46 protein-coding genes, 1 tRNA gene, 1 other RNA gene and 1 pseudogene are annotated in these 57,099 nt (G+C 47.1%); 28 read left to right on the top strand and 21 right to left on the bottom strand.

Annotated features, from left to right (window positions below; translation table 11 throughout):
- Positions 1–150 (top strand): annotated as a pseudogene (locus Q4A14_RS02520) (transposase); the annotation flags it as partial.
- 121 nt (positions 151–271) lie between these two features.
- Here the strand turns inward: Q4A14_RS02520 and Q4A14_RS02525 are convergent.
- The 12 genes from Q4A14_RS02525 to Q4A14_RS02580 form a co-directional block, all read right to left on the bottom strand.
- A complete protein-coding gene (locus Q4A14_RS02525; RefSeq protein ID WP_303169704.1) occupies positions 272–1,354 on the bottom strand; it encodes a DUF6624 domain-containing protein in 1,083 nt (360 codons plus the stop codon).
- 106 nt (positions 1,355–1,460) lie between these two features.
- On the bottom strand, positions 1,461–2,759 hold the full coding sequence (locus tag Q4A14_RS02530; protein ID WP_303169705.1) for a PAS domain-containing sensor histidine kinase: 1,299 nt from the start codon (positions 2,757–2,759) through the stop codon (positions 1,461–1,463).
- Between the two features lie 32 nt (positions 2,760–2,791).
- Positions 2,792–4,144 carry a sigma-54 dependent transcriptional regulator gene (locus tag Q4A14_RS02535; protein WP_303169706.1) on the bottom strand — a complete coding sequence of 451 codons (1,353 nt, stop codon included), beginning with the start codon at positions 4,142–4,144 and terminating at the stop codon, positions 2,792–2,794.
- 134 nt (positions 4,145–4,278) lie between these two features.
- Positions 4,279–5,754 carry a TolC family protein gene (locus Q4A14_RS02540; RefSeq protein ID WP_303169708.1) on the bottom strand — a complete coding sequence of 492 codons (1,476 nt, stop codon included), beginning with the start codon at positions 5,752–5,754 and terminating at the stop codon, positions 4,279–4,281.
- Positions 5,755–5,775: 21 nt separating this feature from the next.
- Positions 5,776–7,026, bottom strand: coding sequence for an ABC transporter permease (locus tag Q4A14_RS02545; RefSeq protein WP_303169709.1), 1,251 nt, complete (start codon positions 7,024–7,026; stop codon positions 5,776–5,778).
- Between the two features lie 8 nt (positions 7,027–7,034).
- On the bottom strand, positions 7,035–8,330 hold the full coding sequence (locus Q4A14_RS02550) for an ABC transporter permease (protein ID WP_303169711.1): 1,296 nt from the start codon (positions 8,328–8,330) through the stop codon (positions 7,035–7,037).
- Between the two features lie 144 nt (positions 8,331–8,474).
- Complete coding sequence (locus tag Q4A14_RS02555) at positions 8,475–9,140, bottom strand: ABC transporter ATP-binding protein (RefSeq protein WP_303169768.1); 666 nt, start codon at positions 9,138–9,140, stop codon at positions 8,475–8,477.
- Between the two features lie 39 nt (positions 9,141–9,179).
- Positions 9,180–10,376, bottom strand: coding sequence for an ABC transporter permease (locus Q4A14_RS02560; protein WP_303169713.1), 1,197 nt, complete (start codon positions 10,374–10,376; stop codon positions 9,180–9,182).
- Between the two features lie 3 nt (positions 10,377–10,379).
- Complete coding sequence (locus Q4A14_RS02565; RefSeq protein ID WP_303169714.1) at positions 10,380–11,702, bottom strand: ABC transporter permease; 1,323 nt, start codon at positions 11,700–11,702, stop codon at positions 10,380–10,382.
- A 13-nt stretch (positions 11,703–11,715) separates the two neighbouring features.
- Entirely contained in the window at positions 11,716–12,978 is a 1,263-nt protein-coding gene (locus Q4A14_RS02570; protein ID WP_303169716.1) for an ABC transporter permease, read from the bottom strand.
- The gene (locus tag Q4A14_RS02575) at positions 12,971–14,236 is read right to left on the bottom strand and encodes an ABC transporter permease (protein ID WP_303169718.1); all 1,266 of its coding nucleotides are present in this window, start codon (positions 14,234–14,236) and stop codon (positions 12,971–12,973) included. The genes Q4A14_RS02570 and Q4A14_RS02575 overlap by 8 nt, the downstream gene beginning before the upstream one ends.
- A gap of 12 nt (positions 14,237–14,248) precedes the next feature.
- Positions 14,249–15,496 (bottom strand): efflux RND transporter periplasmic adaptor subunit, encoded by a 1,248-nt coding sequence (locus tag Q4A14_RS02580; RefSeq protein WP_303169719.1) that lies wholly within the window; start codon positions 15,494–15,496, stop codon positions 14,249–14,251.
- A gap of 452 nt (positions 15,497–15,948) precedes the next feature.
- Here Q4A14_RS02580 and Q4A14_RS02585 point away from each other — a divergent pair, with 452 nt between their 5' ends.
- The 14 genes from Q4A14_RS02585 (at position 15,949) to Q4A14_RS02650 (ending at position 28,614) form a co-directional block, all read left to right on the top strand.
- On the top strand, positions 15,949–16,935 hold the full coding sequence (locus tag Q4A14_RS02585; RefSeq protein ID WP_303169720.1) for an acyltransferase: 987 nt from the start codon (positions 15,949–15,951) through the stop codon (positions 16,933–16,935).
- Positions 16,936–17,334: 399 nt separating this feature from the next.
- Positions 17,335–17,700: a ribosome silencing factor gene (gene rsfS / locus Q4A14_RS02590; protein ID WP_303169721.1), complete on the top strand. Its 366-nt coding sequence runs from the start codon at positions 17,335–17,337 to the stop codon at positions 17,698–17,700.
- A gap of 13 nt (positions 17,701–17,713) precedes the next feature.
- Positions 17,714–19,753, top strand: coding sequence for an ATP-dependent zinc metalloprotease FtsH (ftsH, locus tag Q4A14_RS02595; protein WP_303169723.1), 2,040 nt, complete (start codon positions 17,714–17,716; stop codon positions 19,751–19,753).
- Between the two features lie 310 nt (positions 19,754–20,063).
- Positions 20,064–20,378 carry a 50S ribosomal protein L21 gene (gene rplU, locus Q4A14_RS02600; RefSeq protein WP_303169724.1) on the top strand — a complete coding sequence of 105 codons (315 nt, stop codon included), beginning with the start codon at positions 20,064–20,066 and terminating at the stop codon, positions 20,376–20,378.
- Positions 20,379–20,418: 40 nt separating this feature from the next.
- Complete coding sequence (gene rpmA / locus Q4A14_RS02605; protein ID WP_303169725.1) at positions 20,419–20,670, top strand: 50S ribosomal protein L27; 252 nt, start codon at positions 20,419–20,421, stop codon at positions 20,668–20,670.
- A gap of 135 nt (positions 20,671–20,805) precedes the next feature.
- Complete coding sequence (locus tag Q4A14_RS02610) at positions 20,806–21,363, top strand: C40 family peptidase (RefSeq protein WP_303169726.1); 558 nt, start codon at positions 20,806–20,808, stop codon at positions 21,361–21,363.
- Entirely contained in the window at positions 21,363–22,076 is a 714-nt protein-coding gene (locus tag Q4A14_RS02615) for an HAD family phosphatase (RefSeq protein WP_303169728.1), read from the top strand. The genes Q4A14_RS02610 and Q4A14_RS02615 overlap by 1 nt, the downstream gene beginning before the upstream one ends.
- Positions 22,077–22,093: 17 nt before the next feature.
- Entirely contained in the window at positions 22,094–22,867 is a 774-nt protein-coding gene (locus Q4A14_RS02620; protein WP_303169730.1) for an RNA methyltransferase, read from the top strand.
- A 21-nt stretch (positions 22,868–22,888) separates the two neighbouring features.
- Positions 22,889–23,566 carry a peptidylprolyl isomerase gene (locus Q4A14_RS02625; protein WP_303169731.1) on the top strand — a complete coding sequence of 226 codons (678 nt, stop codon included), beginning with the start codon at positions 22,889–22,891 and terminating at the stop codon, positions 23,564–23,566.
- 39 nt (positions 23,567–23,605) lie between these two features.
- Positions 23,606–23,986: RNase P RNA component class A (rnpB, locus tag Q4A14_RS02630), an RNA gene on the top strand.
- 29 nt (positions 23,987–24,015) lie between these two features.
- Positions 24,016–25,416: a YihY/virulence factor BrkB family protein gene (locus Q4A14_RS02635; RefSeq protein ID WP_303169733.1), complete on the top strand. Its 1,401-nt coding sequence runs from the start codon at positions 24,016–24,018 to the stop codon at positions 25,414–25,416.
- A gap of 389 nt (positions 25,417–25,805) precedes the next feature.
- Entirely contained in the window at positions 25,806–27,074 is a 1,269-nt protein-coding gene (locus Q4A14_RS02640) for an adenylosuccinate synthase (protein WP_303169734.1), read from the top strand.
- Positions 27,075–27,120: 46 nt separating this feature from the next.
- Positions 27,121–27,801 (top strand): zinc metallopeptidase, encoded by a 681-nt coding sequence (locus Q4A14_RS02645; RefSeq protein WP_303169769.1) that lies wholly within the window; start codon positions 27,121–27,123, stop codon positions 27,799–27,801.
- 114 nt (positions 27,802–27,915) lie between these two features.
- Positions 27,916–28,614: an energy transducer TonB gene (locus tag Q4A14_RS02650; protein ID WP_303169736.1), complete on the top strand. Its 699-nt coding sequence runs from the start codon at positions 27,916–27,918 to the stop codon at positions 28,612–28,614.
- Between the two features lie 749 nt (positions 28,615–29,363).
- On the opposite strand, the gene Q4A14_RS02655 is transcribed toward Q4A14_RS02650, so the two are convergent.
- Complete coding sequence (locus tag Q4A14_RS02655) at positions 29,364–29,669, bottom strand: transcriptional regulator (protein WP_303169738.1); 306 nt, start codon at positions 29,667–29,669, stop codon at positions 29,364–29,366.
- Between the two features lie 7 nt (positions 29,670–29,676).
- The gene (locus Q4A14_RS02660) at positions 29,677–30,255 is read right to left on the bottom strand and encodes a hypothetical protein (protein WP_303169739.1); all 579 of its coding nucleotides are present in this window, start codon (positions 30,253–30,255) and stop codon (positions 29,677–29,679) included.
- 604 nt (positions 30,256–30,859) lie between these two features.
- Between Q4A14_RS02660 and Q4A14_RS02665 the strand changes: the two genes are divergently transcribed.
- From Q4A14_RS02665 to Q4A14_RS02680, 4 genes are read left to right on the top strand one after another with little or no spacing between them, the layout of a single operon-like run.
- On the top strand, positions 30,860–31,693 hold the full coding sequence (locus tag Q4A14_RS02665; RefSeq protein ID WP_303169740.1) for an ABC transporter ATP-binding protein: 834 nt from the start codon (positions 30,860–30,862) through the stop codon (positions 31,691–31,693).
- 38 nt (positions 31,694–31,731) lie between these two features.
- On the top strand, positions 31,732–32,460 hold the full coding sequence (locus Q4A14_RS02670; RefSeq protein WP_303169742.1) for a hypothetical protein: 729 nt from the start codon (positions 31,732–31,734) through the stop codon (positions 32,458–32,460).
- Entirely contained in the window at positions 32,457–32,807 is a 351-nt protein-coding gene (locus Q4A14_RS02675) for a GntR family transcriptional regulator (protein ID WP_303169743.1), read from the top strand. The genes Q4A14_RS02670 and Q4A14_RS02675 overlap by 4 nt, the downstream gene beginning before the upstream one ends.
- Before the next feature lie 38 nt (positions 32,808–32,845).
- The gene (locus Q4A14_RS02680) at positions 32,846–35,350 is read left to right on the top strand and encodes an outer membrane beta-barrel family protein (protein ID WP_303169745.1); all 2,505 of its coding nucleotides are present in this window, start codon (positions 32,846–32,848) and stop codon (positions 35,348–35,350) included.
- A 163-nt stretch (positions 35,351–35,513) separates the two neighbouring features.
- Here the strand turns inward: Q4A14_RS02680 and Q4A14_RS02685 are convergent, their stop codons facing one another.
- The 4 genes from Q4A14_RS02685 to Q4A14_RS02700 all read right to left on the bottom strand — a co-directional run bounded on the left by Q4A14_RS02685 (position 35,514) and on the right by Q4A14_RS02700 (position 38,563).
- Positions 35,514–36,284: a DNA alkylation repair protein gene (locus Q4A14_RS02685; protein WP_303169746.1), complete on the bottom strand. Its 771-nt coding sequence runs from the start codon at positions 36,282–36,284 to the stop codon at positions 35,514–35,516.
- A gap of 78 nt (positions 36,285–36,362) precedes the next feature.
- The gene (locus tag Q4A14_RS02690) at positions 36,363–36,908 is read right to left on the bottom strand and encodes a ClbS/DfsB family four-helix bundle protein (protein ID WP_303169747.1); all 546 of its coding nucleotides are present in this window, start codon (positions 36,906–36,908) and stop codon (positions 36,363–36,365) included.
- Between the two features lie 430 nt (positions 36,909–37,338).
- Positions 37,339–37,412 (bottom strand) — tRNA-Asp (locus Q4A14_RS02695).
- Positions 37,413–37,558: 146 nt separating this feature from the next.
- Complete coding sequence (locus Q4A14_RS02700; protein ID WP_303169749.1) at positions 37,559–38,563, bottom strand: lysylphosphatidylglycerol synthase transmembrane domain-containing protein; 1,005 nt, start codon at positions 38,561–38,563, stop codon at positions 37,559–37,561.
- 230 nt (positions 38,564–38,793) lie between these two features.
- On the opposite strand from Q4A14_RS02700, the gene rsmA reads away from it, so the two are divergent.
- Genes rsmA through ispG form a run of 4 tightly spaced genes read left to right on the top strand, consistent with a single transcriptional unit; the run spans position 38,794 to position 44,229 of the window.
- Positions 38,794–39,582: a 16S rRNA (adenine(1518)-N(6)/adenine(1519)-N(6))-dimethyltransferase RsmA gene (gene rsmA / locus Q4A14_RS02705; protein WP_303169750.1), complete on the top strand. Its 789-nt coding sequence runs from the start codon at positions 38,794–38,796 to the stop codon at positions 39,580–39,582.
- Between the two features lie 18 nt (positions 39,583–39,600).
- Positions 39,601–40,962: a magnesium transporter gene (gene mgtE, locus Q4A14_RS02710; RefSeq protein ID WP_303169752.1), complete on the top strand. Its 1,362-nt coding sequence runs from the start codon at positions 39,601–39,603 to the stop codon at positions 40,960–40,962.
- The gene (locus tag Q4A14_RS02715) at positions 40,955–42,484 is read left to right on the top strand and encodes a glycoside hydrolase family 10 protein (RefSeq protein ID WP_303169753.1); all 1,530 of its coding nucleotides are present in this window, start codon (positions 40,955–40,957) and stop codon (positions 42,482–42,484) included. Before mgtE ends, Q4A14_RS02715 begins: the two co-directional genes overlap by 8 nt.
- A 17-nt stretch (positions 42,485–42,501) precedes the next feature.
- Positions 42,502–44,229 (top strand): (E)-4-hydroxy-3-methylbut-2-enyl-diphosphate synthase, encoded by a 1,728-nt coding sequence (ispG, locus tag Q4A14_RS02720; RefSeq protein ID WP_303169755.1) that lies wholly within the window; start codon positions 42,502–42,504, stop codon positions 44,227–44,229.
- Between the two features lie 348 nt (positions 44,230–44,577).
- Here ispG and Q4A14_RS02725 read toward each other — a convergent pair whose 3' ends face one another.
- Genes Q4A14_RS02725 through Q4A14_RS02735 form a run of 3 tightly spaced genes read right to left on the bottom strand, consistent with a single transcriptional unit; the run spans position 44,578 to position 48,487 of the window.
- Positions 44,578–45,099, bottom strand: coding sequence for a gamma carbonic anhydrase family protein (locus Q4A14_RS02725; RefSeq protein WP_303169757.1), 522 nt, complete (start codon positions 45,097–45,099; stop codon positions 44,578–44,580).
- Positions 45,100–45,111: 12 nt separating this feature from the next.
- Positions 45,112–46,902, bottom strand: coding sequence for an aminopeptidase P family protein (locus Q4A14_RS02730; RefSeq protein WP_303169759.1), 1,791 nt, complete (start codon positions 46,900–46,902; stop codon positions 45,112–45,114).
- A gap of 43 nt (positions 46,903–46,945) precedes the next feature.
- Positions 46,946–48,487 (bottom strand): DUF4301 family protein, encoded by a 1,542-nt coding sequence (locus Q4A14_RS02735; protein WP_303169760.1) that lies wholly within the window; start codon positions 48,485–48,487, stop codon positions 46,946–46,948.
- 311 nt (positions 48,488–48,798) lie between these two features.
- Between Q4A14_RS02735 and pheT the strand changes: the two genes are divergently transcribed.
- The 5 genes from pheT to Q4A14_RS02760 form a co-directional block, all read left to right on the top strand.
- On the top strand, positions 48,799–51,258 hold the full coding sequence (gene pheT / locus Q4A14_RS02740; RefSeq protein ID WP_303169761.1) for a phenylalanine--tRNA ligase subunit beta: 2,460 nt from the start codon (positions 48,799–48,801) through the stop codon (positions 51,256–51,258).
- Between the two features lie 44 nt (positions 51,259–51,302).
- On the top strand, positions 51,303–52,031 hold the full coding sequence (locus tag Q4A14_RS02745; protein WP_303169763.1) for a YebC/PmpR family DNA-binding transcriptional regulator: 729 nt from the start codon (positions 51,303–51,305) through the stop codon (positions 52,029–52,031).
- Positions 52,032–52,379: 348 nt separating this feature from the next.
- Positions 52,380–55,766, top strand: coding sequence for a transcription-repair coupling factor (gene mfd, locus Q4A14_RS02750; RefSeq protein WP_303169764.1), 3,387 nt, complete (start codon positions 52,380–52,382; stop codon positions 55,764–55,766).
- Entirely contained in the window at positions 55,766–56,641 is an 876-nt protein-coding gene (locus Q4A14_RS02755; protein ID WP_303169765.1) for a CPBP family intramembrane glutamic endopeptidase, read from the top strand. Before mfd ends, Q4A14_RS02755 begins: the two co-directional genes overlap by 1 nt.
- A gap of 260 nt (positions 56,642–56,901) precedes the next feature.
- The coding region (locus tag Q4A14_RS02760; RefSeq protein ID WP_303169766.1) for a hypothetical protein at positions 56,902–57,099 on the top strand (198 nt) is incomplete at its 3' end.

Here is a 57,099-nt window from a genome sequence, read left to right on the forward strand (position 1 = left end):
TTAAGCTACACATTGTCATCAATGACAAGGGAGAAATCATCAAATATCAAATCACTCCGGGCAATTGCGATGACAGAGAACCTCTTAAGAACACTATACTTTACCAAGAAGCTTTTCGGTAAACTCGTCGGAGATAGAGGATACATCTCCCAAAGTCTTTTTGACCAACTCTTTGTCGATAAGATGAGAGGCTGTTCTGAAAACTCAAAAGACGCATCTTTTGAGGAGTTTTCGTTACCCCACCTATAACTTATCTGAATCAAAATTTTGATTAACTACCTATATTCTGAGGCTTACTCCTTAATCTGTAGTACATCCAATTTTGTTCCAACGTTTTTTTGTATTCCTGTAAGCTCCATGTCATCCCCATCCCTTTGAGGTAATCACTGATACTCTCCATTCCCATTTCCATGCGACGCTTATCGACTTCCTCGACATCCTCAATAGGCACAACAAAGCATTTCACCTTTCCTCCTTCAAGCGTTTTCTGATATACCTGAGTACCATATAGTTGTTCTTTTCCCTCATTCATTCTAATCCTATCAAACAAGTACGCATAATACATAGGGTCTGAGCGTTTTTGCATCACAGCCTCATGAAGCATTGGCAAATATTTCTTCGCCACTTCAGGCTTTTGATCGGCGTGTTGCAAACACAACCATAAAGATTGATCGGCCATTTCACCAATTAAAGTTTTACCGGGCCATTTTCCTGAAATATCGAGTATTTGCATTACTCTATCAGTATTTTGCCCATCAATTGACAGAATTTCCCCACGCACTTTTTTTCTAATAGAGTCTGAGGTATTAGGGGGCAATGCAATGAAAAGAGCACGTATACCTTGATCTCTGAACATTATATCCCAAAGCTCATCTCTCAACTGTGCATCCGGAACCATTGAAACTGAATCTACCCACTTCTTGCAAAGATCTTTACAAGGAAGTTCAGAAAAAACCTTCTTATACTTGCCATCTGTTAGTACGCGATAACACAAAGCATCGATACTACGATCTTTCATAAGCAAGTTCAAGTAGAAGCAAAGAGAATCCTTGTCATTCCTTTCTAACATTCTCTTCATATCTATGCCCTCTGACTCTAATGCATAATGTACGAAGAGTTGAGAATAAGTTGCACGAAACATTTCTTTATCATTCTGCCTTAAGTACTTCAAACTAATATTTACCAAAGAATCCTTGGCTGTATTTTGTCCATGTGCAAACGAAGAACAACAAAAGGACGCAATATAAAGCGGTATGAGTAAGAAGAAGTACGTTTGTCTTGTTTTCATTTGAAGTGAAAAATTAAGAAGTAAGAAGTAAATATTTTGATCATGAGAATGGTGAGATTTTAACATGTCCGAAAAATATCACTTTTCGACGCCCCCTCAAATATAAAAACAATTTCCTTAACCATACAGAGCACTCTTGATAAAAGATATCACTCTTTTGGTGCAGAGCTACTCACTTGAACGTGATGACAAAGCGGGTGAGGCCGTCGGGGTAGGTCTTGAGGGAGTAGTCGCAGTGGTGCTGCTTGAGGACTTCGCGGATGAAGAGGAGCCCGATGCCTTGACCTGTGGGCTTGGTGGAGAAGAAGGGACTGAATATCTTACCCTCGACCTCTTTGGCTATACCCTTGCCCGTATCGGCGATGGTGATGGATTTGGTTGCAGTATCTGTGGAGATATAGATATCGCCATCTTCGCCGATGCTTTCGACTGCATTTTTAATGATGTTAAGAAAGACCTGATCCATGAGACTTGTATCAACGGGTAAGTGTGGGAAGTCTTTGCTCAGGGCATAGTGCAGACGGATGTCGTGGGGATGACACATGACCTCCATGAAGAGCTTGAGGCTCTCTATCCGCTCATTGAGAGAAAGGGGGATGAGCTCGGCATCCGGGATCTTGACGACATCGGCAAAGTTGGTGATGAACTTGCTCATCGACATACAACGCTCCACACACACGTGAGCAGCCTCTTGGAGATCCTCATCTCCCTCTCTTTCAGAGAGGATCTGCCCCATCGTGTCAAGGGTCGAGATGATGACGGCAGTCGTATTGTTGACCTCATGAGAGATCATACGGATGACCTTTTCGTAGGCCTTCTTCTCCGCCTGTCGGAGCTCTTCGGTCAAGCTCTCAATCAAGTAAAAAGATCGATAAAATCCTCTATCGATAAATGTCTCCGCTGTACATTTATATATAGTACCATCTTGAAGTGTGCGGACCTCCGTGGCATGCAGAGGGATGGTGGAAAGGTCGATAGATATAAGTTCCTTGACGTCCGTCAAGCGTTTACCTATGACTGTCTCGGGCTGCTCCAGTAGGAGTATCCTGCGTGCAGAGGGATTGATCTGTTCGATCTCTTGGTCATAGTTGAGGACAATGACCCCCATGGGCGAAGCTTTGATGAGGAGATCGAGAAACTCATTTTGTTCGCGCAGTTTGAGCCTTTCGTTTTTCAGTTCAAGCATCATCCGGTTGAAGATATCAACGACCTTGTCAGCCTCATACTGTCCGACGCTGCGGAGACGAGAACTAAAATCCTGTTCGTGCAAGAGATCCATACCGCTATTGATCGTCTGAAGCGGTCGCACCACACGGCGATAGAAGACGATAAGATAGACACAGACCACGATGGCCAATATCTCCGCCACGATCGCCCACCTTGCCCCCGTACGTACAGCATGATAGACAAAAAAGCCCATGAGAGGCAGGAGAAGGAGGAGAAGGAGGACAAAGTAGTTACGCAGTTTCATGGTCTGTTCCTTTTATGTGTCATCGGTCTCCCCTAAAGCCCATGTTTCTCCATTCGGCGATAGAGAGCAGCACGACTGATGCCAAGCGACTTTGCGGCCTTGGAGAGGTTGCCATTGTGCCTCTCTATGGCAGTACGGATAGCCTGAGCTTCGAGATCTTCGAGCTTCACATCACGCCCCGGAGGAGCAGCCTCGGCAGGCACGGTGTCGATGATCTGCGCTTCGATGTCTTTGGCCGTGATCGAAGAAGTCGCAGAGATCAATATCGTACGGTCGATGAGATTTTTGAGTTCACGAATATTACCCGGAAAAGGGAGACGCTCAAGGAGTTCGAGCGCATTGGGAGCAAAGTTAACCCTCGACTGACCGAGAGCCTCGACTTGTCTGTCTGCGAAGAACTGTGCAAGCAGGGGGATATCCTCCCTTCGCTCACGAAGGGCAGGGAGATAGATCTGTATGAGGTTGATACGGTAGAAAAGGTCTTCACGGAAAGTCTTGTCCTGCACCATCTGTGCGAGATTGGCATTCGTTGCACTCACGACACGGACATCGACTTTGCGAGGATGACTGTCCCCAAGGGGCTCGAAAGTCTGGTCCTGCAGCACCCTCAACAGCTTGACCTGACAAGTGAGACCGAGCTCCCCTATTTCGTCCAAAAATATCGTCCCCTTATCTGCGAGTTCGAACCTCCCCACCCTATCTGCTCCGGCGTCGGTGAAGGCCCCCTTTTTGTGCCCGAACATTTCACTCTCAAAGAGACTCTGAGAGAGCCCACCAAGATTGACTTTGACGAAGCGGTCGGCCTTACGACGACTGTTGCGGTGGATGGCTTCGGCTATAAGTTCTTTGCCTGTGCCACTTTCGCCCGTGATGAGGACAGAAGCGTTGGTATTCGCGATCCTTGCGACGGTCGACAGCACCTTCGTCAAAGCCTCCGAACGCCCGATGATCCCTCCAAAGTCGTATCGCTCGTCTATTTCTCGACGAGAGGTAGGGATATCGACTTGTCGCCTGCGTCCTCTGAGCTCCAGAGCGGTCTCGACGGACTTGAGCAACTGACGATTGTCCCACGGCTTGGTGATGAAGTCAAAAGCCCCCAACTGCATCCCTTGCACGGCGAGGGAGATAGAACCCCATGCCGTCATGAGTATCACAGGCACCTGAGGACAGAAGATCTGCACCTTACGGAGCAATTCGAGTCCCTCAGCACCCTTCGTGGAGAGAGAGAAGTTCATATCCATAAGCATGAGATCGGGAGACTGTGAGCGCACGAAGTCGATCGCAGCCTCGGGACCGGGCACCGAATGTGACTCATACCCTGCACGCTTGAGCATGAGGGTGAGCGAAGATCTTACCGCAGCATCATCGTCTATGATGAGTATCATGATGTGTTTATTGCTTTTTTACAAAGTTATACTTTTTCGTGTAGGAAAAGACAGTAAGACAATACTTTCATGTTTCCACCCGATGCCAATCGGCGAAGATACCTACATACCGTTGTACATTTGTATCCCCCTCTTTACTGCCTGATGAGCTGTTCTATCTCGGCATCGAGTGCCATCCCATGCTCATAGTCATAGAGGGTGATGCTGCGAAGTTGATAGAGATAGTACCAGTAGAGGTGCATCTCAGATATATACTTCACATGGGCATTGTCCTTGGAGAGCTGAGCATCGTTGAGATCAAGGGTATTGATCTTGCCGATCATGAAAGACTCCACAGAGGTCTCGTAGCGTTGGCGAGCAATCTCGTCGGCTTCGCGAGCGATGCGGAGCTGTTCAGTTTGGTTGTTGTATTGCTGGACGAGGAGGAAGATATTTTGGTTGAAGTCCATCTGTGCCTGTTTGAGACGAGACTCGATGACACTGCGGTTGGACTCCGCCACTATTACTTTGCCTTTACGCTTTCCCCAGTCGACGAGAGGGATCCGCAGACCGACCTGCACAATCTGGTTGTCCATGAGCTGCTGATATGCAGTGCGGCAATCCTGATCTTGACCGGTATAGCCAAACGAGGCGAAGAAGTTGATCTCCTGTCGGTCTCCTTTAGCTTTGGCGACCTCATAGTCTGCTTCGAGCTGGCGACGACGTATGTTCTGAGCCAAAGGATTATTTTCATGGGCTTTCTGCAATACATCCTCATAGGTGATGACAGGGTAAGTCATCATCTCGGGTACCGCCGCCTCTATATCTTCGGTCTCTGAGAGGGAGAGGAACGATCGCAGGCGAAACATCGCTGCATTAAGAGTTGCCTCCTCCTTCGTCAGAGCTGAAGCAGCCTTGAGAGCAGAGAGTTTGAGCTGAAGAAGCTCGTTGTGAGATATCTGGCCCATCTCCCTGCGTGCCTCGGCGATCTCTGCGATGCGGTCGGCATTCTTTTTGTTTTGTCTTGCGATGTTGAGGTTCTCCTTTGCCAATAGGAGTTCGAAGTAGTAGGTGATGGTACGGAGTGTGAGTTGCTCCACATTCTCGATATAAGCCGCCTTTGCCTCCTTGTACTTGATAGGCTCTATCCGCCCACGCCATTTGAGGTGATTGGTACCGAATATGGGTTGAGTCAGCGTAACCCCCACTGGTACGCTCATGAAGTAGCGGTTCGCCCCGGCAGTACTGAGTGGATCGATGTATTGTAAAGAGGAATTGATCGACACCTTACCACCGGTGAACGGGATGTTTTGCTCTATGGAGAGATCTCCCGACATACGGAGGAGGTTGTTACGCACAAACTTGTACGACCCATCTTCATTTTGATAGAGATTGAAGCCACGGCTATAGTCAGGCAAAGTCCCCTTGAGGCTCACTTCGGGGAGTAGGTCAGCACGATAAGTGCGATACTCCCAGTAGGAAGTCTTCAATTGGTTGAGTGCCACAGCAGCATCGACAGACTGTCGTCGTGCCAACTCGATAGCTTGGGGCAAGGTCAGCACTTCCTGTGCCGACGCTTGCAGTCCCATAGCTACCAAAAGAATAAAGAAAGTATTAATCAGTCTCGTCATCGTTTCAAAGTATTTGAGGGGTTATTCGTCTCTTAGGGTCTCCGCCGGAGATAGATTCACCGCTCTGCGAGCAGGGAACCACACCCCGAGGAGGATCATAATAAGGAGTAGCACAAACGTTATCCCAAGACCTGCAAAGTACCTATGCACGTCAAGATCCATGAAGTAACTATTCAAGACTTCTTGCTGAAAGAGAAAAACAAAGAGGATCATCACGGGGATCAAGGCGAGCAACAAGAGCATCACCCCTTCGATGAAAAACTTCCCGAGCACCTTCTTTGGCATATCTCCCAAAGCTATACGTAGTCCTATCTCCATCTTGCGTTGTTGGGTCCTGAACCAAAACACGCCCGTAACGCCCAGAAAGATATTGATGAGCAAGAAGAGGATCACAAAAAGTTTCTCCTTGAGGTCGTTTTCGGAACTCTTCTGAAAGGCATCCCGTACATCGGGCATGTAGTCGATGGTGTTGAGGTAATAATTACCGAGGCGTAACTGTTGGGACATCTCCTTGCGAAAACGCGCGATGAAGTCTCGATCTTGTTCGGGTTTGACTCGCACACAGAGTTCGAGCCACTCAGGCACGCTGACAAAACCCTTGTAAATATTCCCTTTCATCGGGTAATTGATGTAGTCTGACCACCTGTGATAGTCGCCATATCGGACATCTTGAGAGACTGCTCCCACTCGATAACCCACAGAATCTTCATCATTGAGGTATATCTTCTTCCCGATACAATCCTCTCCGTCAGGGAATAGATCATCCCTTACGACTGTCGAGATGACCAGTTCGCCCCTCTCAGAGGCGTGTACCAGCTCGTCCGTACTGCCACTCTCTGTCTTGTACTTGAAGACCATGAAAAAGTTAAGGCTCGACCTGCGAAAAAGTACAGAGTGTCGTGTTCTCAAGGTATCTCGAAAACAGACAATGGACTGATTTTCGCCATTGTAAGGTCTTGTCATGAAAGAATAGCTTGCAGCCTCTATCATAGGGTTATTTTGGACACGTTCGAGGATGGTAGACAGATATACAGCCTGCTCATCCACGGAGAGATCGGGGATATACGACTTATGGTCGGCAGAGAGCAGTCCGAGTCTCATCTCATAAGTATGCTCCACGTCGAAGCCCAAGGGCTTGAGATAATTTCTCACAGTGTAGTATACCGTATCTCCGATGTACCACAAAAATGCAGAGACGACGATGAGCTCCAACCACAAGGCAATATTTTGCTTACGTTCATTCCAGAGTATGGTAAATATATGCTTGATCATAGGGCAAATCATTTGGAGAGGAGAGATTGGACAATAGGTTGGCGAGAAGTGCGCCATGCCGGGTAAAGAGCCGACAGCAGGTTGAGCACCAAGCAAAAGAGGATGGCATACACGAAGACCATGGGGCTGAGCAGGGCGAAAGGAGAGATCAATATACCTCCCATCTTGCCTGCCATCTCCCGACCTCCGTAGATGATGTCGGCAAAAGCGTAAGAGGCCACGAATGATAAGAAGATCCCTATCAGCCCTCCGAGCAATGTCTGCACAAGGCTCTCCCCAAGGACCTGCGAGAGGAGGTCGCTACGCTTGGCTCCGAAAGCACGACGCACACCGAGCTCTGAGAGACGCTTACGCATCCGTGAAGTCGTCATCCCCGAGAGATTGATGGCAGGGACAATGAGCAGAAGGGCGATGAGGATGGCGTATTGCCTCTTGACACTTGCGACATCCGGAGTAACGTTGGCAGCCTCACGGTGTAGGAAAGTAAAGTGGTTGTCCGGCTGCTCTCTATAATAAGCTATGTACTCGGGCTGGGCATCATTGTGCTTGAGCCTCAAAACCTCAGCTTCCTCACGTATCTTGTCGAAGTCCTTGGATGACTTTGCTAAGATCAAGACCGAACACACACCATTGATATTGGAGATGAAATCGGAAGGCAATACCCCCTTATGTATAGGTGTCCAGATCTGAGCATAAGCCGCTGTCGCCAGTGGGGGCACATCCCGCACCACACCCGAAATGAGGTGTTCGGTAAGGTTGATGACGATGGTCTTCCCTGTGACGGCTGTCGAGCCAAAGACCTTGCGTGCCACCGTCTCCGAGATGACCGCACGAGGAAGCCCTGCATCTACATCGGCCTTGGTAAAGGGCTTTCCATCAATGAAGGAGAAGTCAAAGATGTCCCAGAAGACCTCGTCCACCAACATCTTATCGAACCTCTGCAAGTCATCGCTCCCGACCTGCGCTGTCATGGCATACTGATCGTAGAAAAAGGAGATTATCGAGACTGCTTCGGGTGTCTTCAATGGCTTAAAACACTCCTTGGCCAAGGTATAAGAGAGGGCGGCATTGGCAGAATTGGACTCTCTGGGATCCTCCTTGTGCAGTGCCGTCATCGTCTTGACATAGAGCATACGATCACGATTGACCTCGGGAGCATAGGGTGCATTTTTCACCTCATAAGCCATGACCAGTACCATGATCATACATATGGCGAGAGCAGTCCCAAGGATAGAGATGGTGCTCAGGATAGGATTTTCCCTAAGCAGTCGCCATGTCTGTTTGAAGTATATTTTTATCATCATAGCTGTAATTTCGTTTGTTTGTCATCCGATAGCAAATCGGAGAAAAGAGCTCTATGATCGGACGATCGTCTGATGCCTATCGGACGACCGTCCGAAGTCCGACAGACGATCGTCCGTTAAGGCAAAGAGCAACTCCTTGTGACATCATGACACTTGACGCCCGTCAAGGAAGCGAACGATGCGTGAAGTCTCTTCGGCCTTACCCTCATCGTGGGTCACCATAACAATGGTACGGCCGTCTTCCTTGTTGAGCTGATGGAGAAGCCCCATGACTTCAGCTCCCATCTTCGAGTCGAGATTACCCGTAGGCTCATCGGCGAGGATGATCGAGGGGTTACCGATGATGGCGCGAGCGATCGCCACACGCTGACACTGCCCCCCCGAGAGCTGTGCCGGGAAGTGGCGCATACGGTGAGAGAGGCCTACCTTTTCGAGTACCTCTTTGGCGAGTCTGTGGCGTTCGCCGGCACTGACCTTGCGGTAGAGGAGTGGCAACTCGACATTGTCAAGGACGTTGAGCGAATTGATCAGGTGGAAGCTCTGAAAGACGAAGCCAAGGTTTTCGTTGCGGAACTTTGCCAACTCCTTGTCCTTCATCTTCTCGGTCTCGATGCCGTTGAGGATGACACGTCCGGAAGTGGGATTGTCGAGGAGACCCATGACATTGAGGAGGGTAGACTTGCCACAACCCGAAGGTCCCATGACGGCAAGGAACTCGCCCTCATTGACTTGGAGATTGACATTTTCGAGCGCGACGGTCTCGATTTCTTCAGTGCGGTAAATCTTGTGAACCTGTTCGAGTGAAATGATCTTTTTCATGTCTGTAAGTATTTTTATTATTGTTGTTTATTATTCGTTTCTAAGGGCTTCCACGGGATTGAGAGTGGCGGCCTTGCGTGCGGGTATCCAAGCACTCAGGGCAGTGATTACACCAAGGAGGATGAAGGTTAGGGCATTGGCGATGACGAAACGCCACCACTTGTTGCCCGTAATATAATGGACTGACTCTTCTCCCAAAAGGTCATTTTGGACAATATCTGCCTGACAGATACCGATATTGATAAGCAATGCAGGGATGGCGGCCAGGCAGAGGATGAGTAGAGCCTCGATGATGAACTGTGCCTGCACCTTGCGACGTGACGAGCCGAGTGCCATGCGTAGACCGATCTCGCTGCGACGCTTTTGGTTGAGGAACCAGAATGTGCCGATCACACTGAGGGCAACGTTGAAGAGCATAAATACCATCACTCCGGATCGTACACGCTCTTCAGTAAGGATCCCGAAGGTGTGTGCCATGGCATCTTGTATCTCTTTGGGAGTCTGTATGCCCGGGGTGACTTCGGCTCTGAAGCGTTCGATGTCGAAGTTGTCACCGACACGGATGCTCACCAATGGTATCGCCGGCTCTGATTTGGTGGCAGGGATAAAGATGACTTCGCTGGGTTCGATGTAAGGCATACGCTTCTGATCATGCACGATGTCCACGACACGATAATAGCGACGAAAGAAAACGGTCTTGCCGATAGGATATTCGTCCCCGAAGAGCTTCTTGGCTATCCCTTCTGTCAGGATACACTGTCTATTGTCGCTGAGATCGAGATGTGCGGGCTTGCCTGTGATCACCGAGGGGGTGATGAAGATGTCGAAGTACTCTTTGTTATCGACCCTCTTGAACTGCAAGTGATGCTCTTCGACATCTGCAGAGTCTCTACTGATCATTCCACCGTTGTATGACCCCACGTGTGGGGATAGTGCCCAGTCTGCTGTCTCCATGACATGAAGGACTCCCGGGAAAGCACGCATCTTGGTCATCATGGCATTGTGCTCCTCTGCCCCTTCCCCATTCATTGCCCGACCAAGATCAGTCGTAGTGACCATATAAGTATCGGAGTCATCAAACCCTTCGGGAAGAAGCCGATTGTGTACCAGCGTGAAGAAGTAGTCCAGAAGTATCGAACTGAGGACAAAGATGATGAGCATCTCTACAAAGATCCACGCATTGCGACGGCGTAGCGTCCATATCTGTTTGAGTGTCTGTCGTATCATGGCTTAGTAATGATTTGTGGGATTGTCACTGAGTGAGTAGGTGATGCTCTTCTTCGTAAAATGATAGGCTGGTACAAGCCCTGAAAGGACATTGACAACGAGAGCAAAAAAGACCGTAAGTACAAAGATGAGAGGATCAAAAAGCATCCCCCAAGTGACACTCTTATTGTCCTTCGTCAATGTATCAAGATCGGAGGCAAAGAGAGATAGTTTGTCTACAAGCATATCCGAAAATGACGTGATAAGCAAGTAAGAGACCAATAGTCCCAAAAGGGCTCCGATGAGGGTGAGCAGGAAGTTTTCGACCAATACTTGGCCAAGGAGTACACTGTTAGGAGCACCAAAGGCTTTGCGCACCCCTATCTCTTGGAGTCGTCCTTCCATCTGGCTACTGTTTAGTCCTGACAAATTGATCGCCGGGACAAGGAGGACGAGTAGTAGGATAATTGAGGTCTTGAACATGATATCCTTCATGTCGGCACCTCTATTGCCCCGTCTGAAAGAGTGCACCAGGGGGCTTTCGGGCTGACCATCAAGGTGGATATTGTGTATCAGCGGTGCCTCAAGTTGAGCGACCGTCTGCTTGATCTCCGCTCTCAATGCTTTCTCATCCGAAGATTTATTCAGGCGAATAACTGTTGTGAAAAAGCCGAGTATCCCCTCATCATCGTCAGCCTTATCGTAACCTGAGACAAGAGTGTATGGCAAGAAGACCGTACCAAAAGAAGCCCCCAACAGGTAAGACCCATCCTCCACAACTCCCGACACTCGGTAATCTCTGCCGTTCATGACAAAGCGTTGCCCCGTAGCCTCAGCATCCGGAAACAGCCTATTTGCAAGGCTCTTCACGATAACAGCAGAGGGTAGTCCTGACTCAAAATCTGCCTGTGAAAAGGGCTTGCCCTCCACAAACTTGTACTGATAAACGTCCCAAAATCCCGGATCGGTGTACTTGACTGACACCTTTCGGTCGGCGGTGCCTTCTCCTACTTTTATGAGATAACTGCTCTTAAATTCCATAAGCGTTGCCGACACGGCCTTGGGTGTCTTGAGGCTGTACACGACTTCCTTGACAAACCTGTGTGACAGCAGCGAACTGTGATAGTTGTTGTTGGTCGTGTCCTTCGGCGTCAGAGCAATATGCTGGATGTAGAAGAGCTTGTCTCTCCCCTCCTCGGGATAATAACTCCTGCTCTTGAGCAAGAAGAAAATCGCCACAAACATCACCATAGAGATACTGAGTGCAGTCCCGGCGACGTATATCAGGCTGAAAAGTTTGTTTTGCTTGACAAGCTGCCAAGCCTGTTTGAAGTACTGTTTTATCATAGTCGTAAAGATTTTATTCGTCTTGAAGAGCTTCGACAGGGTTGACTTTGGATGCACGATCGGCAGGGATCATCGCACCGATGACAGTAATGCCTAACATCAGCACTCCTGTAATAGCTATCGTCACAAAGTAACGGTTCCACGTATATGCCAGCATATCGTTAAGCGTAAAGGTCATGTCCCAAAATGCGAGGTTGGCTGTGATAAAAAAGGCCGGCACAAAGGCGATCGAAAAGAGTACCACACTCTCCATCAAAATATACTTATGCACCCCTACACGTGTAGAGCCGAGAGCCATACGCAATCCGATCTCTCCTCGACGACTTTCCATAGTAAACCAAAAGGTTCCAAGGATACCAAGAAAAACAATGAAGACGAAGAAAATGAGCATGCTTGAAATGATACGGATATACTTCGTCACCCCATTGACGGCATCGAAGACTTCGGCTCTGAAGTCGTATGAAACGAAACTGAACAAGTAGTAAGGTCCGATGTTTAGTCGCTCTCTCATGTCTTCGACAAACTGCTTCCCAAATCCGGCGGTGTCTGCCTCGGGCTTCACCCTCACTCCGATGATCGGGATGACATAAGCAAAACGACGGATATCAAGTGGGGTATGTATCATGGGCTCATATACACCGTATGTATCGTACTTCATCGACGAGGAGACTCCGACTACCTTTAGAGAGGAAAGTGCGGGATCATAATAGTCTCTGAAAGAGTGCCCCACAGCATCTGCGGTGTGGAACAGTGAGTCTGCCAAGTCATAAGAGACAACGGCACTGAGGGGTGTACGACCTCTTTCCCACTCCGAAAATGCTCCGGCAAGAGGTGTCACCTTGAACACCTTATCATAGCCCTCACTCACATAACGTATATTGGCACGATGCACCTTTGCACTATCCACGGTGTAACCTTGGAAGATGACACCGTTTGAAAACTGCTCACTTCCCTCATAATAAGCCACACACTCGACACAGGGGGACTCGCCCACCATCCTCACGATATGCTCAAAAGGAGCGACCCATTGAGACTGAACACTGTCGAGATCTTGCCTGTTGATACTCACCGTCGGGTTGTATCCCAAGCGTAGACGATAGACGTGCTCAGTATTGATGCCTGCAGGTTCGATATTCTTACGCACAACGACATAAAGAAAATCCACACAATACCAAAGGAGTACGGAAACTATCAGCAGTTCGATGATAAGCCAAAAGTTAGACTTACGATTTCTCCATATTTGTTTTAGAGCTATTGTCCACATGATATTATTCACCTTTGATGATTTGTATAATGGTCGTACGAGAGGCTTTCCACACAGGGAAAGCAGCGGAAAGGAGGTTGACAAGAATGCAGAAGAGCAACATCCAGCCAAAAAGCCGGGGACTGAAGAATGCCTCTACAGGAAGATCAAAAGCCTCTAAGGCGTTGATCGTCATGATGTCGGCAAGAAGCAGGTTTTTGAAAAAGACTATCACTACAAACGAAAGCAATAACCCCACAAAGCCTCCAATGAGGGTCAGCATCAAGTTCTCAAAGAGGAGCTGACCTGTGATTTCGGCATTCGTGGCACCATAAGCCTTACGGACACCTATCTCTGCCTGGCGCTTCTTCATTTGGGTAGAGAGTAGTCCCGTCATGTTGATGGCAGGCACGATGAGCAAAATAAGGATGGCAAAAACAAATATCTTGACAGGGTTGGTCTTCTCTCCTGCAAAGAAACTGGACTGTGCCTGTGTCCTCATCGTAAGCTCAAAAGTAAACTCTCTCAGATTATCGTTCACCTCCACGACCTTTGCTTCGATTTCCTTTTCCAGGTCGGATAACGATACTCCGGGCTTGGCAAGCACAAAGACTTGACAGTTACCCAAAAGGCCCTCGGAGCGTCCGGGAGCCCAGTTCAGATCATCCTGATCAAATGTCACCCACACATCGCTATAGGCACGGTTGAAAAACGAACTCACCGCCTTCACAATCCCAACCACTCTGTAATCCCTGAAGTTTATGCTGATGGTCTTACCCAGAGCTTCGATCGTGCCATAGAGCTTTGTCGCCAGACGATCCGAGATGATACACTCACGACGACCGGCTTGGGCTTGCTCTGCCGTGAAAGCCTGCCCTGCCAAAAACTCAAACTGAAATATACGGAAGTAAGCATCATCCACCGGACTGACGACAGCCTTGTCACTATTAATGGCACTCGTGCCTACGTAGGCAGCCCCTTCGCCCTTATCGACACAATAGCTGACGATCTCTGCCCCTTGGAGCTGTCCGAAGATCTGCTTTGCCACCTTGCCGGAAAGTCCCGACTGCATCTGTGACTGATCCTTGGTGAGGTAAGAAAATCCCCTCAAACTATACAAGAGCCTGGAACGATTTATCTCAGGGGCAATATCCATCGTCTTGAATGAATATACCATGTACAATGTCATCACAAAAGCTATCGTAAGTGCCGTAGCAAGGGCAGATATAAGGCTGAAGAGAGAATTAGCTCTCCACAGCAGGGCTACTTGTCTCAGGTATTGTCGTATCATATCATGGTTATTTTACTTTGACACCTTCAGTTTGTTCTTGTTGCGGTATTGGCTCATGTCCGAGATAACGACTTCCTCGCCTTCCTCCAGACCTGAGATCACCTCGACAAACTCATAGTTGCTGTTCCCGAGTTCGACCTTGCGCTTGACAAGTTCGCCACCTTTCATCACAAAGAGTTCGTAATGCCCCTTGCCCGAGTAATAAGAACCGTTCTTGATACGGATGACATCATCCTTGACGGCATTCATCACGTACACATCGGTCTTGAGCCCCGAACGGAGACGAGGGTGAGCGTCCTCATCAAGTTGGACAGTAAACTGGATGATACCGTTCTTGGACAAAGGTGTGACACTGCTCACACGCCCCGAAAGTTCGTCCTGTCCGACCTTCACCACTACCTTATTCCCCGCAGCAACACGGTCACCATAACTGTCTGCAATCTCTCCATCGACACGGAAGTGTGACAAGTCCGAGAGGATTGCAATCGCCGTTCCTTGGCCAACTGTCGTCCCCACCTGACTGTTGATGAAGGTGAGTATCCCCTTTCGTGGCGAAAGGATACGGGCATCGTCGAGGGTACGCTTGGTCTCGGCAAGACTCTTGCGAAAGATGGCAAGGTCAAGCTCCTGTACACGCAACTCGGCATCGGCGATCCTACGGTCGTTGTCCAACTTCTTATGAGCCTGCTCTTGCTCCAATCGTGCCACGTCGTAACGCAGTTGCACCTCACGCACCTTGTCTGTCGTACCGGCACCGATACTATCGAGGTACTTCTCGTTGCGCACTTCGACCTCCATCTTATCGATCTTCATGCCGTTGACCTTGAGTTCCATCTCTGCATTGCTGAGTGCGCTGTTATTCTTGATGCGTTGCTGTTCGAGCTTGTAGGTACGCATCCGGAGCTCATCCAACATCTTGTTGTACTCCGTCTCTATACTCTGGAGATCAAGGCGAAGAAGGGGCGTACCGACCTCCACGGAGTCCCCGGCCCTCATATAGACCTCTTCAATACGACTGGCGATAGGGGCAATGATCGTCTCCTCAAAGAGTGGAGCGACCTTACCCGACGCGCTCACCGACACCTCGATGGTGCCACGATCGACGGAAGAGACCCTGAGGTCTTTGACATTGATGGTCTCACGCATAAGCGAGATAAGCACAGCCACGACAACGACCGAACCAAGGGCAATACTGCCGTACTTGATCCATCTTTGGCGCTTCTCCTTGCGAAGGGTTTCTTTAGGTATTTGTCTGTCCATAATGTTACAATGTTTCTTTATGCCAAACTTTGTGCAAGCACTGTGCCAAAAACATTAACCAACTGACTATCAACACAAACACTTTTTCACAACTGTCCGTTATCGTACGTTTTTGTACGATAACGGACACTCTCAAGCGGACAGTATATCTTGGGGAGCACACCGATATTGGAAAACGGAGCTCTTTTCAAAGTGGGTAAAACCATGAGCGCATGTCCTTATTATTCAGGTATAAATCAAAGTGCCTACCTTGCGATCGAAAGGTAGGCACTTTGATTTGTCAAGGTAAGCACATCGATTGTGACCCTTGTATAACTTCTTATCCGGACAATCGAGGGAAAAGAAAACTCTCCCTCTCTACAAATGGGATAAAAACAAGGTAGAGAGAAAAATTGTATTCTTCGCCGACATTGGCTATTTTCGCATTCGATTGGCCTTATTCTCAAAAATCGATGGACCTCCCAGTGCCCATACATGACCGGAAGCGATCCGATGAGATCGACTACATCAAGAGCCTCTTGATCATCCTCATGATCATCTTTCACTTGGTGTACATAGGTGACAAACACCCCTATCTGAAGGCCATAGTCTACACCTTCCATATGTCGGGATTCTTGATGATCTCAGGCTTTTTGATGAACACAAAGAAGGATACGAAAGCCGTCCTAAACTCACTACTTTGGCTCTTCATTCCCTATGCCATCATGGAGACAGGCTATGTCTTCATGGCTTCGATACTCCCGATACGCGAACACATAGATATCCTCACACCGCTACTCCTAGTAGACAAGATATTCCTGCATCCGATAGGACCATACTGGTATCTGCACACACTTATTATATGCTATGTCATTTGGTATCTGATCGACAGATTTGCCGGAGAATGCCTTGCCGTCAGTGCCTTCTGGGTCATCATTGCCCTATATGCCCTCTCTCATACAGGTATAATCTCGGTGGACAATGCCTTGTACTTCATGCTCGGAGCATTGATCAGGCAGATAGGACTGAGATTTGACAAAGTCTTTTATGCGACCATATGGGTCATCATCCCCCTCGTTGTCCTCTGCTATTTCCCAAGCAACCTCAATCGTGGGACCTTTGCGGGGATAGTTATCACTTACCTTGCTATCTGCTTCTTGCTCTCCCTCTATCCATACCTATCCCAGAGAGCAAAGAGGATCAGCCAATTTGTTGGTCGAAATACCCTCCCTCTCCTGCTCTTCTCTCCTATATTCACCCTACTCTCCAAGCCCCTCGTTCCTGTGCTCTCCTTCGACCCCACAGGTCTGCTCTTTACAGCCGTTGCAGTGGTGTTCACCGTGATGGGTAGCTTCACCATCGCTTGGCTGATCGATAGAAGCGGTCTGTCTCGCTTCTTCTGGGGTACTCGGGAAAAGTTCTCATGGCAAGGACTCGAACTTTCCTCAAAAAGTAAATAAGCCTCAAAAAACGCCCCTGGGTTCCTGGAGTGTGAGAAAAAGACATAACCTCCTATCCCCCATCATGAAATTAAAGCTCATGCACATTGGGATATGTCATTACAACCTTGATACAATTCCCTCTTCTAAGGCGTCTGAATGTCTGACGTAAACTCTGTACACTTCAGTCAAAATGAGACTATATAGTATAAGTACCTGACAATTTCACTTTCAAAACTAACACAAAGGCTTCCAAAAATATTCAACTTCTAAGAGGCATGACCGAACACTTTCACCTCTCTGCTTGTTTTAGTCATACGTGTGTCAAAAAAACTCATGAGATGACACGAAGAGAGACTGGCACGCTTTTTGCTGAATATGACTACTGATTACATAATCTAAAATAATCGCAGAAACGACTTGAAAACAACAACTGCAAACTCCAAAGCGCTCGTCGATAGCATCGTAGAGGGTATCAAAGAGAAGAAAGGTAAAAACATCGTGATCATTGACATGGCGAATGTCGATGATTCTATCTGTAACTATATGGTCATCGCCGAAGGGAATACCCCGACACAGGTAGAAGCCATACAAGACTCAATCCTCGATACCGCCCGTATCCAAATGGGAGAGAAGCCCCTACACACCCATATCGGGAGTGGCGAATGGGTGGCAATGGACTATGTCGACGTCGTAGTACATGTATTCGTGCCTACCCTGAGAGAGTTTTACAACATCGAACAGCTCTGGGCGGATGCCAAACAAACTCGCTTGGAAAACGAATAACTGAGAACCGAACATGGATAACCAAAACATGAACAATAACCCTCTCAACAGAAATCCAAAGAAATCGGGGATGCCGAGGTTTGGATTTGGGTGGCTATACATCATCCTGCTTCTCATCATCGGGAGCTTATTCTTCCTCCCTGGGGGTGATGAGATGAAGCCTGTGGACTGGAGCGAATTTCAGCAGATGATGGAACGCGATGAGTTCTCCAAAATCACCGTACACACCTCCAAAGGAACCGTCGTGGGTGAGGTGCGAGAAGATCCTCAAAGCCGGGTGTCGGCACACGACTCCATCCCTCGGGTAAGGTCGACACAGAAGGCACTGCTCTCACGCACCCTTGTGAGCACGGAGATGCCCGGAACCACCGCATTCAATGACATCTATCAAAAGCTCCTGGAACGTGACCCAAAGATCACAGCCCGTGTCTCGTATGACAATAAAAAGGATACATTTTGGGCTATATTCTTGAACGTGATCCCATTCCTACTCATCATATTATTCTGGGTATGGATGACTCGGAGGATGTCTTCGGGAGGAGGTGGTGCCGGCGGAGGAGTCTTCAACGTAGGCAAGTCGAAAGCCCAACTCTTTGACAAAGAAAATAAGGTAAAGGTGACGTTCAAGGATGTTGCCGGTCTGAGTGGCGCTAAGCAGGAGATCGAAGAGATTGTACACTTTTTACGTGCACCTAAAACATACACTGACCTTGGTGGCAAGATCCCCAAGGGCGCTCTCCTTGTAGGCCCTCCGGGGACCGGTAAAACCTTGCTTGCAAAAGCTGTCGCAGGAGAGGCCGATGTGCCGTTCTTCTCTCTCTCGGGCTCGGACTTCGTGGAGATGTTCGTCGGAGTGGGTGCATCTCGCGTGCGTGACCTCTTTAAGCAGGCTAAAGAGAAAGCACCATGTATCGTCTTCATCGACGAGATCGACGCGGTCGGTCGTGCCAGAGGCAAGAATGCCGGATTCGGAGGCAATGATGAGCGAGAAAACACCCTCAATCAGCTCCTTACAGAAATGGACGGCTTCGACACCAATAGCGGAGTTATCATCCTTGCTGCGACCAATAGAGTCGACATCCTTGACAAGGCTCTTCTCCGTGCAGGACGCTTTGATCGCCAGATACAGGTAGATCTGCCGGATCTCAACGAACGTAAGGAAATATTTGAAGTACACATGAGACGCCTCAAGTTGGACAAGTCGGTGGATATGGATCTACTCTCAAGACAGACCCCGGGCTTCTCAGGTGCGGACATAGCCAACGTATGTAACGAAGCTGCACTCATCGCAGCTCGCAATGGCAAGCCCTCAATAGATAAGGATGACTTCACAAGTGCCATCGACCGTATCGTGGGCGGTCTGGAAAAAAAGACAAGGATAACAACACAAGAAGAGAAAAAAGCCATCGCTATCCATGAAGCCGGGCATGCTACGGTATCTTGGCTCTTAGAACATGCGAACCCTCTCATAAAGGTAACCATAGTACCTCGTGGGCGTGCTCTCGGTGCAGCATGGTACCTTCCCGAAGAACGGCAGATCACGACGACGGAGCAAATACTCGATGAAATGTGTGCCATCCTGGGTGGTCGTGCTGCCGAAGAAGTGGTATTGGGCCGCATCTCGACAGGTGCTGCAAATGACCTACAGCGTGCAACACGTATGGCACAGGCCATGATAACTTACTTCGGCATGAGCGACAAGCTCCCTAATATCAACTATCAGGATACCCAAGGGGAGTACGGATTCACAAAGCCTTTCAGTGAAGAGACGGCCCGTAAGATAGATGAAGAGGTGCTTCGCATCATCAACGAGCAGTATGCTCGTGCCAAGGATTTGCTCTCGACCCACAGAGATGGTCACCGACAAATCTCGGATATGCTCTTCGAAAGGGAAGTCATCTTCACCGAAGATGTAGAAAATATCCTCGGCAAACGCCCTTGGAAATCCCGTACCGAAGAACTCTTGGAGCCTACTCAGAAGGAAGAGGTTATAGAGCCTGAAAGGACAGAAGAGAAGCCCTTAACGGAAAATTTATTAAGCAAACCTCTTTGAAGTGTAAAATACATAAGTACAGATTTTAGCCAAGAGAAGAAGGCCATAAAATCTGTACTTATTTTTTATGCCCCTCTTTAAAACCACCATGAAAAAGAGAAAAAGATGAACTGAAACTCATGATTTCAATATAAGCGATGGGCTCAAGAAACGAAATACAGGAAGATATACAAGGTCAAGTTTTGGGGAAGACTTGACAAACCTGGTAAAAATTACTACCTTTGCACAAATTATTCCTACCTGGGTCTGATAAGAGGTGTCGAAAAGCGCCCACCCAAAGGGTACTAACTTGATAAATATACAATACATCATGTACGGAATCGTAGAGATTCAAGGCCAACAGTTTAAGGTCGAGAACGGACAAAAGCTATTTGTCCACCACATTAAGAATGTAGCTCAGGGAGACACTGTCGAATTTGATAGAGTTCTTCTCCTTGACAATGGTAGCGTCAAAGTAGGCTCTCCTGTAGTGGATGGGGCTAAAGTTGTATGCGAGGTGCTTGATCCACTTGTAAAGGGTGACAAGGTGCTTATTTTTCACAAGAAGCGCAGAAAAGGCTATCGCAAACTTAATGGGCACCGCCAACAGTTCACCAGACTCGCAGTCAAGGAAATTATTGGTTAATCTATCACTCATATTTTTAATCTAAAAAAGACAAAGGATCATGGCACATAAAAAAGGTGTTGGTAGTTCTAAGAACGGTCGTGAATCACACAGCAAGCGACTTGGCGTTAAGAAATATGGTGGTGAAATAGTAAAGGCGGGCAATATCATCGTTCGTCAGCGTGGCACTCAGCACCATCCTGGTGATAACGTAGGTATGGGTAAGGATCACACACTATATGCCCTCATCGATGGCGTGGTGGTGTTCTCTCGCAAGAGAAATGACCGCTCATACGTATCTATCCAAGCTTAAAATCGGACATCCGACAAAAAGCGAATAGAACAATAAAGCTAAACAGTGGCGATGTCCTCCTTCGGAAAAGAATATTGGGACATCGCCACTGCTCTTTTTAGAGAGACAAAAGCTCAAAAATTCAATCGGATAAGCATGCAACGTAAAGTACTGATCCTAATACTTACGCTCCTGATGATGGGAAGCACATCCTGCAGAGTCAACAAACCTGTGGTGATGAATCGTGTGTGCTTACCGCCTCAACCATCATTAGAGGTAAAAAAGCAAATCAAGAATCTTTCGTTCAAACTAAAAACCCCGGTATCGGCAGAGGACAACCTGACGCTTTACGAATTTATAAAAGACTGGTTGAGAGTGCCGTATAGATACGGAGCTTATACTAAAGCCGGGACAGATTGTTCAGGCTTTGTGTACCACTTGTACAAAGACGTGTACGGGATCAATGTAACTCGGACATCGGCTCAAGGGTTAAGAGAAAGAAGTCATACTATCCCCAAAAAAGACCTGAAAGAGGGAGATCTGGTATTCTTCAATATCCGAAACAGAACAGGAGGAGCAGCCTCACATGTAGGGGTTTATCTCAAGAACGGACTATTTGTACACGCTGCGACACGTACAGGTGTGACTATATCTCGTCTGAGTGACAGTTACTACAGCAGGTATTATCTCTCAGCAGGCAGGATCAGAGAATAGTGAAAAAGACTCCCCAAAAGCTTATCAGCAGCCCTAAGAGGAGACCGTCCCTGGTATTGTTCGACATGGATGGAGTCCTTTTTGATACCATGCCGGCCCATGCAGATTCATGGCATTCCACTGCAAAGGCATACGGTTTGGAAGCCACAAGAGAGGAGTTTTATCTCTATGAAGGGCAAAAAGGGAGTGACACCATCAAACATCTATACAAAAGACAGTATGGGAAAGATGCGCCGGAAGAATTCGTAAATGAGGTCTACAACCACAAGACCAGCCTCTTCCGTGAACAAGCCGAGATCAACCTCATCCCGGGAGTGGACAAACTCATAGAATATTTCAAAAGGAATGATATAAGGGTCGGAGTCGTAACAGGAAGCTCAAAGGGCAATGCTTTAGACAGGATCAAAACATTCTTTTCCGACCACATTGACCTAAACAATGTGATCACCGCCGATGACTGTACGCATGGAAAGCCTGCGCCTGAACCTTATCAAAAAGGGATGGCTCTATTTGATGCCGACCCGAAAGATACCTTGGTCATCGAAAATGCACCTTATGGAGTTGAAGCTGCTGCCAAAAGTCACGCCTTTGTTGTGGCTGTGATGACAGGCCCCGTACCTGAAAAGGTATTGTATGACAATGGTGCAGATATTGTGCTACCAAACATGGATAGCGTCATGGACTGGTGGACACAAAACTATGATAACGTATAAAAAGTCAAACTGATCCGATGCTACCCCTTCAACGGTTATCACAAAAAGAACTCAAGTTGTATGCATCCCTACAGGTAAAAAAGTATAGGGAACTGCATCATTTGTTCATCGCCGAAGGGATCAAAGTTATAGAAGAGACGATCAGCTTGTTTGAAATAGAAGCTATCCTGGTCACTTCAGAAAAGACATTGGATTTGTTGAGATCCAACTCCGCCTTTAACCTACAAAAGGTTAGACTCGTCGATGATAAAGAAATGGCTCGGCTTTCAGCTTTAGATAGAGGAAAAGATATCATTACTATTTACAAGATTCCTGATTCTCCTCAACTCTCAGCTCCCCAAGGCTTATACGTAGCCTTAGACACCATCCAAAATCCCGGCAACATGGGTACCATCATCCGACTCTGTGATTGGTTGGGTATACGCCATATTTTATGCGGAACAGGCTGTGTAGACATCTACAACCCCAAGGTCGTCCAGGCAACAGCAGGAGCATTGGGCTCCGTCATCGTTCATGAGAATGTAGATCTGACAGACATCCTCCCAAGACATTTTAAAGTGATCTGTGGCACAAAGATGGAAGGCACACCGCTCAATCAAATATCTCAGCATAATCCGAACGAACCCACTTGCATACTCTTCGGCAATGAGGGTCATGGCATTTCTGCTGATCTCCAAAGCATCTGCACAGACTTCTACTCCATCCCGGCTGCCCCATCATCCACTACGGACTCTCTCAACGTAGGCATCAGTGCAGCTATCATCCTTTCAAAACTCACAGGATTGACCTAAATAATTTATCTCCATAAAGTTATGCTTAGAAAAATCTTTCCCGTATTCGCAATCTTACTCTTTACGTCCCTTTCACTTTTGGCTCAACAACCGAAGGTCAAAGAGGTCATGGTCGAATTCAAGACAAACAAGGGGGTATTCGTAGTCAAGCTATACAATGAGACACCAAAGCATAGGGACAATTTCCTGAAGCTCATTGCGAATAAAAGTTATGACAATATCATATTTCATAGAATAATCAATGGCTTCATGATCCAAGCAGGAGGAAATGTCCTAAATGGAGATGAGGAAACAAAAAAAGAATTGGAGGAACGCTACAAGGAGACCATAGAAGCAGAATTTATGTACCCCACCCTCTTTCACAAGCAGGGCGCGTTGGCAGCTGCCCGGGTCGGAGATGGGGAGAACCCGGAAAAAAAATCCAGTTCGTTTCAGTTTTATATCGTCACAGGAAAATTTTTTCTTGATCACGAGTTAGACAAGACGTTTGTCAAGAAAGGGCTACCTCTTCCCAAGGAGATAAAGGATATATACTTGTCAAAAGGAGGAGCACCTCACTTGGATGGAGAATACACCGTCTTTGGGGAGATCGTAAAGGGGGACAAGGTCATCGACAAAATACAGCATGTCGACACAAACGATGAAGACCAGCCTATCAAACCGGTGTATATCAAATCTGCCAAAATAATAGAGAAATAAAAATATTTGGAGAATTCCACTATCTTTGCCAAATGAAAAAGCAGTAGGAGACTTGTCGCTGGATATCGTCACTTGTGACATATCGAGAGGAAAGTCCGGGCAACACAGAGCGCCATACTTCCTAACGGGAAGGCGTCGTGAGGCGCATTAGTGTAACAGAAAATAACCGCCGGCTCGTCCGGTAAGGGTGAAAAGGTGAGGTAAGAGCTCACCGAGGAAGTAGTGATACTGACTGCCGTACACATTATGGGTTGTAAGATCATGTATACCGACGCTGTAGGGTTGCTCGCCCGATGTCGAGGGGTAGATCGCTGGAGATGCAGGGTGACCTGCATAGTAGATAAATGACAAGAATCCCTATAAGTAGGCGTGCCCTTGATATAGAGATAACAGAACCCGGCTTACTCCCTACTGTCTTTTTTCAACATATAACCCCTCAGCTTCAACTTATGGACGAACAACAGAAAGCTCAAAAACAGCTCAAAAAGATACAAGAAGAAAGATTAGAGAACGAAGCTAAAAAAAGTAAAGCTGCCGGTTTCATCCAAAAAGCCGTAAAGTTCCTCACTCACGACATGTGGCGGCTCTACTCCTATGACGTGGGAGGCATCAAAGGATATCTCCTCAACGCTGCAAAAGTACTTTACATATCCATCACCGAATTCATCAATGGGAACGTAAGTCAAAAAGCCTCCGCTCTGACCTATACGACCCTCCTCTCGATAGTACCATTCTTTGCCATACTGCTCAGTATTGCTACAGGTTTTGGTATGAGGGAGTCTGTACAAGAACAGTTGTACTACTATCTCCCGGGACATACGGTCGAACTCCAAAAGGCATTCGAATTTGTCCAAAGTTATATGGATCAGATCCAAGGTGGTGTAGTGATAGGTATCGGGGTGATCGTACTCCTCTATACCGTACTGAGCCTTATGGCGACGATCGAAGACACCTTCAACGAAGTCTGGCATATCACCAATACGAGAGAGTGGAGTAAGCGCCTGCTCGGATACTTTGCAGCCTTTTTCATCCTGCCACTCCTCATGGCAGTCTCTGCCGGGACGAATGTATTCATCAGTTCGCTCCAAGACATATCATTTGTAGGAGGATTTACCCTTTCACCACTTATCGAAACCCTACTCAGGGTGATTCCATTTGTGGCAGTCGTGTTGATCTTTACATTCATGTATTGGATCATGCCCAATGCCAAGGTAGGCTTCGTTGCAGCATTTATCCCCGGTCTGATAGCCGGGATTGCCTTTCATTTCTTCCAATTCCTATATATCTCAGGACAAATATGGGTCAGCAAGTACAACGCCATCTATGGTAGTTTTGCAGCTATCCCGCTTCTTCTCTTGTTTATCCAGCTCTCATGGTTGATATGCCTCTTCGGTGCACAACTCTCATATGCCATCCAAAATATCGAACGCTACGCGTACAAAAAAGAGTGTGCCAATATCAGCCGAAGGTTTATTGACTTTGTGGCTGTGGTGATCATGAAAAAAGTCTGCACCAACTTCAAATACCAGGAAGAGTCATATACAGCCGAAAAACTGGCCAAAGAGTGCAACCTTCCCATCATCATTATCACCGACACCCTGAACAAACTCATCGAGGCCAACCTTCTGTTGGAGCACCCGATCAAAGGAGAGCCTTACTCCCCCGTCTATCTACCCAAACTTGAGGTCGAACAGATCACCATCGGCAGAGTACTCTCGGCTCTCGACAGACTTGGAGCCGAAGAGTTCGGTATCGACATTTGGGACAAATATGCCGACGAGTGGAATACCATACGCAACAACCGCATCAACCCTCTCGAAGATGCAGACAGATTGGTCGTAGATATCTGAAAATCAGATAAAATCATCTGCAAAAGGCACAGAAATTGACTCAGAGTCGTTTTTGTGCCTTTTTGCATGCCTTAAACACCGGGATTGAATGGGCTGAAAAAAGGTTGTCTAACTTGATGTGTCAAGTTAGACAACTTCATTCATCAAGGTAGGCACATTGATTTCGGAGGTTCACTACCCGACGTGAGAGAGTTGCCAAAATCCCCCCATCCACAGACTTACCCAAAGGGAGACACAGTAAGATCGATATGACTCTTGCGGAGGTATAGGATTGAGCTTCAAAAAAGAACCGATATTGGCACCTTTTACTTATCTTTGTATACGTAGGGGAGTGCGCCGGCCTCGCCTGCAAAATAGAGAGGAAACAAGTAATTAGACATAACGATAAGATGAAAAAGGTAGACGTCCTACTCGGACTACAATGGGGAGACGAAGGTAAAGGGAAAGTCGTCGATGTACTTACCCCTCGGTATGACTTGATCGCACGTTTTCAAGGCGGGCCCAACGCAGGGCACACCCTTGAGTTTGACGGCAAAAAGTTTGTACTGAGGTCCATACCGTCGGGCATCTTCCAAGGCGGAAAGATCAATGCAATCGGCAACGGTGTCGTGCTTGACCCCCTACTCTTCAAGGAAGAAGCTGAAGCGTTGGAAAAATCAGGTATCAACCTCAAGGAACGCTTGTACATCTCAAAGAAAGCCCACCTCATAATGCCCACTCACAGACTCCTCGATGCAGCCAACGAAGCTCGCAAAGGAGATGCCAAGATAGGCACTACCGGCAAGGGTATCGGCCCTACATATACAGATAAAGTGAGTCGCAACGGACTCCGTGTCGGTGACATCTTGGATAACTTTGAGCAAAAATACCAAAAGGCCAGGGCACGTCACCTTGACATCCTTTCATCCGTGGGCGATGTCGCTGATTTTTCAGAGTTGGAAAAGTCTTGGCTCGACTCCATATCATACCTCAGAGAGTTCAGACTCATAGACAGCGAATACTTCATCAACGAGACGTTGCAGGAGGGCAAAAGTGTCCTCGCCGAAGGAGCGCAAGGCTCTCTATTGGATATCGACTTCGGTTCATATCCGTTCGTGACCTCTTCAAACACAGTTTCGGCCGGATGTTGTATCGGGCTCGGGATATCACCAAGGTCTGTCGGCAACGTATATGGGATATTCAAAGCCTACTGTACCCGTGTGGGAGCAGGCCCGTTCCCCACCGAACTTTTTGACGAAATCGGAGAGACCATGTGCACCAAAGGACGTGAGTTCGGCTCTGTCACCGGAAGAAAACGCAGATGCGGATGGCTCGATCTCGTGGCGCTCAAGTACACAACAATGCTCAACGGAGTTACCGATCTCATCATGATGAAGAGCGATGTGCTCGATGAGTTCGAAGAGATCAAGGTCTGTGTGGCATACGAGATCGATGGCGAAAAGACCGAGTATTTCCCATTCGACACAGCGGCTGACATCACTCCTATATACAAGACCTTCAAGGGATGGCAGAGAGATATGACTACCTGCTGCAGCGAGGAAGATTTCTCTGAGCCGTTTGCAGAGTACATCGGATTTATCGAATCTTATCTCGGCATCCCGATCTCCATAGTCTCCGTAGGCCCCGATCGCAAGCAGACGATCATCCGAAAGAGATAAAAACAATGATCAACAGAAACACTAACTAAAGCACTCATTTATGGCAATAAATACACCTTGGATACTCATGATGGTCATCCCCCTTCTGGGAGCGTTGGTCTCGATGATGCTCAACTCAAAGTTCAAGAAGTACTCCAAAGTCCCTCTTGCAAGCGGCATGACAGGAAAAGAGATCGCAGAGAAGATGCTCGCAGACAGTGGTATCACAGATGTGCGTGTCATATCTGTCGGAGGCATGCTCACGGATCACTACAATCCTACCAATAAGACTATCAATCTCAGCGAAGGGGTCTACAGCGTCAACAGCGTGGCTGCTGCGGCAGTAGCTGCACACGAGACCGGCCATGCCATACAACATGCCAAGGCCTACGCTCCGTTGCGCCTGCGTTCGGCAATGGTACCCATCGTGTCTTTTGCGTCCAACATAGTCCAATGGATATTGTTGGCCGGTATATTTTTAGTTAATACTTTCCCATCTCTTTTGTTGTTCGGTATCATCTTATTTGCATCGACAACATTGTTCAGCTTTGTCACCCTTCCGGTCGAAATAGATGCAAGCAAAAGAGCCCTTGTATGGCTCAAACAGGCCGGAGTGACGACACCTCAGCAACAACCGATGGCATTTGATGCCCTCAAAACCGCTGCATACACGTATGTGATAGCAGCCTTAGGTTCGCTCGTGACACTCTTATACTACTTGTCGATCTACTTGGGACGTCGAGATTGATCGCCCAAAAGATTAACATTTGCTCAATAATAGAGCGAAAAAGTCAGAAAATAAGTGTACATTTGCGGATAAGTGGATATGTAAATAATAAATACAATACCAAATACAACTACTATGGAAGTAAAGAAATCCCCAAAGGCCAACTTAGAGAACAACAAGCAGCTCTACTTTCTTATGGGTTTGGTTGTCGCTCTTTCGGTTGTCTTTACAGCGTTTGAATTAGGTCAAAAGGAGATCAAGTTCCAGGACATCAGTAGCAATCAGGTTGTTGAAGAAGTTGAAAACATCGATGCTACTCCACCTGAAGATAACACTGCTCCACCACCTCCTCCCCCACCACCTGCACCTGCAGTACCTGAGGAGATCAATGTGGTAGAAAATGACGCCAAGATCGATCAGTTTGAAGTTTTGTCTGTAGACGATAACCAGAACAAGGAACAAGCAGTTTTTGCTCCACCTTCAGCAGGTACAGGTCGTGCCGAAGCTGTTCAGGATGACCAGGTCTTCGACTTCCTCGAAGAAATGCCTGAATTCCCGGGAGGAGAAGTAGAAATGATGAAATTCCTCCAGAAGAATGTCGTTTACCCAACTATCGCTCAGGAAAACGGTATCCAAGGACGTGTGTCTGTGGGCTTCGTGGTAGAGAAGGACGGATCTGTTTCTGATGTGAAAGTCCTCCGTGGAGTGGACCCATCACTTGATAAGGAAGCTGTGCGAGTAGTAAAATCTATGCCAAAATGGAAGCCCGGTATGCAAACCGGTAAACCGGTGCGTTGCCGCTTTACAATACCTGTAAACTTCCGCCTAAGATAAAAGTCCGATCCTGACAAAGGACTAAAAATGAGCAGAGCGTTAGTGGTCAAACACTGACGCTCTGCTCATTTTTTCAGATACTATGGGGCAGGCTCAAATCCAACACTAAGATCTGACAAGAACAAATACTACAAAAAAAGATTCGTCAAAAGTTGCTTACAAAGCAGATTTCTTCCTCATTATAATTATGGTATATTCCTATAAGGCAACAGATCTTTTATCATGCAATATATTCCTATCCATGTCACTCGGGAATAAATCAAAAATAACTACTACGGATTCAGTTCCTTCTCCAATTAGATATTTCCTCTCACAAAAAAATACGAGAGATAAGAGATTTGGCTCAGCCCATCATTGATGAGCCTACCTGATGATAGGCAACCGATCGGTCTACGTGAAGTCAAATCCATACTTTATCAAAACATAAATCCTCAGACTGAGAGTTTCATGAAGATGACAAATGCATAGCCCGACCTTTCTCATGAATGTAGCCAATGCGCTTCGGGATCAAACGCCGGTTTGAAAATGATGAAGTTACCCCGGAAGTCGACAGCAGTACATATAGCTCTGCATTCGTCTTCAGTTTGAAAAAAATAAAGTAGCCCCCAAAGTCATGTGACTTTCGGGGGCTACTCAAGTTCATACGTGATTTATTGGGTACAACGTCGAAGAGAAATGCAAAAGAATGTATCCTGATACAGAGGGTTCTGCACATATCACCGCCATCAATCGGAAGGAAAGAGGGGACATCATCCAAGCCCCTCAGCAGGGAGATACATCTTGAGGGCTTCAAAATGAGCCTTGAAAGCTTGCCGTCCGTGCTCCGTAATTTTACACGCTGTACGAGTACGCTTGCCGACAAAGCCCTTTTCCACTTCAATATACCCGGCAGTGGAGAGCTTATCGATCTGCACACTCAGATTGCCACCTGTTGCCGATGTCTTTTCCTTGAGAAAGAGAAAGTCTGCTTCCTCTTCTTGCATCAGGATCGACATGATCGACAGCCTTAGCTCAGAGAGTAAAAGAGGGTCAAGTGGTGGAAGTTGAAGTGACATCACACATTTATTTTAAGGATTGACGTCTCTTCTTCATGAAGTAGCAGCCGGGAATGACATTGATGAAGAAGATCACGATAATGAAGTAAAGAGTCTCATCTGCAATATCCAACAGACGAGAAAAATAAGCCCCATAAGCATATGTAACAAGCAACCCGATCAAGGATGTGACCTTGAGGATCTTTACGCCAAGAGCGAACCCCATGATGGCTTGAGCAATACCTATGAGTAACATAATAGTAAAAATGGGAGGTTGTACGAAGATGCTGACCAGAAAGATATTCAACCCGATGACAGTCCATACGGTATCGATGATCTTGTCGATCTTGTTGAGTCCACCTTCGTTCTTTTGAGAAGTCAGGATCGTAAGTAAAACCCCAATGATCGGCAGTGCCAACCAGGCCAAAAAGGCTTTATTGCCATACATAGGTATAAGCAGATAAACCGCCACCCCTACAATGAGAGTAAGCCATCCCCATATCAGGTAGGGAATATAGAAGCTGCGCTCGATGCGTCGCTCACTTTGTCGGATCATCCGTGTGATGATTTCCAGACTTTCACTTGGTGTCAAATCTTTTGTATCCATAACATTAACTTTTAAGATTGGTAATCATATTGAGTTCTATTCCGGAATTCATCACAAAGACAGAACAGTTTATTCTATAAACCAAATTAAATCACAAATTATGTTTCACTGCACCCCCCCCACTATATATCTAAAGTATAAATATGCCCGAAAGCTCATTTTCATCCCGGGTATATATTAGGACATAAAAGATCGTCTAACTTGAGAGTTCAAGGTAGTTATCTTGATTCATCAAGGTAGGCACGTTGGATTTGCAAGGTAGGCACATCGATTTAGCTCCTTCCTTACCCTCGGTCACGAGGAGGCAAAGCAGGCTCTAAATCATATTCCATATATCGACATGAGGTACAGTGATGTCCGAATCGCCTTAACAAGCCGACAAAACGCGAAAAAGTCAGAAACAAAAACAACACACACAATCATCTATAAAACAGACATATAAGAACAAAACCGACTTAATCAAAAAGAAAAATTTCGTTACCCACGCGAAAAAAATCGGTCAAACTCTTGGTGGTTAAAATAAAACTATTTAGATTTGCAGTGTACTAATATTGTAACACACAGAATCACAGCTAAAATTATTCACTAAATAAATAACACTAAGATGATAGAAGTTAATAGTCTGAGATTTCGCTATCCGATGAAATTTAAGTTGTTCAATGATATTTCATTTAATATCGGTAGCGGTAAGATTGTGGGCCTCCTCGGCAAAAATGGTGAGGGTAAAACCACTTTGCTCAAACTCCTTGCCGGTCAGCTGCTAAGACTTGATGGTAAGATGAGCATATTCGGCGAAGATCCGGGACAACGTAGCGTTCACTTTCTTTCGAATGTATTTTATCTTCCCGAGGTCTTTTACATCCCAAAGGGCGTGACCATAAGGAGCTATTTCAACGCACTCAAAGGCTTCTACCCTAATTTCTCGGAGGAGATTGCGACCGAAGCGATGCGAGACTTTGATATCAATTACGACATGAAGTTGAACAAGATATCGCAAGGTCAGCAGAAGAAGGCCTTCATTACCTTTGCCTTGGCAGTGAGAGCACAAGTACTCCTCATGGACGAACCTACCAACGGGCTCGATATCCCATCCAAGAGTGCATTCAGACGTCTGCTCGCAAAGCATACGAGTGATGAACAAACAATCATCATCAGTACACATCAGGTACGAGACTTGGAGCAGATCATTGATCACATCATGGTGATGCACACCAACAAAATCATCCTCAATGACAGCATCGCAAACTTGTCCGAGTACTTCACATTCAGGACAGTGGGCAAAGATGAGACAGCCCTCTATCATGAGATGACACCGGCGGGGGTGTTCGGCATCTTCAAGAAAGACCTCGATGACGACAGCACCTTCTCGACCGAACTCTTCTTCAACGCTCTTATCAGCGACAGAGAGAAGATACTCAACATCCTCCCACAACAATAATTCGACCACTTCTTCACACTTTTACAACTATATATCTTATGGAAAAGACAAACAATATATTCTCCCTCAAGCGAGTATTCAACCTCATCAAGATGGAATGTATCATCACATGGAAAGATTTGTTGCTGTTCTGCTCTGTCGCTATTGTAGCCACGCTTGGAATGGTCGCACTCACAACCCAAGGGTTATTTTCTACAGGATCATCGGAACGATCATTCAGCATGGTGATGAATGCTTATCAACCCGTTGCCCTATTTATCTTTGCGTTTTACTATCTGCTGAAGATGGGCAAGAGGTTGCACAAGTCGGACACGATAGCCTACTGCTCCATCCCTGTGACTACCCTCGAGCGTTTTGTCTCTCTCGTTGGGATGATGGTGATCTACTACCTCCTATCATTTTTGACAGTGCAGATTGCGTACATCGGAGAAGGTCTTATGAATCCTTTGGTGTTCCAAAGCACAATCCATGCAGGCAAACTACAAAGCTACTTCAACATCGGAGGCTTCTTGGTCGTCAATCCCCTCTTTCCCTTCATATTACTCAGTACAGGTTCTACACTCATCCTCGTCAGCGTGATATTCTGGGGGATGATCAGATTCAAGCACCTGTTCTATGGGATAGTGATAGCATTTGCCTTGGCGCTGGCACTGGGTTACTTCTTGCACCTTGACCAGGGTCTCGGCTATATCCTAAGTTTGGTTATCACCGCTATTGCAGTCATTGCATCTTACATCGCACTACAAAAAATACAACAACGCTCATGAGAGAACAATCTATATTCGTACAGATCTCCGAGACAATAAAGGATCGAATACTCTCCGGAGAGTACACAGCTGATGAGCGTATCCCATCGGTCCGGGATATCGCAGTAGACATGGAAGTAAACCCCAATACAGTCATGAAAGCATTCGAACTACTCCAGCGTGACGAACTCATATACAACAAACGCGGGATGGGCTACTTTGTCGCTCCCGAAGCTGTCGAAGCCATCAAGCTCAGTCGCAAGGCAAGACTCAAAGACAACATCCTACCCTCCCTCTTCAAGGAAATGGAACTCCTCGGCATAGACATCTCCGAGATCGTGGATGCTTATAACAAAAGGGAACAATAATATCTCTTCACAGAAATACTAAAAACACCCCCGAAAATATGAATACCAGACAAATATTATTCTGCTTCTTAGCCATGATAAGTTTTGTCGCCATGGCTCAAGAGAAACAAGGGCAAAATCTCGAAGTAAAGATCATCGGAACGACACACTCTGCATCAGACAGAGAAGTCCTCCCGTTTGCGAACGTAAACATATCTATACTCGGGAAAACAGACACCCTGAGATATCGGCAAGTGAGCGACAAGGATGGAAACTTTGCTATCTCTCTACCAAGGGCGAAGGAATACGTCATAGAAGCCTCTTTCATGGGCATGAAGCCATATAAAAACACAATAACAGCACCTGTCAATAAAACCCGTATCAATGCAGGTCCGCTCTACCTCGAAGACGAATCCATCGCTCTCAGAGAAGCCGTCGTAACAGCCAAAAGGACTCTCGTAAAGAGTTCGATCGACAGACTGTCGTACGAACTCTCTTCGGATCCCACAGCCAAGACAGAGACGCTCCTTGACGCATTGCGCAAAGTTCCTCTCGTCACCGTTGATGGACAGGGCAATTTGCAGATCAAGGGCTCAAAGAACTACCGCATCTACATGAATGGCAAACCCACCAATCTCTTCACTCAAAACACTAAGGAGGTGCTTCAGTCAATCCCTGCAAGTGGAATCAAAAGTATAGAGGTCATCACTGATCCGGGTGTGAAGTATGATGCCGAAGGCGTTGCAGCAATTCTCAATATTGTCACCGAGGGCTCAAAGTTTGAAGGGTACACAGGGAGCTTGGGCTTCAATGCAAGTAGTTATCCTTTGGGCGTTGCTAATGGGTTCTTCTCTGCAAAATACGGGAAGTTCGGGATCACTACCAACCTCTCCGGCAATCTCGGGCAGGTCAAAGACCTTCCCGGTGAGAGCATCCGAAAGACTTCGGAAGCAACGATCACTCAAGACAGAAAAATGGACATCAATAAAATGTTTGGAGGCTTCGGGAATATCCTCTTATCCTACGAGATCGACTCTCTCAACCTGATCAACATCAACGGAAATTTCAGATCCCATAGTGGAGAGATAAATATCCTTACTCATGAAAAGGGGGTACTCAATACCAACCCATCCGAAATATTTGACATCAACAAGACCAACAATCTAACCAGTTACGGAAGTGGCGGTGGAGAACTTTCGGCAGACTTCCAGCACAGCACTCGGAAACCCGGAGAGTTACTGACATTCTCTTACAACTACTCTTATACTCCCGATGCCAGAGAGATCACAGTCACAAACCAAGGGTATGACACCCCTCACCCGGGTTTCCCCAACAAAGGCTTCTACATCCAGGAGAGCAAGGTAAACGGAGGTCTTAGAGAGCATACGGGACAGATCGACTATACTACGCCTATCGGGGCTCAACATATAATTGAAGTGGGCGCCAAGTACATCCATCGCCTCTCATCAAGCGACCCTTCTTATCGATACAAACTCGCTAACAATGGGTCTTGGCAAGAGGGCAACATACACAATGGAAGTCTCAAGACGAGTATGTTTGATCATCTATATAAGATCGGAGCAGCGTACTTTTCGTACCAATACAACGCAGGGAAGTTCTCTACCAAGGTTGGAGCACGACTCGAGGCCGGACAAGTTTCTGCGACTTTCGAAAAGATGCCTGAAGCCAACTTCTCCCACAAATTCTTCGAATGGGTACCACAAGCCAACATCTCTTACAACATCTCTCCGGTATCGATACTGAAAGCCGGTTACAATTTCCGTATCCAACGCCCATCCATATGGCACCTCAATCCCTTCCGGATGCAGATGGACGAGCTCACGGTAATCACAGGAAATCCCAACCTTGAGGCCGAACGCCTGCACAAGATAAATGTTGACTACTCGACCTTTGGCTCCAAACTTTCCTTCACTCTATCTGCAGCGTACGAGTTCACGGACAATGCCATCGATACTTATGCATTCAAGGAAGGTAAGTACATACACAACACTTACGGCAATATCAGCCAAAACAAAAGCATCTCACTCAACGGATACATCATGTACAACCCCACGATGTGGTTACGACTGTTCACCAACTTCAATATCGTAGGGACTCATCAGAAGAGTACTCAGATCGCTCTGTCTCGCAACATACTCAGCGGATCGGCTATGCTTGGAGCCACAGCCAACCTGCCATGGCAAATGACACTGAATGCCAACGGAGGCGTGTTTAAGATAAATCAAGGAATCCAAACGACCTACGACCCATCGTACTTTTCATCCTTCGGGCTCACCAAAGAAATGTTGAACAACAAATTGACAATCAGCCTCAGCGTACAAAACCCATTCCAGAAGTACTTGGAGTTTAACAACACCATAAAGGGTGAAGGTTTTGAACACACCGACAAAGCAACTTTCACAGGTCGTAGCGTGATGATAGGACTCACTTACAAGTTCGGACAGATGAAATCTAAGGTCGCAAAGACCCAACGCACGATACACAACGATGACCTTGCACCAAAAAAACAGCAAGGAGGAGACTTGCCTACGATGGGTAATTGATCAAGGCCTGATAGCAACAAACAAACTTGGCATAAAACGGACAAATGCCTTTCCCCAAGCACTCTCTCGGGGTGACTAAAGGGGAGATAAAAAAGTCGTTAAGATGAAATTTTTCGATCTTAACGACTTTTTTAATGTATCTATCCTTGTATCAGCCAATGCCTCATCGAGCACTGATGCCGGCATCACCCGAGTCGATGCTTATTTTTCTCGTTGCCCTCCTGACAATCCACTGCGTATGAGGATTGCGAGAAGTTTGCAACCTCCGGAGCAGAGGGATCACGGCATCTTTATTGACCTTGAGCCAGTCGGTGAGGTGATTGGCAACCGACTTCTTGACGAACATTATCTCATCCTCTTTCAAAAGCTCCAGGATATGAAAAACAGGCTCCGGCTGATCGATGAAAGTATCCAACTTGGGAGCCCAGGGAAGTTTGGGACGCAACCCTTCGCTCGCCAACCGTCTCAGGTGAAAGTCCGGAGACACCGCCCACCGCTCGATGACCTGGAGAGTCTCTGTCGGATACTTTCGGATATACGGTCGTATGGCATACTCGCCGGTATTCCTCTTGGTGATCTCGGAGATCGCCTCTATCGAAGCCTCAAAGTGTTCAAGTCCATACTCCTGGACAAACTTCCCGATGGGCATGACCCAATAATAATTGGTAAACATCCCCGTCTGATTCGGATTTTCGTCGCCCAAGATAGAAAGCAATATAGACAGAGCCTCTTCATACTGCGCGGGGAGAAATTTCCTAAGCAGTTCGGCAAGGACGGCAATACGCTGTGTGTATGTCTTACCGACAACTTCACGCTCGGCAGCATCTACAAACCCGCCTGCGTCAAAGTCCTTGCAAACCATCTTGATCTTACCTGCCAAGAGTTCGGCTAAGTCTCTGCCAAACATCTCGGTAATACTATAACTTGTCCCCATATTTTTTATGCAATTACCTTAATCATTCCTCGATAAGACAAAGTCCATCCAGCTTTCTCAAACAAATAGCCTTCGACATCAAGCCTTACCTTTCAAATCGGCTTTATGTTTCTTGATCTTCTTCATCGCCCAATCATAATGGGCAGATGTTGCAGAGACACAATAGCTCCCCGGACTTGTAGTACCCATCCGGTCAAAGTGTTTGTTGGTAAACAACTCTTCGTTGGAAAAAGTCTCTATCACGGCCATCGCATCCAAATGACTTTGAGAGAGCAGTGCCCGAGCCTCTTCTAATGGTGTTCCTTGATGCTTTTGCCAAAACATGACATTCATATCCCCGTAGGTTTTCCAATTGTATGGTTCCGGCAAAAAAGGCTTGGGATCACCACCCATATTAGCTTTTATCCACTTCAGCAACAACTGATGCCATTCGTAGAGGTGCACCGGTACATCTCTGACATTCTTATCTCTGCGCCAATGAGCCCCTTTCAGCTTCTCATCTCCGGTGAATCCGAATGTGGTCGAAAGTTCTTCGTGACTCATTGAATCAATCAGTTGGATCAACTTCTCATATCCGCTGTTTGCAGAGCGGATCAATTCATCCTTTGTAACAGGTCGTGCCATAGCTGTATGTTTTTTAGTGATACAATGTCCCAATGGACCTACACGGAAAGGTTCAAAAGCCTTGGCTATTCAAAAGTAATAAATCTGATTCAGAAACAAGCAGCGCATAGAGATCAAAAAAAGGTCGTCTAACTTGATCTCTCAAGTTAGACGACCTTTTTCGTCAAGTTAGACAACCTTTTTTCATGAGTTCTATACCTTACTGCCTCGAGCTTCATATCAGCAATATACCATGCCCCTCTATAAAACACTGTCTCTCAGTAAAGCCTTCGCGATAACATTAGCAGGTACTGAATTGACCAAAAGAAAGAGAAACTCTCTCCGGATCGAGTAGACATCACTTATCCCCCACCTTTCCGAATGGTCGAGGACGAACCTATGTGAATAAAATAAGAAAAGGCTGACAGTCTTTAACTATCAGCCTTCTTTGCGGTATGGACGGGACTCGAACCCGCGACCCCCTGCGTGACAGGCAGGTATTCTAACCAACTGAACTACCACACCGTGATGTCTTATCTCGTTTGCATTGCAAAGGTAGGTATTATTTTTTATTCTGCAATACTTGATAGGAACTTTTTTCTCCCCTTTTTCAACACTTTTTTCAGCGAATATATTTAATCAGCTGAATTATAAAGAATTGATTAAAGTCTTTATTTTTGACCCAAAGTCACTTTTTTATTGACCACAGGCAAAAGCCCCATAGCAATGATACCGATGAGGGTGGTGAAGAGAGTCTGTATGGTGTGCACAATAAGAGCAAAACTACCGGCATCGGACTTGGACACACCAAAAGCGGCGAGTGTATATATGACCATAAAGTGCCAAGCCCCCATACCTGCCTGCACAGGTGCAGCCACGGCAATACTACTCATGATAAATGCAATCAAGCCTATACGAAGGCCCAAATCTGCGGTAAAGCTGAAAGCGAAGAATGTGGTATAGAAGAAGAGAAAATATCCTCCCCAAAGAAGGATAGAGTAGATAATGAAGAGCCACTTATCCTTGAGCGTTGCGATACTCTTGAGTCCCTGCCATACGTTTTTGACGGCTCCAATGATTTTCTGCACGAGGGTCAAATGCCTGAAATAGCGCCACACGATATAAGCAGCAAAGAGAAAAATCGCGAGACCCACATATAGGATTGTAGAGTTGAAGATCTGTCGTACTGTCTCAAAAAGAGTAGGATTATTTTCGAAGAAGGTGCTGAAAAAACCAATGTTGAATATCCCAGCAAAAGCCAATAGTAAGCCAACAATAACAAAATCAAAAGCTCTATCTATAAGCAGTGTCCCGAAAAGTTTTGGAAAGCCTATGCCTGAGTAGTGACTCATCACACCACATCTCCACACCTCTCCCATACGAGGCAGAGCCATATTGACAGCGTAGTTGCCATGAGTGGCAAGCACGGAGTTGATCACTCGTGACTCCTCTCCAGTCGCCTTGATGAGGATATCCCAACGAAGTCCACGGACGGTATTCGCAATGAAGCCAAAGATCAGAGACAAACCGATAATCCCAAAATTTGCATCAGATTTGAGAGTCTTCCACAACTCATCAAAGTCCATATTACGGTAAAGTAACCACAAGATAAGTATACCAAAAGCAAGAGGAATGAAGATGCGTAATGCTGTGGAGAGTGCTTTGTTGAGCTTCATATATGAGATGTTGAGATATGTGGTCAAGGTAAAGAGGGATTGATAGTTCTACCATGCCGATCACCGACAATGCCTGTTAGTCCCTTCTTTTTTCGTACATTTGTTACTGATTAATAGCTTTGTTATATCAAATGCTCCAACGATTTGATTATACGAGCAAATATAATACATATTCTTCAAAAAGTGGTTGCGAGAGCAGCCTCCTTGTAGAGCCGATAGCCACATATCAGATGAAATTAGTAAGAGCAAAAAAATCACTCGGACAACACTTCCTCAATGATCTCGATATAGCCAAACGTATAGCTGTATCCCTCTCTGACATCTCGCTTCCTATCTTGGAGGTCGGACCGGGGATGGGAGTCTTGACTCAGTATTTGCTTGAAACTTATTCGGAGGTTAAAGTCGTCGAGATAGATACCGAGTCGGTGGACTATCTCAACGAGCACTACCCTGCTCTACGCAAGGATATCATCAGCCAGGACTTCTTGCGGATGGATCTCAACAAAGTCTTCGAAGGTCGTCCTTTCATGGTCATCGGCAATTTCCCATACAATATCAGTTCTCAGATCTTTTTCCACATCTTGGAGTACAGAGACCTCATCCCTGCCTGTGGAGGGATGCTCCAAAAAGAGGTTGCTGCACGATTGGCATCACCTCCGGGCAACAAAGACTACGGGATATTGAGTGTACTCCTAAGGGCATGGTACGATATAGAGTACCTCTTTACGGTTGATGAGCATGTCTTTACTCCGCCCCCCAAAGTCAAAAGTGGAGTGATACGTCTCGTCCGTAACCAACGCACCGACTTGGATTGCGACGAACGGTTGTTCAAGAATATTGTCAAAACGACATTCAACAGAAGACGCAAAACCATACGCAATTCCATCAAGCCTATCACAGGAGATGCCCCATTGCCGCAAGAGCATCCATTGTTGGGCAAAAGACCCGAGCAATTGGATGTAGAGGAGTTTGTAGAGCTCACACACTTAGTGACTGAGATTATTTCGGAGAATAAATAAGTTGGCAAACCAGGGGATATGGCAGAATTCACCAAAGCTGAGATCGATCAGCTAAAACAATATATAGCAGAGCGCAACGACAGCCAAGTGCGCAAGATGCTGGGCGACATGCACCCGGCAGACATAGCAGAACTCTTTGACGAGCACTCGATCGAAGATACAATCTACGTATATCGTCTGCTCGATGGAGATGCCGCAGCAGATGTCCTCATGGAGCTTGATGAGGATGAGCGTCGTGATGTCCTTGACAAGCTGACGAATGAGGAGATCGCAGAAACATTTATCGTCAACATGGATACCGATGATGCGGTAGATCTCATGCGTGAGCTTGACGAAGACCAACAAGATGAGATCCTTTCTCACGTCTCGGATGTAGAGCAAGCCGGTGAGATCATCGACCTTCTGCGCTATGACGAGGGCACTGCAGGTGGTGTCATGCGTAAAGAGATGGTGGTCATCAATGAGAACTGGAGTATGCCCAAGTGTGTCGAGGAGATGCGGCATCAGGCAGAAGAACTCGATGAACTCTACTACATATATGTCGTAGACGATGAAGATCGTCTCAAGGGTGTATTGCCGATAAAAAAGGTGATCACCAATCCTTCAGTGTCCAAGGTCAAGCACGTCATGGACAAAGATCCCATCTCGATTGAAGTCGATGATCCCATAGAGGATGTGATCCAAGCTATCGAACGCTATGACCTTGTAGCGATCCCTGTAGTTGATAGTATCGGACGCCTTACGGGCTGTATCACCGTCGATGATGTTGTCGATGAGATGAGGGAACAGCACGAAAAAGATTACCAACTCGCGTCCGGTCTTACACAAGACGTCGAGAGTTCAGACACTGTGATCCGTCAGACAGCAGCTCGCCTACCTTGGCTGCTCATCGGTATGCTCGGAGGGATAGGCAACTCTGTCATACTCGGAGGTTATGAGAGTATGTTCGCTGCCAATCCCACCCTACCACTCTTCATCCCTCTCATCGGGGGGACAGGAGGGAATGTGGGTATCCAGTCTTCGGCGATTGTTGTCCAAGGCCTTGCCAACAACAGCATCAAAGATGGAGGACTTTTCAAACTACTATCCAAAGAGCTTGCTGTCTCCATCATCAATGCAAGCATCATAAGCCTTGTTGTTTTTGTCTACAACTACTTCTACGTCAAAGACATTATCGTCATGGCTTCCGTCTCTATCAGCCTCTTCTCTGTTGTCCTTTTTGCAAGTATCTTTGGCACCTTTGTCCCATTGATGCTTGACAAACTCAACCTCGATCCGGCAAGAGCGACGGGTCCATTCATCACGATCACGAATGACCTTATTGGGATGTTTATATATATGCTTATCACCACTCTACTCAGCTCGTACCTCAATGTCTAAGTTTATACACATCTGTATCGGAGTTACTATTGCTCTACTTCTTTTTTCCTGCCGCAGTAAAAAGGACTTTGTCCAAAGACAGGCCAAGAAATCCTACTCTGCAGAATATACTCCTAAAAAGCATGAGATGCGTGCCGCATGGCTACCCACTGTCTTCAGAGGCGAATACGCACAGATGACGACCGAACAGATGAAAGCCGACTTCGTACGCAAGCTTGACTATCTCCAAAGAGCCGGGTTCAACACGGTCATCTTTCAGATACGTCCGGAGAGCGATGCGTGGTATCGCAGCGATTTGGAGCCTTGGAGCAGATTTTTGACGGGAGTGCAGGGACAAGCTCCGGACACCTCGTGGGATCCGATGGCTTTTCTCATAGAAGAGTGCCATAAGCGCTGTATGGAGTTTCACGCATGGATCAATCCCTATCGTGCTGCCACAAGTGCATCCAATACCCTCTCCTACCTACATCCCTATCATCGCCATCCCGAATGGTTTCTGAAATACAACAATCAGCTCCTGTACAACCCCGGGCTCAAAGCTTGTCGGGACTACATATGCTTGGTTGTCGGAGACATCGTAAGACGCTACGACATCGACGCCATACACATGGATGACTACTTCTACCCCTACCCTGTTGCCGGTGTACCTTTTCCCGACGAGGAGACATTCAGACTCCAACCGAGGGGCTTTACCGACATCCGAGAGTGGCGCAGAGACAATGTCAACAAACTGGTGGAAGAACTCAAAGCAACCATAGATGCTTTCAAACCTTATGTTCGTTTCGGCATCAGCCCGTTTGGGATATATCGCAATCAAAAAAGCTGGTCAAAAGGCTCTCTCACCAATGGGCTTCAGAACTATGACGAACTCTATGCCGATGTGCTCCTTTGGGACAAAAAAGGCTGGGTAGACTACATTATGCCACAGTTGTATTGGGAAATGGGACACAAAGCAGCGGACTATACAGAGCTGGCTTACTGGTGGCAAAAGCACTTGACAAAGGCACACTACTATATCGGCCAAAGTGTGGAGCGTACGATGAAGGTGGATCAACTTCATCCCAAACTCATCATTGCTCATAATACATCCCAAGGGGTGGCTATGTGGCCGGGTGATGAAATCTTCAAAGACTACAAAAAAATAACGCAAAAACTCACCAAAGAATACTGGTATCTACCGGCACTGACGCCTTCTTATGAAAACATATCTTTGGGCGCACATAAGCCGGAACAGATCGAAGACTTATGGATAGAAAACACCCCTGATGGCAGGTATCTCAAATGGAATACCGCACTATATGCAGAGGGAGCGGCGATCAAGTACTATGTCGTCTATGCATACGACCGCAGCCGCAAAGACACAGATGGGGAGTCCCCCGAAGACATCGTTGCCATCACGCAACAACCGTTCTATAAGTTGCCCGTTCTCAACGGCAAGACAAAAGTCAGCTACTTCGTTACTCAAGTCAATCGATACAATATCGAGAGCAAGATGAGTAAGCGAGTGAAAGCTGTCATCTAACTATTTCACAACACTCAATGAACAGATATACTAAAGTTTACAGCTACCAACGCCGTAAAACTCACCCTATAAAAGTCGGAAAGGTGACGATCGGTGGTGATGCTCCCATCGTCGTACAGTCGATGACCAATGTCAACACCAACGATATCGAAGCGGGCATAGCTCAGACGAAGCGGATCGTGGACGCAGGTGGCTCTATCGTGCGCTTCACAGCACAAGGCACTCGCGAAGCCAAGGCTCTTGCCGAAGTGAGGGCAGGTCTGGATGCACAGGGAGTAGACATCCCCCTCGTGGCAGATATCCACTTCAATCCCCAGGCGGCTTATGAGGCTGCAAAGCATATAGAGAAAGTCCGTATCAATCCGGGCAACTTCTATGACCCGGCTCGCAAATTCAAAGTCATCGACTACACTGATGAAGAGTACGCTCAAGAGGTAGCGGGGTTGCAAGCGTCATTTTCAGAATTTTTGGATCACTGTCGCACCCACAACACCGCAATCCGTATAGGCGTCAATCATGGATCTCTTTCCGATCGCATAATGAGCCGTTACGGAGATACCCCCGAAGGTATGGTCGAGAGTTGCATGGAGTTTCTCTCGGTATGCGTAGCAAAGGATTTTCGAGATGTAGTCATCTCTATAAAAGCCTCAAACACGATTGTCATGACCACGACGGTACGCCTCCTCTGTGAGAGGATGGCGGCTCAAGGCATGTCGTTTCCCCTACACCTCGGAGTCACCGAAGCAGGTGATGGAGAGGATGGAAGAGTAAAAAGTGCAACGGGCATAGGCTCGCTCCTTGCGGATGGGATCGGAGACACCATACGAGTATCTCTCAGCGAGGCCCCCGAATCCGAGATCCCGGTCGGCAAAGCCCTTGTAAAATGTGTGGAAGAGCAAGCTCAGGCCCCATCGATCTCGTTCGAGACCATCGATCGTAACAATACCTCTGCACCACAACTCTTTGATGGCTATTCGGTACCGGTGGTGATATGCCCGGCTATGTCCGAGCTCAATAGCCTGAAAACCGATGAACGCCCCGATATCCTTATCCTGTCGGACGACAGCAATGCATCAGACTTTGCAGAATACAAAACACTCAAGTCCTCCGATATTTTCACCATAAGGGATGAAGATCTCCTCAAGAACCCTGACCTGCTCAAGAAAGCAGCGGAAAACCAACTTATCATCGTTGAAATAACTCACCCCGACATCCCTAATATGCTCAAAGCCGTGGGAGAAGTTGCCCAACGCCCCTACGCAGTCAAAGTCTCATCCGAAGCTCCTGCATCAGAAGTAGCAATACGTATGGGATACTATCTGGGAGGTGCATTGTTGCGAGGTGAATGTGCTGGACTTTGGCTTGAGGCTCCCAACCTTACAGCTATCGAACTTGCAAGACTATCTTTCGGTCTGCTCCAATCGACCCGACGCAGGATAACCAAGACCGAGTACATATCATGTCCGGGCTGTGGCCGTACACTCTTTGATCTGCAAGAGACCGTGGCACGCGTCAAGGCGGCAACCGGACACCTCAAGGGGCTCAAGATAGGAGTCATGGGATGTATCGTAAACGGTCCCGGGGAGATGGCAGATGCAGACTATGGTTATGTAGGATCGTCTCCCGGAGACATCGATCTCTATAAAGGCAAGGAATGTGTAGCCCGCAAGATCCCTCAGTCCGAAGCCGTAGACCGCCTCATTGATCTCATCCGTTCACACGGAGACTGGGTAGATCCGGAATAAAAGCAAAGAAGAAACAGATAAATGGGTGCCATTTGACTTGATTTGGTCTTATGGCACCCATTTATTTTTTATCTCAACGACATATTCTTTCCTAATTTCTCTCCGATAAAAGTTTTTTAGAGCCGGCATCACTAAACAAATTGAAGAACAGAAGAGCAAGAATAATAAAACCTGGAAGCCTCTAAATTAATGTGCCTACCTTGATGAATCGATGTGCCTACCTTGATGAATCAAGTTAGACAACTTCTTTCAGACCTTTGAGGAAGTTTAATGACGGGGCCCCATAGCAAAACAGGCAGAGAAGGACATCCTTCTCTGCCTGTTTTATTTGGTTGATTGTAACGCGAATCAATCTTGCGGTGGGAACCACGATGCGTACATCTGATAGTTTTCGGCGATGCGCTTATTCATCGTTTGCGCTTGTTCGGGATCAACCATCTTGACAAACTTCGCCGGCACTCCTGCGTACAGCGCACCTGCGGGGATCTCTGTCCCTGCGAGTACTACGCTACCTGCTGCAATGATAGCTCCTGCTCCGACTACTGCATTGTCCATGATGATAGCACCCATACCTATGAGCGCACCTGTCTCAACCTTCGCTCCGTGAATGATCGCATTGTGACCAATAGATACGTTGTCTTCGAGGATCGATACGGACTTTTGGTAGAGCGTATGGATGACGGCACCGTCTTGGATATTGACGTTCTTTCCGATACGGATGCTATTGACGTCTCCACGGACGACAGCCGAAAACCAGACACTGCTCCCCTCGCCCATCACCACATCTCCCACGACTACCGCATTGGCGGCAAGGAAACATGATGGATGGATATCCGGGGTCAGCCCTCTTACTGTCTGTATTATTGCCATATAAGGTATTTGTTATGCTAATGGCAAAGTCTTGTTACGCAACCATGCTGCCTCTTCTGCAGAGAGGAGAGGAGACAATTCTCTGTAGACTCTCTCTTGATACTCGTTGTACCACTTGAGTTGTGGTGCAGAGAGCATGCCTGTCTCTACAAGCGCATTGTCGAGGTAGCAAAGTGTGAGGGTCTCAAACGCATAGAACGTACCATCTATAGTCTCTCTGTATGGGATGGTGCGGATGAGGTTTTCGATACGGATACCGTACTCGTTGGCAAGATAGTAACCGGGCTCGTTGGAAGTCACCATGCCGATACGCAATGTCGTTGGATTTTCGTCCATGCGGATGTTCTGCGGACCTTCGTGCACATTGAGGAAGTGTCCCACGCCGTGTCCTGTACCGTGACCATAGTTTTGGCAGTTGTCCCAAAGTGCCTTACGAGCAAGGATATCGAGTTGAGAGCCCCTTGTGCCTTGTGGGAAGATCGCAGTAGCGATGTCAATATGTCCCATGAGCACACGAGTGTAGTCCTCTTTTTGTCTCTTGGTAGGATTGCCATCGAGAGAAATCGTACGTGTGATGTCTGTTGTCCCGTCATTGTACTGACCACCCGAGTCGAGAAGGAGCATACCTTTGCGCTCAACCTTGTAAGCTGTAGGACGCTCAGCACGGTAGTGAACGATAGCACCATGTCCGTTGTAGCCCGCTATGGTTGCGAAGCTGTCGGAAACATAATATTCGCCTTTGGCGCGGAAAGATGCAAGAACTTCTCCGATCTCTACTTCGTCGGGAGTGCGACCCTCATTAAGTTCCTTTTCGAGCCAAATGAAGAAGCGAGTAAGAGCAACTCCGTCACGCTTCATCGCTGCTTGGTAACCTTTGTATTCGGCTTCATTCTTACAAGCTTTGAGGAGAGTGATTGGTGACAACTGGTTGATGACAACACAATGTGCAGGTACTGCCGAAGCAAGAGCAAAGTTGGTACGAGCAGGGTCGATGATCAGAATGGACTTCTCACACAAAGCCGGTACATCATTGTATATCTCTGCATAAGGTTTGATGACAACCCCGCTGCCTTCGAGATGAGCCTTGACTTCGGGTGTGAGTTTTTCGGCAAAAGTGTAAAACCTCACCTCATTGCGGGTGATCATACCGTAAGCAATACCCACGGGATTGTAGTCCACATCAGTACCACGGACGTTGAAGAGCCAAGCAATCTCATCAAGCATTGTGATGATCATTGTGTTCGCTCCGGCATCATCAAGAGCCTTACGTACATCCACAACTTTGTCTTGCACACTGCGTCCTGCGTATTCGAGGGGTTGGATAAAGAACTTGTGCATAGGTATCTCAGGAAGGGTCGTGCGTACCTCGGTGACAAGGTCTTGATCTGTGACAACCTCAATACCTGCGACGGTAAGGTCTCTCTTGTAACCGTTAGCCTCATTAACAGACATTGCACGACCGAAAAATCCGACTTTCTTGATACCCGGTTCTTTTCTCAAGAATTGAGCGATCGAAGGAGTCTCCGGAAGACCCTGCTTGAAGAGTTCGATGGTCGTACCTTCAAGTTGTTCAGCCCCTTGAAGGAAATAACGAGAGTCTGTCCACAAACCGGCACGATCGAGAGTAACAACAACTGTCCCGGCAGATCCATTGAACCCTGAGATCCACTCTCTATCCTTCCAACACTCGGGGACATACTCGCTCAGATGGCAGTCTGAGCTTGGTATGATATATGCTTGTATACCTGTCGCTTCCATCTTTTCTCTCAAAGATGTAAGCCTTGCTTTGATTACTGTTGCCATAGGCTTTGATTCGTTTTATTGATTTGGTTGATTATTATATTTTCTATCTGTGAGCAGGTCTTAGCAGATCATTGACGACCTTTACAGGTTGGAATGTGGATGCAGGAACTTCGACAAAGGCGGTATTCCACTCCGACATGGCACCATTCCACAATCCCGGAAGTTCGAGTGCTTTGAGTTCCTTGCCATCCTTACTCTTATAGCTGATGAAGCCTGTCTCTTCATTGACAAATGCTGTGAGGTTGAACTTCTTCCCCTTGTAGTCTCTGACGCAGCAGACAATATCCACGGGATTAAAGTACTTACCGTTATCAAATATCTCTCTCATTGCAGGATCATTCATATTGATCTGTGTACTCTCGAGTATCTGAAGCGAAGTCGTGCCGTCATCGTTGCGAACAAGGTAAGGACCACCTCCGGGCTCAGACTCATTGCGTACCATACCACACACTCGGATAGGACGGTTAAGTATCTTACGGAGCGGCTCAATGCACTCTGCATGAGGACGTCCCTCAAGCCCGGGAGTCTCTATGGCAAAAGCCTTGTGGAGAAATGCTCTGATCTCAGGCACCACGATAGCCTTTCTCTTCTCATCGTTGAGGATACGCATGTACTCGTAGACTTTATCTCTCAGAGAGATGAGGTAGCCACCAAGTGCTTTTTTGTATATGATCGTTTCGCTTTTGTATCTGTCAGGAACGACATTGTCTATATTCTTGATAAAGATGACATCCGCATCTATATCATTGAGGTTACGGATGAGAGCACCATGTCCTCCGGGTCTGAAGATCAAGGAGCCATCTTTTTCTCGCAGCGGATTATTGTCCATATCTACCGCTATTGTGTCCGTCTCAGGCTTCTGTATGCTGTAAGTAACATCATAATGAACAGAGAAAAAGTCTTCCCACTTCTCAGTCTTTTTCATCAGAAGGGACTTGAACGGATCGATATGATCGGGAGAGATCGTAAAGTGAAGCTTCACTCGACCCGAGATATTTTTGGCATACAATGCTCCCTCTGCAAGATGCTCTTCCATCGCCGTACGAGTACCCTCCGAATAAGTATGGAAAGGGATAAGAGCCTTGGGGAGGTGTCCATAGTTGAGACCTTTTGCTTCGATAAGGTTCTCTATGATTGCTTTGTACTCTCCCTGTTGATAGAGCTTTGTCATCGTCTTCCAATTGTTCACGAGACATACGCGATTGAGCGTATCGCCAAAAGCGAAGTTGGAAAGATTATCAAGTAGTTCCTTGACCGAAGGAGGAGCAGTATCGAGATTGTCACTGCCATCAGCAAAAAACTTGAACAAATCCTTGAACATCCTCGAAGCTGCACCTGACGCAGGGACAAACTTGACAACCTCACTTTTTGGATCTTTCAGGAGGAGGCTCCATTTGTCGAGATAAGTATTCAACTCATCCTGACTGAGAGATTTGATCCCACAGGTATCATCTGCGGCCTTTAGGACATTGAGGAAAGAGTATCCCTTCTCGAATCGGCGAAGTTGTTTCTCCACCGTTGTTTTAGATATGTTTTTCGCCTTGATCTGCTCAAGATCTTCCGGAGTAAAAGTATATGCTTGCATAAGATATTAAGTGTTTACCACGCTATCTACAAATATATCACTTTTCTAAGGGAGTAGAAAACATTTTTTGGTCCTTCGATAAAAGTTTTTGGGCAAAGCTGTCCGAGCCTGCAATTTTGTGACACCGGCCGACTTTCCGTCGAGGGGCGCACAATATCTCATTTTGTCCGGTACGACTTTTGGGATATCTATCCGAATTTGCACATCAACAAGTGGTTGAGATGGATATAAATGATTAAATTTGCGTACTAAAATACAGTGAACTTGTATTTAAGTGTGTACAAGACTGAAAAAAATTACGTAACAACACTATGAATATATCTTACTCTTGGTTGAAGAAGTACGTAGACTTCGACATGTCTCCCGAAGAGATCGGGAAAGTATTGACATCTATAGGTCTTGAGGTCGGTGGTATAGAAGAGTACGAATCGGTCAAAGGCGGACTGAGAGGTCTTGCCATCGGCAAGGTATTGACCTGCCATGAGCACACCAACTCTGATCATCTCCATGTCACCACTGTAGATCTTGGAGCAGAGATCAGTGCTGAGCCTCTCCAGATCGTCTGCGGGGCTCCGAATATTGCTGCAGGTCAGACTGTCGTCGTAGCCACCGAAGGGACCACCCTTTACAGTGGCGAGGAGTCTTTCAAGATCAAGAAGAGCAAGATACGTGGAGAAGAGTCGAGGGGTATGATCTGTTCGGAAGTTGAGATAGGACTAGGTTCAAGCCATGACGGTATCATGGTATTGCCAAACGATCTCCCTGCCGGGATGCCTGCCGCAGAATATTTCAATATATCTTCGGACGCCATCATCGAAGTAGACATCACCCCCAACCGTGTCGATGCCACATCACACTACGGTGTCGCACGTGACTTGTATGCCTACCTCAAGAGCAGAGGTATAGAGGCCACGCTAAGATATCCCGAAGGAAAGATAGAACCAACAAGCGAAGAGCCGATAAAAGTAACGTTGGACTCTCCGGAAGCCTGCCTCAGATACTCCGGTATCGTGATCAAAGGCGTGAAGGTCGGTCCTTCTCCCGAATGGTTGCGCCAGGCTCTTGAGTCTATAGATCAAAAGTCTATCAACAACATTGTTGACGTGACTAACTATGTTCTCCATGAGCTCGGACAACCTCTACATGCGTTTGACCTTGGCAAGATCAAAGGAGGTATCCATGTGCGCCTCGCCCGTGAAGGTGAAGTTCTCACTACTCTCGACGGAGTAGAGCGAAAACTAACCGACAGAGATCTTGCAATCTGCGATGACAAACGCCCACTTTGCCTTGCAGGAGTCATGGGAGGAATAGACTCAGGTGTGAGCGAAAGCACAGTGGACTTGTTCCTTGAGTCTGCCACATTCCATCCGACATTCGTCCGTAAGAGTGCTCGTCGTCACACATTGAGTTCTGACAGTTCGTTCAGATTTGAGCGAGGTCTTGACGCCGAAGCCACACTGAAAGGTCTCCACCGTGCGGCCTATCTCATCACCGAGATTGCCGGAGGTAAGGTAGCTTCGTGCATCTATGATATTTATCCTGAGCCTGTCGGTCCGTATAAGATCGACCTATCTTTTGAAAAGATCAACCAACTCATCGGCATAGAGATCCCCGAGGACAAAGTACGTGCTATCCTTGCGGCTCTTGACATCAAAATAGCAAAAGAAGAGGATGGTATGATGCATCTCGAAGTCCCCCGATACAGATACGACGTGACTCGTGATGTCGATGTCATAGAGGACATCCTCCGCATATACGGCTACAATGAGATCCCTCTTACTCACAAGCTGTCAAGCACAATAGCACCTGCAGGATCTACCGATATCAGCATCCATCTCCAACAGGTCATCTCCGAGCAACTTGTGGGTGCAGGATTTCACGAGATACTGAACAACTCCCTCTCCAAGGAAAGCTACTACGCTTCATCCGAAGACTTGCAGGCCAAGGCTGTGCGCCTACTCAATCCACTCTCCGGGGATCTCTCCACCATGAGACAGACGCTGCTTTTCGGAGGTCTCGAGTCATTGGCATTCAACCTCAACCGTAAGGCTTCAGCGATACGTATGTTTGAGTTTGGCTCATGCTACGAGCGTGTGGATGATAGCGTAAAGACTCCACTCAAGGGATACAAAGAAACGTTCAGACTTGGTGTCTGGATGACAGGCGACAAGACTACAGGTAACTGGGCAGAGCCAAGTCGTGTCGTGTCACCATTTGAGCTCAAAGCAACACTTTACAATATACTGTCCCGCCTTGGTCTGTCTCCTGCCGAACTACAATACGAATCGGCTGATCAAGACCCCTACATCGCGAATGGCGAAGTCATCTCTCTCCGCGGAGGTGCAGAGGTCATACGCTGGGGAATTGTAGACAGCAAGCTCACAAAGCAAGCGGATATAGACTGCCCCGTGTACTTTGCGGAGTTTGACTGGGGGCAGATCATGGGTCGCATCGTAGGTCGCAAGGTAACAATAAGCCCGGTGGCAAAGTTCCCTTCTGTAAAACGTGACTTTGCGCTCCTCATCGATAAGTCTGTACCATTCGTCGAGATCGAAAAGGTGGCATACAAGACAGAGAAAAAACTGCTCAAGAGCGTACACCTCTTCGACGTTTACGAAGACCCCAGACACCTGCCGGAGGGTAAGAAGTCTTATGCCGTTTCGTTTGAGCTGCAAGATGCCGAGAAGACTCTATCCGAGGGAACTATCGAAAAGACCATGGCACGTCTTTTTGAGGCTCTACACAAGGAGCTTGGTGCCGAACTAAGATAATTTACCAACAATTACCATACCAATAAAATAAGAATACCTACATCATGGGAAGAGCGTTTGAATACCGCAAAGCAAGAAAAATGAAGCGCTGGGGCAATATGGCTCGTGTCTTCACAAAACTTGGAAAGGAAATAACCATCGCAGCTAAAGAAGGAGGACCGGATCCTGAAGCCAACCCCCGTCTGAGAGTCTTGATGCAGACTGCAAAGAAGGAGAACATGCCTAAGGACAATGTCGAAAGAGCCATCAAGAAAGCAACTTCGAAGGACTTCACCGACTACAAGGAGATGAACTATGAGGGGTATGGTCCTCACGGTATCGCGATCTTTGTGGAGACTGCGACAGACAACACCACTCGTACCGTTGCGAATATCCGCAGCTACTTCAACAAGTTTGGAGGTTCGCTTGGCACAACAGGTAGTTTGGAATTCCTATTCGATCACAAATGTGTCTTCCACATAGCGAAGAAAGAGGGAGTAGATCTCGAAGAGCTCGAACTCGAACTCATTGACTACGGTGTGGATGAGATAGAAGAGGAGGACGACGAAATCATCATCTCGGGTGAATTTGCGTCTAACTCCGCAATCCAAAAGGCTCTTGAGGACAAGGGTTTGGAGATCACAACTGCGGAATTTGTTCGTATCCCGATGGACTACAAAGACGTCACCGCAGAGCAGCGCGAGCAACTCAACAAACTCATCGAAAAGATCGAAGAGGATGAAGATGTGCAGAACGTCTTCACCAACATGAAAGAAGAAGAGGGCGAAGAGTGACAATCACGGTCACAAATCGTCTATAACTGACTTGGAGAGGCTACGTGTGGTGATGAGTATATGCTTATCGCCACACGTAGTTTCATTTTGAGCCCATCCATCGCATCCGCATCAAACCCAAAAAGGTTGTCTAACTTGATGAATGAAGTTGTCTAACTTGATCGAAGAGTTTACCTTGAAAGGTATAACTCTCCTAAGAGGAATGAGTTTCTCCCTAAAGGGTATTTAGAGGATCATAAGAGGACAAAAACTCATCCCCCATGAGAGTTGTTATCATGAAGCAGATGTATTTATACCCATTGGGATCCCCCTCTCATCATATATCCGTACAGTAATTATCCATTGGCTATGGAACTTTCCCAACTCGTCTCACGACTATCATCGACAAAGGCCTACTCCTCGCTATGCAAACATCTCAGTGAGGGGAAACACAAGCTTTTTTTACTATCTCAGGTACATGGCTCTGCGATAGCGCTTATACTCAAAGCTCTATCTGAAGCTCATGCCCCTGTGCTCTGCATCGCCACGGATGAGGATGAGGCCGGGTACTTGTATAGTGACCTCTCTGCTTTGTTCGATCAAGAAAATCAAGAGAGCCATGTATACTTCTTTCCGTCACTATACAAAAGAGGAATCAGATTTGGTCAGGCTGATGGAGCCAATGAGATACTGCGCACACAATTAATAGACACTCTGCGCTCGGGAAATACGCCTCCATTCATCGTCACATACCCTGATGCACTGATGGAAGGCATCGTACATGAGGAGGATTTCGACAAGTACAGAAAGATCATCCACATAGGAGATGAGATCGACCGCAAAGCACTTAGAGAAAGGCTTTGGGAAATGGGGTTCGAAGAAACCGACTATGTCTACAATCCCGGGACTTTTGCCGTGAGGGGAAGCCTCATAGATATTTACTCCTATGCCCACGAGCATCCTGTGCGCATAGACTTTTTCGGAGATGAGGTCGAAAGTATCCGAAACTTTGATCCGGAGACTCAGCTCTCACACGAAAAGCTTTCGGAGGTCACGGTACTCGCTTCGTTCAGCAACCAGTCTCGCAGTCATCATATCTCCCTACTCTCCCTGCTACCCGGACAGAGCCTCGTGTATGTGGATCAATTGACATTCCTCCCTTCGTCTTTGGCTCAGGTCTACGACACACCTCCCATTCACAGAGAGGAGAACATACACTCTTCTCTCGAAGAAATGCGCCAATTCTTGATAGAGCCCTCCGTACTCCTCGATAAGATAAAAAACTTTACACTCATATCTCGAAATATCGAGCACGGGGAGAAATGGAAGGAAGTAGAGTTTGGACAGAGTCCTGAGCCCCTGTTTCACAAGAAGTTTGATCACCTCTCAGAGGCCATCCTCAGACATAAAGAGGAGGGCATCATGACAGCCATCATGAGTGGTCAGAAGAGCCAGATCAGACGCCTCGAGTCGATCTTTGAGGATCAAGGCCAAGGGGTGACTTTTGAGCCTATCTTCCCTACCCTTCACAGAGGATTTGTAGACCGCAGGGCAGGTATCGCCTGTTATACCGACCACACCATATTCGAGCGTTTTCACAAGTACACACTCAAGAGTGATCGCATCCGACACAATGATGCCGTCCTTACACTCAAAGAGATACATAAGTTTGAGCATGGAGACTATGTCGTGCATATCAACCACGGTGTGGGTGTCTTTGCAGGCCTCTTCACCATAGATCAGAATGGTAAGCAGCAGGAGTGCGTCCGCATCAACTACAAAGGTGGGGACAGCATATACGTCAGCATCCACTCTCTTCATCACATCTCCAAGTACAAGAGCAAGGACAATGATGAGCCACCTCAACTCAGCAAGTTGGGCACCGGAGCTTGGGAAAAACTTAAAGAGCGCACCAAAAAGAAAGTCAAGGACATCGCTCGTGACCTGATCAAGATATATGCCAAGAGGATGGAAGAGAAGGGATTCGCCTTCAGTCCGGACTCTTTTATGCAAAAGGAGCTTGAGGCTTCGTTCACATACGAAGACACCCCCGATCAGGAACTCGCAACAGCTCAGGTCAAGGAAGATATGGAGCGTCCTGTCCCTATGGATCGACTCATCTGTGGAGACGTAGGCTTTGGCAAGACAGAGATCGCGGTCCGAGCAGCATTCAAAGCGGTTGCGGACAGCAAGCAGGTGGCGGTGCTCGTACCAACGACAGTCCTTGCTTACCAGCATTACAGGACGTTCAAGAAGAGACTTGCAGACTTCCCTTGCCGTGTCGAGTACCTCAGCAGAGCGAAGACGACAAAAGAACAATCCCAACTCCTCGCCGACCTTGCCGAGGGCAAGATAGATATCATCATAGGCACACACATGCTGACCGGGAAAAGGGTCAAGTACCACGACTTGGGACTGTTGATTATCGACGAAGAGCAGAAGTTTGGTGTCTCTGTCAAAGAGAAGTTGAGAGAGTACCGTACCCACATCGACACCCTTACGATGACAGCGACTCCGATACCGAGGACCTTGCAGTTTTCGCTGATGGGAGCGAGAGACTTGTCCAACATACAGACGCCCCCACCCAACAGACAACCCGTCCGCACCGAGCAGGTCACTTTCGACACGGGCATCATCTCCGAGGTTATCAATTATGAGCTTGCAAGAGATGGGCAGGTCTTCTTTATTCACAACCGAATCCACAACCTCAACGACATAGCCGTCAGCATCCGTAATGCCGTCCCCGGAGTGAGGATAGCCATAGGTCACGGACAGATGGAGCCAAAGGAGCTGGAGACCTTGCTCATCGACTTTGTCAACCACGAGTACGATGTGCTCCTCACGACAACCATCGTCGAAAATGGCATAGATGTCCCCAATGCCAACACCATCATCATCAACGATGCGCACCGCTTCGGGTTGAGCGACCTGCATCAGCTCCGAGGACGCGTAGGCAGGGGAGATCGCAAAGCTTACTGTTACCTCATCACACCTCCGCTTGACGTGCTGACTCAGGATGCCAAGCGACGCATCCGAGGTATCACTACATTTTCGGATCTTGGTAGTGGTATCCACATCGCCATGCAGGACTTGGACATCCGTGGAGCAGGCAATCTCTTGGGAGCAGAGCAAAGTGGGTTCATTGCCGACTTGGGCTATGAGACCTATCGACGCATCCTTGAGGAAGCAGTGATGGAGCTTAGGGACGAAGAGTTTGGCGAAGTATTTGAAGAAGACGAAAAGGCCAAGGATACCAAAAGGGCTACTTCCGCACCGGAGCGTAAATCTTATGTTTATGAGACCAATATAGAGACCGATGTCGAAGCCTATCTACCTCCTACCTACATACCCGGGGATGACGAACGCATAGGCCTCTATCGGGAACTCGACTCCATCACTCAGCTAAAAGCCATCCAAGACTTCAAAGAAAGACTGGAAGACCGTTTTGGGAAACTCCCTCTTGAGGCAGAAGAGCTTCTGAAAGTCCTTCACCTCAGACTCCTCGGGAAGAGCATCGGGATCGAGCGCATCAGTCTCAAGCGTAACCTCCTACGTCTCCAACTCGTGTCTGATCTCAACAGTGCCTACTACCGAAGCGCTACTTTTGCAACTATACTCTCCAATGCCTCTACATGGAACCGCACCCTGACATTCAGTGAAGAGAACGGCAAGAGATTTATCACGGTAAAAGAGGTCAAGAGCATCACCCAAGCATATGACATACTCACCCAAATATCAGAAAAGACTTTATCATAATGTACACTAAAACGTTCAACACCCAACATTCCCCATCGGGAAGGTATATATTGTCTGTTTTCCTGCTCTTTCTTTTCTTTCAAGTCATCGCAAGTGTTGTCGCAGGAGGGGTGTTTATGCTTACCTCCCTCCCGGCCTCATTGGAAATGGCTCTGACACAAACGATAGTTGCGATATGTACTTATATCATACCGCCCATACTCAATGAGTATTATTACCGCCGTAGACATGAGACATTTGTGTTTAGGGATGCACCTTCGCGAGACTCTGCCGTCATCGGATATTCGTTACTGCTTTTTGGACTGTCCTACGTCATAATGATGTATTCTGCAGACATGAACTTCTTTATCGGTTATCCCGAATGGCTCGGCGGATTTGGGGAAATACTACAGGAACTCGAAACGAAACTCAACGCGTCTTTGGCAATAATGCTGTCCGACAAATCTCCTGCAACGATATTCTTTACCTTCCTGAGTATCGTAGTGATTGCCCCTGTGGGAGAAGAACTGCTGTTCAGAGGTGCTTTGCAAGGCTGGCTAACAAGCCGAACCAAGAAAGTACACTTTGCAGTTTTTCTGACTGCCATCATTTTCAGTGCTGTGCACATGCAGTGGAGCGGATTTATCCCAAGAGTTGTAATGGGAGTACTTCTCGGATATGTTGCGGTCTATGGATCTTTGAGGTTGGCTATCCTCATCCATGCACTCAACAATTTACTTGCCTACATCCTCTTTTGGACAAGCGATACCATCAATGAGGCACCGGAGATTGTACCTGACTATCCTGTATTGAGCACCATATGTATGCTTGTTTCCCTCGGCCTCTGTATCTTTATCATCAAGAAAATGAGAAACAAACAGAAGGAATTAAGCTAAAAACAACTCAATAACCCCAAAAAGTAAGTGGTAGCAACGAGCCTTGAAAGACTCGTTGCTACCACTTTTTTATAAAAGAGAGCAAAAAGGCGGAGCTTAGTCTCATCAAAGGCCTTGATAAAAAGCTCTTGTCCGATTATATCATTATTTGTAAATTTGCAAAAGAATACAGCAATAGCATCCACAAAAAGAACAAATAATCAAATAAACATATCATAAAACCTCCTTTAATAGTAAGAGATCAATCTAAAACCACTCCCATGTTTAAGAAAAGTTTAATTATAGCAACCCTATTAGGCATACTACTCTCAGTAGGGTGTCAAGATGAATCAGTTCGCCCAATCCCCAAAAAGACTCCCCAAGAAGAGACTTCAAAAGACTCTGACAAAAAGGACACGACAAAACCGGAAGAGGAGAAGTCCAAGGACGATCAAAAGCCCGAGGACGGGGACAAGCCT

This window comes from Porphyromonas sp. (assembly GCF_030529325.1).
Taxonomy (GTDB): Bacteria; Bacteroidota; Bacteroidia; order Bacteroidales; family Porphyromonadaceae; genus Porphyromonas_A.

Bases quoted from the DNA above. Each gene is read 5' to 3' on its own strand.
- Q4A14_RS02635 (WP_303169733.1), top strand. From the start codon at position 24,016: ATGGACGAACAACAGAAAGCTCAAAAACAGCTCAAAAAGATACAAGAA.
- Q4A14_RS02550 (WP_303169711.1), bottom strand. From the start codon at position 8,330: ATGATGATAAAAATATACTTCAAACAGACATGGCGACTGCTTAGGGAA.
- Q4A14_RS02755 (WP_303169765.1), top strand. From the start codon at position 55,766: ATGTACACTAAAACGTTCAACACCCAACATTCCCCATCGGGAAGGTAT.
- Q4A14_RS02620 (WP_303169730.1), top strand. From the start codon at position 22,094: ATGCTACCCCTTCAACGGTTATCACAAAAAGAACTCAAGTTGTATGCA.
- Q4A14_RS02530 (WP_303169705.1), bottom strand. From the start codon at position 2,759: ATGAAACTGCGTAACTACTTTGTCCTCCTTCTCCTCCTTCTCCTGCCT.
- Q4A14_RS02670 (WP_303169742.1), top strand. From the start codon at position 31,732: ATGGAAAAGACAAACAATATATTCTCCCTCAAGCGAGTATTCAACCTC.
- Q4A14_RS02685 (WP_303169746.1), bottom strand. From the start codon at position 36,284: ATGGGGACAAGTTATAGTATTACCGAGATGTTTGGCAGAGACTTAGCC.
- Q4A14_RS02700 (WP_303169749.1), bottom strand. From the start codon at position 38,563: ATGAAGCTCAACAAAGCACTCTCCACAGCATTACGCATCTTCATTCCT.
- Q4A14_RS02745 (WP_303169763.1), top strand. From the start codon at position 51,303: ATGGGAAGAGCGTTTGAATACCGCAAAGCAAGAAAAATGAAGCGCTGG.
- Q4A14_RS02730 (WP_303169759.1), bottom strand. From the start codon at position 46,902: ATGGCAACAGTAATCAAAGCAAGGCTTACATCTTTGAGAGAAAAGATG.
- rplU (WP_303169724.1), top strand. From the start codon at position 20,064: ATGTACGGAATCGTAGAGATTCAAGGCCAACAGTTTAAGGTCGAGAAC.
- Q4A14_RS02565 (WP_303169714.1), bottom strand. From the start codon at position 11,702: ATGATAAAACAGTACTTCAAACAGGCTTGGCAGCTTGTCAAGCAAAAC.
- Q4A14_RS02545 (WP_303169709.1), bottom strand. From the start codon at position 7,026: ATGATCAAGCATATATTTACCATACTCTGGAATGAACGTAAGCAAAAT.
- Q4A14_RS02625 (WP_303169731.1), top strand. From the start codon at position 22,889: ATGCTTAGAAAAATCTTTCCCGTATTCGCAATCTTACTCTTTACGTCC.
- mgtE (WP_303169752.1), top strand. From the start codon at position 39,601: ATGGCAGAATTCACCAAAGCTGAGATCGATCAGCTAAAACAATATATA.
- ftsH (WP_303169723.1), top strand. From the start codon at position 17,714: ATGGATAACCAAAACATGAACAATAACCCTCTCAACAGAAATCCAAAG.
- Q4A14_RS02575 (WP_303169718.1), bottom strand. From the start codon at position 14,236: ATGATACGACAATACCTGAGACAAGTAGCCCTGCTGTGGAGAGCTAAT.
- Q4A14_RS02525 (WP_303169704.1), bottom strand. From the start codon at position 1,354: ATGTTAAAATCTCACCATTCTCATGATCAAAATATTTACTTCTTACTT.
- Q4A14_RS02580 (WP_303169719.1), bottom strand. From the start codon at position 15,496: ATGGACAGACAAATACCTAAAGAAACCCTTCGCAAGGAGAAGCGCCAA.
- Q4A14_RS02665 (WP_303169740.1), top strand. From the start codon at position 30,860: ATGATAGAAGTTAATAGTCTGAGATTTCGCTATCCGATGAAATTTAAG.
- pheT (WP_303169761.1), top strand. From the start codon at position 48,799: ATGAATATATCTTACTCTTGGTTGAAGAAGTACGTAGACTTCGACATG.
- Q4A14_RS02675 (WP_303169743.1), top strand. From the start codon at position 32,457: ATGAGAGAACAATCTATATTCGTACAGATCTCCGAGACAATAAAGGAT.
- Q4A14_RS02640 (WP_303169734.1), top strand. From the start codon at position 25,806: ATGAAAAAGGTAGACGTCCTACTCGGACTACAATGGGGAGACGAAGGT.
- rsmA (WP_303169750.1), top strand. From the start codon at position 38,794: ATGAAATTAGTAAGAGCAAAAAAATCACTCGGACAACACTTCCTCAAT.
- Q4A14_RS02715 (WP_303169753.1), top strand. From the start codon at position 40,955: ATGTCTAAGTTTATACACATCTGTATCGGAGTTACTATTGCTCTACTT.
- Q4A14_RS02690 (WP_303169747.1), bottom strand. From the start codon at position 36,908: ATGGCACGACCTGTTACAAAGGATGAATTGATCCGCTCTGCAAACAGC.
- Q4A14_RS02735 (WP_303169760.1), bottom strand. From the start codon at position 48,487: ATGCAAGCATATACTTTTACTCCGGAAGATCTTGAGCAGATCAAGGCG.
- ispG (WP_303169755.1), top strand. From the start codon at position 42,502: ATGAACAGATATACTAAAGTTTACAGCTACCAACGCCGTAAAACTCAC.
- Q4A14_RS02650 (WP_303169736.1), top strand. From the start codon at position 27,916: ATGGAAGTAAAGAAATCCCCAAAGGCCAACTTAGAGAACAACAAGCAG.
- Q4A14_RS02680 (WP_303169745.1), top strand. From the start codon at position 32,846: ATGAATACCAGACAAATATTATTCTGCTTCTTAGCCATGATAAGTTTT.
- Q4A14_RS02540 (WP_303169708.1), bottom strand. From the start codon at position 5,754: ATGACGAGACTGATTAATACTTTCTTTATTCTTTTGGTAGCTATGGGA.
- Q4A14_RS02610 (WP_303169726.1), top strand. From the start codon at position 20,806: ATGCAACGTAAAGTACTGATCCTAATACTTACGCTCCTGATGATGGGA.
- Q4A14_RS02560 (WP_303169713.1), bottom strand. From the start codon at position 10,376: ATGATACGACAGACACTCAAACAGATATGGACGCTACGCCGTCGCAAT.
- Q4A14_RS02655 (WP_303169738.1), bottom strand. From the start codon at position 29,669: ATGTCACTTCAACTTCCACCACTTGACCCTCTTTTACTCTCTGAGCTA.
- Q4A14_RS02660 (WP_303169739.1), bottom strand. From the start codon at position 30,255: ATGGATACAAAAGATTTGACACCAAGTGAAAGTCTGGAAATCATCACA.
- rpmA (WP_303169725.1), top strand. From the start codon at position 20,419: ATGGCACATAAAAAAGGTGTTGGTAGTTCTAAGAACGGTCGTGAATCA.
- Q4A14_RS02585 (WP_303169720.1), top strand. From the start codon at position 15,949: ATGGACCTCCCAGTGCCCATACATGACCGGAAGCGATCCGATGAGATC.
- Q4A14_RS02535 (WP_303169706.1), bottom strand. From the start codon at position 4,144: ATGATACTCATCATAGACGATGATGCTGCGGTAAGATCTTCGCTCACC.
- Q4A14_RS02725 (WP_303169757.1), bottom strand. From the start codon at position 45,099: ATGGCAATAATACAGACAGTAAGAGGGCTGACCCCGGATATCCATCCA.
- mfd (WP_303169764.1), top strand. From the start codon at position 52,380: ATGGAACTTTCCCAACTCGTCTCACGACTATCATCGACAAAGGCCTAC.